Here is a 40,455-nt window from a genome sequence, read left to right as displayed (position 1 = left end):
AAGATACAAAAATTGCCTGAGGAATGAAGCACATCAATATAACAAGCCCCAGCAAAAAGCCGGGGCTAATACTTCAATTATTTTAGGACATTTTCAAAAACGCTTGACAGTCAAACATAAGCAAAAGCAAAAGAATCCATTGGAATTTCCTGTCTTTTCCACTATAATTAAAAATAAAATGATCATTAGAGCGTGTCTGAAAAATTATTCAACAGCAATAGATCTATAAAGCAAGAGAGTGAGGGTATGAAATGCCAAAAGAAAAAATCAGCCTGAATTCCATTTACATATCAGAACGTTTACAAAAATCCCTGCAGCCTGTTTCCAACAGCGCGCTGACAGCCATAACAGCCCCTATGGGATATGGCAAAACAACTGCCGTAAACTGGTATCTGTCCAGAATGGCGAAAGACAGTCAGGCTTTGCTGATCCGGATCAGCATCTACTCGCAAAACCTTTCCATCTTCTGGAAAAGTGTGCAAAATGCATTTTCCTTCGCAGGTCTTAACTTTCTGGAAAACTACGACTGCCCGGAAGATGAAGCCTCCGCTGGATTTTTGACGGAAATTCTATGCTATCAACTGGAAAAATGTGAAAATTGTTATATTTTTATAGATGACTTTCATCTGTTAAAAGATGACCGGGCGGTCACTTTCCTGTGCAGAATGGCAGGGAGGATTCCGGAAAATGTGCATCTGATCGTAGCAAGCCGAAATCATTTTATCAGTGATGACTGGATTGTAAGACTTGGAGGAAGACTTCACAGAATAGAAATAGACGATCTGCGTCTGAACGCTGGGGAGCTGTCAGCCTATATTCGCCGCTGCGGAACTAGCCTGACAGACAGCCAGCTTGAGCAGCTTCTGAAATCCAGCGAAGGATGGTTCGCAGCTGTTTACCTGAATTTGTGTTCTTTTTCAAAATCAGGAGAATTGCCAGGAAAAACATCTGATATTTACCAGATGTTTTCCGCTTCCATGCTGAATCCTTTGCCAGAAGACAGAAAAGAATTTTTAAGTGCCATGGGGCTTGCAGATGAATTCACGGAAGAGATGGCAGAATTTATTACAAAAAGAGAAGACGTACACCAGATCTTGAAAACGCTCACCAGGCAGAATGCTTTTGTCACCTGCCTGAATGACGGGCAGACTTACCGCTTTCACCATATGATGAAAGAGTGCGCGTTTCGTGCGTTCAGAACACTGGATGATTCCAGACAGGCTTTCTATTATGAAAGATATGGTGCATGGTATGAAAAACATGGTGCCTATATCCATGCCTTGTCAGCATACCGGCGAAATCAGAATTTTGCAGCTATTCTCCGGGTGGTGCAAAAAGATGCCGGAATCTTACTTGCTTCTCTAAAACCGGAAGAGGTTCTGGAAGTTTTGAACAGATGTCCGGTTTCCGTTTTAAAAGAATATCCGCTTGCAATTCTGGTTCTTATGAGATGCATGTTTAACTGGAAAAATATTCCCAAAATGCTGGAACTGAAAGAACTTCTTCTGGCATCCATCAGAGAACATCCAAAGCTGTCTGAGGAAGAGAGAGGAAATCTTCTGGGCGAATGCGACCTGATCCAGAGCTTTCTTATGTACAATGATATTTCGAGAATGAGTCAGTTTCACCGCAGTGCCAGCGAGAAGATGACAAGACCTGCCATCAGTATCCGAAGTGACGGAGGCTGGACGTTTGGCTCCCCATCTGTACTTATGATGTTTCACAGGAAAAGCGGAGATCTTGACAAAGAGCTGGAAGAGATGAACCAGTGTATGCCTCATTATTACAAGATCACAAACGGACACGGACAGGGTGCAGAAACGATTATGAGCGCAGAGGCTCACTTTATGCGCGGAAATTTTGTTGATGCCCACATAGCATTGGAAAAGGCTTATACCCAGATTCAGGGAAACGGGCAGGAGAGCATTGCACTTTGCTGCGATTTTCTGGCACAAAGGCTGTCTATCTGCATGGACATAAAAATGAGAAATACATTTGAAGAACGTCGAAAAGAACTGCTGCAGGGGCATAATACCACCTGGGTCAATATTTTTGACAGCACCTGCGCCTATTACTATGCAGTCACCGGACAAACGGAGCGGATTCCGGCTCTCTTTGGAGCGCATATGCTTTCTACTGTGAATTTTCTGGCACCTGGGAGACCGATGATGGAAATGATCGAGAATCAGGTTTATCTTGCCCAGGGAGAATATTCGAAGGTGATCGGAAGAAGCGAATCCATTCTTGCCATGTGTCAGGCTCTTCACTACGATCTGGTGGCGCTTCATGTGCAGATCCAGCTTCTTGCGGCCAACTGGAAGCTGGGAAAAACAGAACAGGCGCTTGAACTTTTGAGAGGATCACTTTCCCAGGCTTTTCCAGATGGAATCCTTATGCCATTTGTGGAGAATTATCCATACATAGAGGAGCTTTTGAAGGGAAGCTTTTTCGGAATCAATGAAAATTTTCTTTTCAGGATCACCAGAATGGGGAAAGAATGGGAAATGCGGTGCGATCAGTTAAAAAAAGAGGAGGCGTATCCGCCGGTCTTTAAAGTACTGTCAGATCGTGAGCTGGAGATTACGGAGCTTATGGCGAAGCATATGAGTAACAAAGAAATCGCCCAGAGTCTGTTTTTATCCGAGGGAACTGTGAAGCAGTACATCAATCAGATTTATTCCAAATTACAGATTCCCGGGGATGTCCGGGTGAAGCGCAAGTATCTTTTGGAGATGATGGAAGGGAAAAGCTAACTGGAAGTTAATACTATTTTTGTCAGAGAAAACGTATAGTAAAGGTACAACATATTTCGACAGGAGGAAAATGGTATGAAGAGAAAAATAGTTACAGCGGTCATCGCGTTTATTTTATGTGCAGCAGTTGTTCCCACAGCTGGTATTTACAGCGTAATGGCAGAAAACGAGGATACGCTTCAGGTAGAGGACGGAGCTGACTATGCAGCACTTTCCGGTGTATGGAAAAATGAAGATGCACAGGCTGATGAAACTCTTACCTTAAGTGCAGACGGATTGTTTGTATATCACACCGGAGAAGGCGATGATGTTCAGGGATATCTGGAATATGTGGATGAATACAACGACGGAAATGGCAGATATGACATGTACAATCGCATGGGCATGTGGCTGGAGGGATTTTATCTGGACTCCGCGGATACTCTTCATATGGGAAATGACGGAGCTGCGGTTTTTACCAGAGCAGAGGAAGATCAGGCAGAAGAGAATTCGGAAGGTCAGACTGAAAACGAAGACAGCGTGGAAAAGAAAAGCTATGTCCTCATGTCAAATAAACGCTATACAGGACTGCGCCCTCTTTATAACAATTCCAGTTGGGAAGGAGGGTATTTCTATTCCGATATGACAGAGGACTGTATGACGGTGATCGTCAACTGCAGTGCTTTAAATGACAATGAATTCACCGGTACCCCGGAGGAATATATGGAACAGTTTGCAGGCTTTGTAAGTGAATCGGAAATAAAGGATTTCACAGCAGTACAGAATCAGGAATATACAGAGAAATTCACTTATCCGGTATATGAACTGGAATTTACCACCGGAGCAAATGAAGATACCTGCAAATGGAAAATGCTGTATTTCCAGACGGATACCAATACCTTTGCTTATGCTTACAGAGTTTCAGCGGATTTTGCTGAGGAGATGGAGGCGGAATACCGGGATGCCATTTCTTCTCTGGAGCTGACGGAGATTGAGGGCGTTGAAAATACAGAAACCACTTTCACTCAAGGGGAAGATTATGATCCAAGTGCCGAAGGAGAGAGCCTGGAAATGTTTATCTCTTATTTTGACAGCTGGTACCAGTATGGAGATTTAAATGCCATGAATATCCGGCTTTATGGAGAAGGAACCTGGGAAATCTACAACAGCCTGAATAGTGATAAAACAGGGGGATATTTTTTTGACAGCGGTACTTTTACCACACTTGGCACAACTGCCCTGAAATTGGTCAATGACAGCGGAATCTATGTGACAGATGTTACTTTGGATGGAGATGGCGATCTGATGCTCAGTCCTGTGATTTCCGGATATGGAAATATTTATGCAGGTGCAGCTTTTTTACGAGAGTCCGATTCTATCGCCTACGAAGCCCAGACAGCTGACGATGGTGAAGGATACGGAGACTACATTCCTGATGAAGATTATGTAGAGGAAAGTGATCCGGGAGATACTTATTACTGGTATGATGGGGAAGGAAATGTAATGTACTTTGATGGTTCCGACAGCTATTATATAGGACCGGATGACGTGTTCTATATTGATGAGGCAGGAAGGCTGATGGAATACTGATAAGCAGGTAAAACTAGTACATCGTTTCGTAAATAACTATACCAATCGCGTAGGATGGGGATTCGAGTGTGCAGGTATAAAAACGCAGGCGTAGCGGGCTACGCCGAGGCTTTTATACCTGTGCAATCGAATTCACAGACAAGTGAGTGGTATAGTTATTTCGAAAACGATGTACTAGAGCGTGCAGATTGCAGAAAGCCTTTTTCAAACACATTCTGGAACGTGGACAAAAAGAATTTTTTGAAAAATATATGACAAATTTTGCAAGCCGAATACCTGTGTGTATTTCGGCTTGCTTATTATTTCCTGTTTTAAGATCATAGGGGATTTCATAAGCTTTCATTTTGTGATAAACTATGTGATAAAGCTAAACAAGCTTCGTGTTTTGAGCAGCGGAGATTTCATTTTGACAAAGATATGGGCAGGAGCTATCAAGGATGCAGATATGGAAAGATATCTTGAGATAAAGATTACAGAGTTTGGAAAAGTAGGAGAGGTTTTGCGGGCTGAGGCAGGGCTTACAAAGAGGCAGATCAGTCAGGCAAAGTTCAGGCCGGGAGGTATCCTTAAAAATGGAAAACAGTGCCGTGTAACGGAAATAGCAGTGCCTGGTGATCGGCTTCAGGTATGTCTGGAAGCGAAAGGGATTGATTCAAAGCAACTGGTGTGTCCAGATACAAGTAGTTTCATAGAACGAGGAAAAAAACAATTATTGGATTTCGAAAGACAAGAGCTGGAAGACGGATTAAAACCCCAGAAACTTCAGATCCTTTATGAAGACCAGGATTTACTTGTAGTAAACAAGCCGGCTGGTATGGTGACGCACCCATCCGGAAGCCATTATCAGGACAGCATTTCTAACCTGCTCGCAGCCTATTTTCGTGAAAAAAATGAGACAACACGCATTCGGTCCATTGGACGTCTGGATAAAGAGACCTCCGGGATTTTACTTTTTGCCAGAAACCAGGTGGCGGCAGCCAGATTGCAGAAGCAGAGGGAAGAAGGAAAGCTGCAGAAGAAATATCTGGCGCTTGCAGAAGGAGATTTATCAGAAGCAAATGATTCTGTATTCTGGAAAGAAATTGCTATACCACTTGCCCCGGATCCGGAAAATCCCATGAAAATGACAATTTCTCCAGATGGACTGTTGCCAGGAAGCAGGAATGCAGTTACGTATTATAAGAACATAAAAAGTTTCGGCAATGTGACTCTTGTTGAGCTTCAGCTGGAAACCGGACGAACCCATCAGATCCGGGTTCACATGTTAGGGATAGGTCACCCTCTTCTGGGAGATACGATGTACAATCCTAGAACATGTTTGAAAATGAGTAACAGCAAAGAAAAAAAGAATATGGAAGGAAGAATAAATAATAGGAATAACTGCTTCAAAAGAGCTGCGCTCCATGCCTGGAAGTTGACTTTTTGTCACCCATTTACAGATGAAATAATCACTCTGGAAGCTCCCCTTCCAGATGATTTCTGCCGCTTTTTGAATGCAAACGAGGAGGAAAAAACATGACAGAAACACAGCAAACCATAAATAATGTTATCGCAAAAATGATCGCATATTCCGATGGAAACAAGCATGATATTGCCCATTTCCTGAAGGTATATACATATGCCAGAATGATTGGCGAGATGGAAAATTTAACCGAAAGAAAGCAGAAAATTCTGGAAATCGCAGCCGTGATCCACGACATTGCCTGCCCTGTATGCCGCGTAAAATATGGTAATACAAATGGCTCCAACCAGGAAAAAGAAAGTCCTAAGCTGGTAGAAAATTTCCTCAAGGATGTGGAAATTGATGATGAAATGAAAGAGAGAATCAACTATCTGGTTAGCCATCACCACACCTATACAAACGTAGACGGACTGGATTACCGCATTCTTCTGGAAGCTGATTTTCTTGTAAATGCAGATGAAAGTGAAATGTCTGAGAATGCTGTTGAAACAGCCAGAGAGCGCGTATTTGAGACCAATACAGGTAAAAAATTACTCACAAGTATCTATAAATTGCCTGCCAGGTAAAGCAATAGAAGGCGTTGAAAAAGAAAAAAATTGGGCTTGTAGTGAAGGATAAAAAAGGCTTTCACCTGTGACGGAGAAATTTATCAATTATTTGAAGTGAAAGAAAATATGTTGAAATATTGGCGTGGCATTGGCTGCGCCTTTTTTTGTGTAAATGATGGGAATATAGAAATTTGTTTTCAAAAATAGTATTGACAAAACTATATTATATATCATATAGTATTATTAATTAAACAATATTGATGAATTATATAATATGATTGGAGTGATCAGATGGTATTTAACACAGGAGCTGCACTTCTGGACGCTATTGTCCTGGCGGTTGTGTCCAAGGAGCCGGAAGGTACTTACGGATACAAGATCACCCAGGATGTACGCGGAGTTCTGGATATTTCAGAATCCACACTTTATCCAGTGCTGCGCCGCCTGCAGAAGGATGACTGCCTGGAAGTCTACGATCAGGCATATGCCGGACGAAATCGCAGATATTATAAACTGACGGAGAAAGGGCAGGCACAGCTGAATTTGTACAAGATCGAGTGGAAGAATTATTCCACCAAGATAGGCAGTATGTTTGAGGACGTTGGCAGAAATGCGGACAGAGGCCACATGAGGGAGGAGAATTAACAGGTATGGACAGAGCGCAGTTTATGAAACAGCTAGAGAGGCTGCTGTCTGATATTTCGGAAGCAGAAAAGCAGGAGGCGCTGGCTTACTACAACAGTTATTTTGATGAAGCTGGTCCTGAGAATGAGGCTTCCGTGATCAGAGAGCTTGGAAGCCCCGGAAAAGTGGCTGCCATAATAAAGGCAGACCTTGACGAAAGCAATGAGGAATATGCACAGTATACAGAGAATGGATATGAGGACTTGAGGGAAAACAAGGCTTCTTATATGCCGGAGATTCGCCAAAGAGATGGGGAACATGCAGGAAAAACAGATCGTATCCACAGGGGATATCGCCCGAAAGAGAAGGGAAGCAACAGCAGGTTTATCCTGATCCTAATTGCTCTGGTATTTCTTTCCCCATTTATCATTACAGCAGCCAGTGGCGTGTTCAGTATTTTACTGGTGGTGATCTTGTTTCCGTTTTTGGCGATTTTTGTATCCGGAGTTGTGGCGTTCGCATTTATCGTAGCAGCTTGCGCCTGCATTAGTGTGGGTGTTGGAACTTTGGTTACCAATACAGCTGTGGGACTTCTGGTAATGGGAATCGGCTGTTTTTTGTTTGCATTAGGAATTCTCTTCTGCATTTTAACAGGATGGCTGGGCTCCACGATTTTCCCATGGATTCTTCGTAAGGTAACAGACTTTTTCCAGAAAATCGTGTATCGGAATAAGAAGGAGGAGCAGGCATGAAAAAAGGAACAAAGGGAATGCTGATTGCAGCAGGTGCTTTCGCAGTGGCAGGAATTGGTTTCTGTATCGGTGGAATTTCTGTAGCAGCAGTGGAAACAGGCGGAAATGTGTTTGATCAGGCTGGACAGCTGCTTCAGGATAATGATTATCCGCTGGCTGGTCTGATCCATTGGGGAAACGCCCAATATCATTCTTCTGACATAGATTGGGATGCTTTAGATGGAAATACTGTGGATATGGATTTTGCCAGTGATCTGGAAATCAGTTTGAAGTATGATGAGCTCCTTATCCAGGAATACGATGGTGACAAGATTCGGGTAAATGTGGCAAATGATACGAAGAACGATGTGGTGGTTAAGGAAACTTCCGGGAAAATCATGATTACAGATACCCGCAGTGGCAATGTAAAAAAGAAGAAACAGATAAAAGTCATTGTTCCTTCCGGGAAAGACTTTGATACGGTAAGCCTGGGTGTTGACATGGGTACTATTGATCTGGAGTGCGATTTAAAGGTACAGGAGCTTTCGATGGAAGTTGGCGCTGGAGAATTTAGCGGTTATGGAAATATCACAGCAGCGTATTGTGATCTTCAGGTTGGCGCCGGAACCATCGACATTGATCAGCTTGATATTCAGAAATTGAATGCGGACTGCGGTGCTGGTGAAATTGACATGGTAGTAACTGGAAAAGAGAAGGACTATAATTACGATCTTTCCTGTGGTATGGGTGAGATTAATTTGGAGGATTCTGAGTACAGTGGACTTGGCATTGAGAAAAATATTTCCAATGAAGGTGCCAGAAAAGATATGGTGCTGGAATGCGGAATGGGCGAGATTGATGTGGAGTTTACTGGAGAAAGCTAAATCTTGCAGAAAGCTCTTTTCAGACACGCTCTGGTGTAAAGTTATGTAATGGATAAAAAAATAAGACAGAAATGTCAGATCGGAGGAATCAATTATGAGTAATAAGCGTTTATACAAATCAACCGTAAACTGTATGCTGTGCGGTGTGTGCGGAGGAATTGCCGAGTATTTCGATATCGACCCAACCCTGGTCCGCCTGGCCTGGGTAATCCTGACCTGCTTCGGCGGCGCAGGAATCTGGGCATATATTATTGCAGCGATTATTATTCCGAAAGCATAAGAAGAATCGCACAAGATCCACTGCCTGCGAAAACTTAGCTGCGGGGGGCCGAGCTGCTTAGTTGTAGTTGACAGTCAGCTTGGCAGAATATTGCGACGGTTCGCGTGGAATATGCCATGTCAAATTGCATCCACTTTGAATAAATGTATTATATTTTGTCCATACTCCCTATATACATCCAAACACTGTAAAAAGGAGCATAGACATATGAACAAAGACAAAGAAGTAGAAGCTTACAAATCCGGAAATCTTACCCCTGAAGAACAGACAAAATATGAAATTGCTCAGGAACTTGGCATTCTGGATAAAGTCTTAGAAGGGGGGTGGAAAAGCCTCTCCGCCAAAGAAACGGGCCGGATCGGTGGCATAATGGCGCGAAAGAAACCGAAAAAATAATAGTATATTATTTGCCCCTGCAACTTGCCATCAGGCTAGAGCGTGTTTGAAAAAGGCTCTAGGAGGGGCGGGAAAATGGGGGACGCGTAAGCGTCTCCTTTTCAGAAAAAATGGAGGAAAATTATGCGTATCCTGATAGCAGAAGACGAGATAGAAATTGCCCGGGCACTGAAGGTTTTGCTGGAAAAAAACAAGTCCTGCAGGACAGTTTGAGAGAAAATATTCAAACTGTCATTTTAAAATATATAAAAATTGGATATTTATAACGGTACAGTATTCCTGTATGCTTTCAGACAAATAAAAGGCAGTTGAAGAAATGGAGATCTGTTAAAACAGTGCCCCACAATTTTTCTGCACAATACATACAGGAGGAAATCAAAATGAGCCAGGAAAGATATGCATTAAATAAACAGCTTGCACAGATGTTAAAAGGTGGAGTGATCATGGACGTTACCACTCCGGAACAGGCAAAAATCGCAGAGGAGGCAGGTGCCTGTGCGGTTATGGCGCTGGAGAGGATTCCGGCAGATATTCGTGCAGCAGGCGGTGTTTCCAGGATGAGCGACCCCAAAATGATCAAAGGAATCCAGGAGGCAGTCTCCATTCCGGTTATGGCGAAATGTCGTATCGGACATTTTGTAGAAGCGCAGATTCTGGAAGCAATTGAGATTGATTATATTGATGAGAGCGAGGTGCTTTCCCCGGCAGATGATGTTTACCATATTGACAAGCGTCAGTTTAAAGTGCCATTTGTATGCGGAGCCAAAGATTTAGGGGAAGCTTTAAGGCGAATCGCAGAAGGTGCTTCCATGATTCGTACAAAAGGCGAACCAGGAACCGGCGATGTGGTACAGGCGGTGCGCCACATGCGCATGATGAACAGCGAAATCGGGAAAGTGGTTTCTATGCGTGAGGATGAGCTTTTTGAAGAAGCAAAGACCCTGCGTGTGCCATATGAGCTGGTTGAGTATGTACACAAAAACGGAAGACTTCCGGTGGTAAACTTTGCAGCAGGCGGCGTTGCGACTCCTGCAGATGCGGCCCTTATGATGCAGCTTGGCGCAGAAGGTGTGTTTGTGGGCTCTGGTATTTTCAAATCCGGTGATCCAAAGAAGCGTGCCGCAGCGATTGTAAAAGCGGTCACCAACTATCAGGATTCCAAAATGCTTGCAGAGCTTTCCGAAGACCTTGGTGAAGCTATGGTCGGAATCAATGAGCAGGAAATCCAGCTTCTGATGGCAGAGAGGGGCAAATAAGATGAAAATCGGAATCCTTGCTGTGCAGGGAGCTTTTGCAGAACATAAGAGCAAACTGGAAAAACTGGGTGCCCGGTGCGTGGAGCTGCGGAAAAAAGAAGACCTGGATGGAGACTTTGACGGACTGGTTTTGCCAGGCGGTGAGAGTACGGTACAGGGAAAACTCCTTCGGGAGCTGGAAATGTTTGAGCCTTTGAAAGAGAAAATCCAGGCTGGAATGCCGGTGCTTGCCACTTGTGCGGGGGTGATCCTTCTGGCTGACCACCTCTCTAATGACGGGCATGTGTATTTCGGAACCATGCCTGTGACAGTAAAAAGAAATGCCTACGGCAGACAGCTTGGCAGTTTTCACACCATTAGGGAAATGAAAGGAATCGGTCAGGTTCCCATGACATTCATTCGTGCCCCTTATATTGAGAAATGCGGAGAAGGCGCAGAAGTACTGGCTGAGGTGGATGGAAATATTGTAGCTGTAAAGTATAAAGAGCAGTATGGACTGGCATTTCATCCGGAACTGGATGAGGATGACAGGATACATGAGGCGTTTCTGAATAGTGTAAAGAAATATGCAAAGAAAAATTCCCCAAATACCTGGTTATAGAATGAACCTATAACCAGATATTATTTTTACATATTAGACAGATAATCCCCAGTATGTTACTATGCATTCATCAACAAAAACAAAGCAACAGCAAAGAAAAACATCAAAAACAATAACAAAACTAACATTAACAAAAAATGATGAAAAATAGTAAACATACGGAGGAAAGAAAAATGGCAGATATCAGAGATTCTAAAAACTGGGGATTTGAAACAAAACAGTTACACATTGGACAGGAGAAAGCAGATCCAGTAACAGATGCAAGAGCTGTTCCAATCTACGCTTCTACATCTTATGTATTCCATAACTCACAGCATGCAGCTGACCGTTTCGGACTTCGCGATGCCGGAAATATTTATGGAAGACTTACCAACCCTACAGAGGATGTTTTCGAGCAGAGAATTGCTGCTCTTGAAGGCGGAGTTGCAGCGCTTGCAGTTGCTTCCGGTGCAGCAGCTATCAATTATACATTCCAGGCACTTGCAAAAACAGGTGAGCACATTGTAGCTTCCAAGACCATCTACGGCGGAACATACAACCTTCTGGCACATACTCTTCCGCAGACCAGCGGCATCACCGCAACATTTGTAGATCCGGATGCAGAAGGCTCTTTCGAAGCTGCAATCCAGGAAAACACAAAAGCAATCTTTATTGAGACCCTTGGAAATCCGAACTCCAATCTGATTGATATTGAAGAAGTTGCAAAAATTGCGCACAAACATAACATTCCTCTTGTAGTTGATTCTACATTTGCAACTCCTTACCTGGTTCGCCCGATTGAGTATGGTGCAGATATCGTCGTTCATTCCGCAACCAAATTCATCGGAGGCCATGGAACTGCAATCGGTGGCGTGATCGTAGACAGTGGCAACTTCGACTGGAAAGCATCCGGCAAATTCCCGTGGATTTCTGAGCCGAACCCAAGCTATCATGGAATTTCCTTTGCAGAGGCAACCGCTCCGGCAGCATTTGTAACTTATATTCGTGCAATCATCCTTCGTGACACAGGAGCTACCCTTTCTCCATTCCATGCATTTTTGTTTTTACAGGGACTGGAAACTCTTTCCTTAAGAGTGGAGCGTCACGTAAGCAACGCCCTGAAAATCGTAGATTACCTGTCTAAACATCCACAGGTAGAAGCTGTTCATCATCCATCACTGGAGAGTGAGCCAAGTCATTATCTTTATAAGAAATACCTTCCAAACGGCGGCGGTTCCATCTTTACATTTGAGATCAAGGGTGATGCACAGACCGCTCAGAAGTTTATTGATAACCTTGCAATCTTCTCATTGCTTGCAAATGTTGCAGATGTAAAATCCCTTGTGATCCATCCTGCAACAACCACACACAGCCAGTGCACAGAGGAAGAGCTTCTTGACCAGGGCATCAAACCAAACACAATCCGTCTTTCCATCGGTATTGAGAAAGTGGAAGACCTGATCGCGGCTCTGGACGCAGCATTCGAGGCAGTAAAGTAATTAAAAAATAAATTCATTTCTGTAAAAGGTACTGTATTTCCTGAAATGGGAGATATGGTACCTTTTTTAGGCTACAACAGTCGAATTCGGCAAAATATATTGCAAAGTGGGGCGTGCAGATTGCGGGAATGATTTTTCAGACAGGCTCTGGCGCCTGCGGAATGATTACAGATTATCATAAAAATGTTTGTATTATTTATTCTTCTTTTTATACTTTATTAACATTTTATGTGCAAAATTGTCAAAATCTGTAGACAGAATTGTGCAAAATATGGTAAAATATTGACGTATTAGGGGAAAAGGGAAGGCAGTGATTTTGTGTGATAGATATCTCTAATCTTGACAGCCATATATTTGATGCTCTGTCTCAGACTTCAGATAATATGTACATTTATATAGCAGACCTGGAACGCGATTTTTCCAGATGGTCTAAGCCAAGTGTGGATTACTTCAATCTGCCAGGAGAATTTATAGAGAATACGGCGAAGGAATGGGTACAGCATATTCATCCTGCAGACCAGCATATTTTTCTGGAGGATATCGGCCGTATTTTTGAGGGGAAAAGCAACCGGCATAATTGTGAATACCGGGCTTTAAATAAATATGGGAAATATGTATGGGTAAGGTGCCAGGGAATTGTGGAGCGGAATGCGGATGGAAGCCTTGGCCTTTTTGTTGGCACGATGATGAATCTTGGTGTGAATGCCAAGTTTGACCAGCCCACTGGTTTATATACGTTTCATGAGCTGAAGAAGCAGCTTCCGGCATTTATCAGTCATGGAATGGAAGGTGCTGTTCTTCTTTTTGATGTGGACAGACTTCAGAGAATCAATGATATTCTTGGGTATTTGGTAGGAGATGAGGTTCTGCAGCGTCTGGGACAGAAATGTCAGAGCCTGGAGGGCGTTATTTCTTATCGAGGACCAGGAGGTAAATTCTATTGTATTACCACTGAGAAATCCGAGAATGCACTTGACCGGATCTACAAGGAAATGCAGAAGTTTTCAGTGGAAGTCCCCAGGGAGATGAATCTGGAGATCCAGTTGACAATTTCCTGCGGAGTGGCCTTTTTTCCACAGGATGCAGAGGATTTCGAGACTTTGCATGCAAATGTGGAATACGCCCTTGAGCAGGCAAAGAAAGTGGGACGTGGCAGCATTGCGCAGTTTTCCGGACAAATGCACAGAAAAACGGTGGAGAAATTCCGACTGCAGGAAGTGCTCCGTGAGTCTGTTGCCAATAATTGCAGAGGGTTTGCACTGGTATATCAGCCTCTGGTGAACGGAGAGACTCAGGATGTTTATGGTGCTGAGACTCTGATGCGTTTTTATCTGCCGGATGGAACCCTGGTTTCCCCAATGGAATTTATTCCGATCCTGGAGGAAGACGGAACCATCCGACAGGTGGGAGAGTGGCTTTTGAATAAGGCACTTGCCCAGGCGGCACTGTGGCGCATGGAGAATCCTGATTTTGTAATTTCCGTGAATGTTTCTTATATCCAGATACTTCAGGAAGGCTTCAGAGAAATGGTGACACGGATCGTGGAAGAATCTGGCACACCGGAGAAGCAGCTGATCCTGGAGCTTACAGAGAGCTGTAAAGTATCGGATCCCAATGGCCTTCGGATGATTTTGAATATTTTAAAATATGGGGATCAATATGGCACTGGATGATTTCGGCACGGAGTACTCTTCCATTGCATTGCTTCGCAAGCTGAAACCACAGTGGATCAAGATCGATCATACTTTTGTCCGTTCCATTCAGGATGATGAGATGGATCAGGCGATTCTGGAATATATTATGAATCTGAGTAAGCAGACCAGAATAAAGGTTTGTGTGGAAGGGGTGGAGAATAAGGAAATCCTTTCCGTTGTCCAGACTTATAAACCGGAATTGCTTCAGGGATACTATTATTCCAGACCCTGTCCGGCGGAGGAATTTTCAAAGAAATATTTCAATGGAAAAGATAAGACAGGCAGCTACGGTTGTCTGAAAAAATAATTCTGATAAGCGCTTTTTTATACGCTCTAAGGGAAAGACTAGTACATCGTTTTCGAAATAACTATACCACTCACTTGTCTGTGAATCCGATTGCACAGGTATAAAAGCCTCGGCGTAGCCGCTACGCCTACGTTTTTATACCTGCACACTCGAATCCACATCCTACGTGATTGGTATAGTTATTTACGAAGCGATGTACTAGTCTTTCGTCTATTGCAAGTGACCCCGATACAGATCGGTATAGCTTTAAACTGGAATTTGATCATTACATTGAAGGGCAGACCTGCTATGGTTTAGATAAGCTGATCCTGAATAATAATTATGCAGACGCTACCAATATGAAAGAAGCTGTAGAGGACAGTTTTATGCTGCGCAATTATGGCACAGAAGATGGAAATGAAGCATTACAAAAAACAGAGTCAGGTGGTGTATAATAAGAAAAACGGAGTTGAAAAGCCATGGTTAATCCGTTATAATTTTCATATATAAATACATGAAAAAAGTGTTTTTTCAGAAAATTGTATGTTGCTGGTCATGGGGTGGACAGCAACGACTATATGAAGGGGGATTTTTCTATGACGAAAATGAAGAAGATTTGCATACCTGTTCTTGCAGCTGCAGCCCTTGCATTTTCAGTTCCCGGAACTACGCAGGAGGCAGAGGCTTCCTGTAATACTTACCGTGTGAATGTTGTTACTGGATATCTGGCTCTGCGGACAGATACATCCTATAATAGTGGTAATGAGATCGGAGAACTTTACAGTGGTGATCTGGTGGAGGTATTGGATTATACTGGCGCCACTGGTTACTGGTATGTATACTCTCCTAAGTATGACGATTTCGGATATGTGAATAATGATTATCTGGATTCTGTGACATCTTCCGTATCTTCCTATGATACAATGTGGACCGTAAGCGTTTCCACCGGATATCTGGCTCTTCGCAATGCACCGGAATATGATGCATCTAATGAAATCGGTGAGCTTTATTCGGGAGATACCGTCTGGGTTTCCGACAGTAGCAATTCTCAGTACTGGTATGTGTATTCCCCGAAACTGGACGGCTATGGATATGTGAACCAGGAGTACCTGTACAGAGAAGAGGGACTGGATACAGATTCCAGCTATTTTGGCGAAGTAAGAACGGTCAGTGTAGCCAAGGGCTATCTGGCACTTCGCAATATGAAGGCATATGATGCTTCCAATGAAATCGGGGAATTATATTCCGGCGATACCGTACAGCTTCTGGACACAAGTGATTCCCAGTACTGGTATGTGTATTCCCCGAAATATGATACCAATGGATTTGTAAACAAAGATTATCTGGTGGGTGGAAATGCATATGCTACCTTGTATGTAAAAGTGCCTACCGGATATCTGGCTCTTCGATCCGCTATGGGATATGATGCGGCAAATGAGATTGGTGAACTGAATACCGGTGATACTGTGGTAGTAATTGATTCCAGTTCAGATAAATACTGGTATGTATATTCTCCACGCCTTATGAAATACGGATATGCAGATTGTAATTATATATTCTGCAATTGATGAGCAGGAAAGAAAAACAGCCTCTGACTTTTTTACTGGGAAAGTCAGAGGCTGTTTTTGAAATAACTATAATTTTTATAACTGCACACTTGAATTCATATCCTACGCGATTGGTATAGTTGTTACTGTTTACTCCGTGACCAGTAACGTATAGTTATCTTTATAGAAATTTCATACTTTCTCTGATTGAACAAAAAAACCTGCAATGCTATACTAAAATTAAAATATATTTGAAAAACAGGAGTGTGATAAATTGCAGGGTACCACAGAAAACTATATTCACCTTGAAAAGGTTTCTAAGATTTATGGAACGAAAGAAGTAAAAATAATCGCAGTAGATGAGATCAGCTTTAACATAGCTAAAGGCGAGTTTGCCGTGATCGTAGGGCCCAGTGGTGCTGGCAAGACTACGGTTCTGAATATTCTGGGCGGAATGGATACTGCCACCAGCGGTCAGATCTGGGTAGATGGAAGGAATATAGCGAAATACAATAACCGCCAGCTCACCAGCTACCGCAGGGACGATATTGGATTTGTTTTTCAGTTTTATAATCTGGTTCCCAATCTGACAGCCTTGGAAAACGTAGAACTGGCAGGACAGATCTGTAAGAACCCCATGGATCCGAAAACTGTTTTGGAAGAGGTGGGGCTGAAAGACAGACTTGGAAATTTTCCTGCACAGTTATCAGGCGGTGAACAGCAGAGAGTTTCCATTGCAAGAGCTCTTGCCAAGAATCCGAAGATGCTCCTTTGCGATGAGCCAACAGGCGCTCTGGATTACCAGACTGGTAAGGCGATTCTCAAGCTTTTACAGGATATGTGCCGCCAGAAGGGGATGACAGTAGTGGTTATCACTCATAACTCTGCATTGACGCCTATGGCAGATCGCGTGATTAAAATAAAAAACGGCAAGGTGGCACAGATGACTTTGAATGCCCACCCAACCCCGGTAGAAGAAATTGAGTGGTAGGTGAGAGATGAAAGCATTAAGAAAAGAATTCTGGATGGAGATCCGAAAAAGCAAATCCAGGTTTATCTCCATTCTTCTGATCGTGGCTCTTGGAGTGGCCTTCTTTTCCGGTATTCAGGCTTCCTCGCCGGATATGCGCTATTCCGGAGATGCCTATTATGACGAAAGCAGCCTGATGGATATCAAGGTTGTGGGCACAATGGGCCTGACATCTGATGATGTTTCTTCCATAGAAAGTATAGATGGCATCGAGTCCGCAGAAGGTGCCTGGTCTACCGATGTGATGTGCGGGGAAGGCCAGAAGCAGAAGGTTCTTCACATTGAATCCATAAATGACACAGTGAATAAACTGGATGTGCAGGAGGGACGCCTTCCGGAAAAAAGTGGAGAGATTTTTCTGGATAGCACATTTGCTTCTTCCAATGAATATAAGGTAGGAGATAAGGTGGCTTTGCGTGAAGAAGGAGATTCCCCCGTTCTTGTGACCACAGAATATACGGTAGTGGGAACTGGAAGAAGTCCTCTTTATATTTCCTTTAATAGAGGAAATACCACCCTTGGAACTGGTGAAGTCAATGGATTTGGATATGTGCTCCCAGAAGATTTTGACCAGGAAATTTATACGCAGATTTATGTGACCGTTCATGGAGCAAAGGGTCTTACAAGTTATACAGACGGTTATGAGAATCTGATCGCCAAGATCAAAGACCGTGTTGAAAACATAGCAGATGATCGCTGTCAGATCCGCCTTGCAGCTGTGAAGGCGGATGCACAGGAGGAAATCAATGATGCCCAGAAGAAGCTGGACGATGGGAAAAAAGAGGCAGATGAAAAGCTTGCTGACGCAAAAGAAGAGCTGGATAAAGGTGAAAAGGATTTAGAAGACGGCAGGAAAGAGTATGAAGATGGAAAATCCCAGTTAGAAGACGCAAAAACAGAGCTTGCCGATGGAAAAAAACAGCTGGAAGATGCGAAGACAGAGCTTACTGATGGGAAAAACCAGTTAGAAGATGCAAAAGCGCAGCTTGCTGATGGAAAAAGTCAGCTGGAATCTGCCAGGAGTCAGCTTTCCTCCAGCAAAAGCCAGCTTGACACTGCCAGAAGCCAGCTGGATGATGGATGGAGTCAGGTAAATGCAGCAAAAGCCCAGCTTGCTGACGGACAGGCTCAGCTTGATTCCGCGCAGAAGCAGGTAACCAGTGGTCTGGCAGAATTAGAGGAAAATCAGAAGACTTTAGATGAAAATAAAGCGAAACTTGCAGATGGAAAAGCCCAGATTGAGGAAGGCGAGCAGCAGTTAGAAGCCGCAAAGCAGACTTTGACAACAAAGCAAAGTGAACTGGATCAGTCAAAAGCGGAGATCATTGCCGGACAGCAGCAGATCGAAAGTACCAGAACCCAGTTAAATGCCCAGAAGCAGCAGATTACAGATGGACTTTCCCAGGTATCAGCAGGAGAAGCACAGCTTCAGGATGGAATAAGTGCTTTGGAAAGTGCAAAAGCTCAGCTGACGGAGCTGCAGAGTCAGATTGAGATAGTACGCGCAAGTTACAACGCAGCACTGGAAAATCCGGATGCTTCCCAGGAGGAAATAGATATTCTGGCAGCTCAGGTGTCTGCACTGGAAGAACAGGAGGCGGCGGTAAGCCAGCAGATTCAGGCAAGTGAAGCGCAGATTGAGAGTCAGCGGCAGCAGCTTGCAGCGACCAGAAGTGAGTTGGAAAGCGGGCTTGCAGCAGTCGAGGATGGACTTTCCCAGCTTTCTCAGAAAGAAAGCGAGCTGAATGCTGGACGGGAACAGATAACAGCAGGTCAGGCAGAGATTGACGCCGGATGGATTCAGATTCAGGAACAGGAGAATACTCTTGCTGCTTCGAAAGCTGAGATAGAGGCAGGGGAACAGGAACTGGAAAAAGGTCAGAAGCAGTTAAAGGCAGCAAAGAAAAAACTGAATAAAGCCCAGAAAGAAATTGATTCCAATGCAGAGACCCTGGCAGCAGGACAGGCGGAACTGGATGCCAATGTGGCAAAGCTGAATGACAGTGAAGCGCAGTATGCTTCCGGTCTGGAACAGTATAATTCCGGTGCCCGGCAAATCGCGGAAAATGAGGCAAAGCTTACTTCCGGAGAGCAAGAAATTGCAGAAAATGAGGCGAAGCTTGCCGATGGTGAGAAAGAAATCGCAGACAATGAGAAGAAGCTTGCAGACGGTGAAAAAGAGATTACAGACAATGAGAAAAAGCTTCAGGATGCGGTTAAAGACTTGAAAAAAGGTGAGAAAGACCTTGCAGATGGAAAGAAAGAGTACGAAGACGCCAAAAAAGATGCGGAGGATGAGATTGCCGAGAATCAGCAGAAGCTGGATGATGCGAAAAAGGAACTGGAAGATCTGGAAATGCCGGAGTGGATGGTCACAGATAGGGAGGAGCTTCCGGAATATACGGATTACGGTGATAATGCAGACCGTCTTCGAAACATCGGTCAGGTTTTCCCGGTCATCTTTTTCCTGGTAGCGGCATTGATCAGTCTTACCACTATGACTCGTATGGTGGAGGAGCAGCGAACCCAGATCGGTACCTTGAAGGCATTGGGATATAAGAAGTCTGCTATTGCAGCAAAATATATCTGTTATGCATTTTTTGCAACTCTTCTTGGCAGTGTGCTGGGAATGCTGATCGGAGAGAAAATCATTCCATACATTATTATAACTGCTTATGGGATTATGTATCACAATGTGGCAAATACCATTTCCATTGATTATCAGCCTGGCTTCGCATTGATCGCTTCCACAGCCTCTGTTGTATGTACAGTTGGAGCGACTCTTTTTGCAAGTGGAAAGGAGCTGCAGGAGACACCGGCCTCTCTTATGCGCCCACCGGCTCCGAAAGAGGGCAAGCGGGTATTGCTGGAGCGGCTCACATTTATATGGAAGCATTTAAGCTTTTCCTGGAAGTCCACAATTCGAAATCTTTTCCGTTACAAGAAGCGCCTGATCATGACGGTCTTTGGAATTGCAGGAAGCATGGGACTGATGCTGGTTGGCTTTGGGATTCAGGATTCCATCAGTGATATTGCCGCTATTCAGTACCGGGAGCTTCAGCATTATGACGGAATGGTGATTGAGGACAGCGATGCTACAGAGGAAGAACATGCAGAGCTGTTTGAATACATGAAGGAAAATGAGCAAATCGCCCATTGCAATCGGGTACAGATGACGAAAATCAGTGCTCCGAAAGGCAGCTCCAACATCAGTATTTATCTGTTTGTGCCAGAGAGCCTGAGTGAGTTTGCAAGGGATGTAACCTTAAAGAACCGTATTACCGGGGAAACATATGAGCTTACCGACGAAGGTGCTGCTATTTCCGAGAAAACAGCATCCCTGCTGGGATTAAAGGTGGGGGATATGATTCCCCTGAAAAAGGGAGATAAGGAATATAAGGTGAGGGTGGCTGTGATCACAGAGAATTATATGAGCCATTACCTTTATATGACGCCCAGGGTTTATGAGCAGACGTTCGGGGAAATGCCGGAGTATGAGAACATTGTGTTTACTATGCAGGAAGACTGCAAGGATGATCTGGAAATGGCAGGAACCCGGATCCTTGCTAATCCTGGTGCTCTCAGCATCAGTTATACCAGTAGTCTGGCATCACAGGTTGACCGTATGCTGAGCACTCTGGATGCGGTGATCCTGGTGCTGATCGTTTCCGCAGGAATGCTGGCTTTTGTGGTATTGTATAATCTGAATAATATCAATATTACAGAAAGACAGAGGGAACTGGCAACTTTGAAGGTGCTTGGCTTCTATGACGGAGAGGTCTCCCAGTATGTGCTTCGGGAAAACGTGATCCTGACAGTGCTTGGAATTATGTTTGGAGCAGTGTTTGGAATTCTCATTCACAGGTATGTGATTACTACGGTTGAGGTAGATGCAGTTATGTTTGGACGTAATATTAAGCCGCTGAGCTTTTTATACAGTGGAATTCTGACAAGCATATTTTCCATTGTGGTGAATGGGGTGATGCATTTTAAGCTGAAAACCATTGATATGGTGGAATCCTTAAAGAGTGTGGAATAAAAAATATTGAGAAAACACTGTCTGAGCGGTGTAATTGTGAAATTTTGAAATTAGCTTGACAAGCCGGAAGAATGCAATTATAGTTATATCCATAAAAGTGGCGGCTTTTTCCGGCTATTTACAAGGAAATCAGACCGCTGCAGCGAAAAGCGTTGAAGAAGAGGAGTAAGTAAATGCCCTCCCAGAGAGAAATGTCCAGGGATAACTGTGGTGGAAGACATTTCGAGATCCGCATTCACTGAAGGTAGCTTCTGAGCCGGGAAACTGAACAGGCAGTGATATCTGCAGTAAGTTTTCACGCAATTCCAGCGTTACAGGAAAGAGATATGTGTACAACAGAGCGAAGACTGTAAATGAATTCAGGGAAACAGTACTTTGCATTTTGCACATAATGAAGGTGGTACCGCGTTAATTTCGCCCTTCACACAATTGTGTGAGGGGCTCTTTTTTTAGGAGGAAAATTATGAGCAAAGAACTTGCAAAGACCTACGATCCAAAAGGAATCGAGGAACGTCTTTACCAGAAATGGATGGACAACGGATATTTTCATGCAAAAGTAAACCCGGATAAGAAACCATTTACCATTGTTATGCCGCCGCCAAACGTAACAGGACAGCTGCATATGGGACATGCACTTGATGAGACCATGCAGGACATTCTCATCCGTTTCAAGAGAATGCAGGGCTACGAAGCACTGTGGCAGCCAGGAACTGACCATGCAGCTATTGCTACAGAGGTTAAGGTTACTGAGAAACTGAAAAAAGAAGGCATCGACAAGGCAGAAATCGGCCGTGAGAAATTCCTGGAATATGCCTGGGAGTGGAAAGAAGAGTACGGCGGAAAAATTATCAACCAGCTGAAGAAGCTTGGTGCTTCTGCAGACTGGGAGCGAGAGCGTTTCACCATGGATGAGGGATGCTCCAAGGCCGTACAGGAAGTCTTCATCAAGTTATATGAAAAAGGCTACATCTACAAAGGTTCCCGTATTATCAACTGGTGTCCGGTATGCCAGACTTCCATTTCCGATGCAGAGGTTGAGCATGAGGATCAGGACGGATTTTTCTGGCACATCAATTACCCGGTTGTTGGAGAAGAAGGAAAATTCGTGGAAATCGCAACAACACGTCCGGAAACACTTCTTGGAGATACTGCAGTTGCAGTAAACCCGGATGATGACCGTTACAAAGACATTGTTGGCAAAATGCTGAAGCTTCCTCTCACAGACAGAGAGATCCCGGTTATTGCCGATGAGTATGTTGATAAAGAATTTGGTACCGGATGCGTAAAGATCACACCGGCACATGACCCTAACGATTTCGAGGTTGGAAAGAGACACAACCTTCCGGAAATTAACATCATGAATGATGATGCTACCATCAATGAGCTGGGTGGTAAATACGCCGGCATGGATCGTTACGAAGCAAGAAAAGCCATGGTAGAGGATCTGGACAAGCTTGGTCTTCTGGTAAAGGTTGTTCCGCACAATCACAGCGTTGGAACTCATGACCGCTGCCATGCAACCGTAGAGCCGATGATCAAGCCTCAGTGGTTTGTAAAGATGGATGAAATGGCAAAAGCTGCTATCAAGACTCTTGAGGATGGAGATCTGAAATTCGTCCCGGAGCGTTTTGACAAGACTTACCTTCACTGGCTGGAGAACATCCGTGACTGGTGTATTTCCCGTCAGCTGTGGTGGGGACACAGAATCCCGGCTTACTACTGCGATGAGTGCGGTGAGACTGTAGTTGCAAGAGAAATGCCGGAAAAATGTCCGAAATGCGGATGTACGCATCTTCATCAGGACGAGGATACGCTGGATACCTGGTTCAGCTCTGCTCTGTGGCCATTCTCCACACTTGGCTGGCCGGATAAGACACCGGAACTGGAGTACTTCTATCCAACAGATGTGCTGGTAACCGGATATGACATTATTTTCTTCTGGGTTATCCGTATGGTATTCTCTGCTCTTGAGCAGACTGGCAAGACACCGTTCCATCATGTACTGATCCATGGTCTGGTAAGAGATTCCCAGGGCCGCAAGATGAGTAAATCCCTTGGAAATGGTATTGACCCGCTGGAAGTAATCGACAAGTACGGCGCAGATGCTCTTCGTCTTACTCTGATGACTGGTAATGCACCTGGAAACGATATGCGTTTCTACTGGGAGCGTGTAGAATCCAGCCGTAACTTTGCAAATAAGATCTGGAATGCTTCCCGTTTCGTTCTTATGAATCTGGAAGGAAAGGATGTAACGGAGCCGGAGATCGGTTCTCTTTGCGCTGAGGACAAATGGATCCTTTCCAGACTGAACAATGTGATCAAAGAAGTAACTGACAATATGGAAAAATATGAGCTGGGTATTGCGGTTCAGAAGATCTATGATTTCCTGTGGGATGAGCTTTGCGACTGGTACATTGAGATCGCCAAGGTTCGTCTGTGGAAGGCAGAAGAGGATCCAAAGGCAGCAAACGAGGCTCTCTGGACACTTCGCACAGCACTGACCCAGGGACTGAAGCTGCTTCATCCGTTTATGCCATTTATCACAGAGGAAATTTATTGCACACTGCTTCCGGAGGAAGAGTCCATAATGATCTCTGACTGGCCGGTATATAAGGACGAGTGGAATTCTCCTGAGGCTGAGCTTGCAATCGGAAGTTTCCAGGAAGTTGTCCGCGGCATCCGTAACACAAGAACCAGTATGAATGTTCCGCAGAACAGAAAGACACATCTGATCATTGTTGGAAAAGATGCTGCTATCTGTCAGATGTATGAGAACAGCAAGAAATCCTTTGCAAACCTTGCTTTTGCAAAAGAAATCCATGTTCAGCAGGATAAGACTGGTATCGGTGAGGATGCAGTTTCTGTTGTTGTTTCCAATGCAGTTGTTTATATGCCTCTGGAAGACCTTGTTGACAAGGAAAAAGAACTTGAGAGACTGACAAAGGAGCAGGAGAGACTGACTAAGGAAATCGCCCGCTGTGAGGGAATGCTGAATAATCCAAATTTCGTAAATAAGGCTCCTGCTGCCAAGGTTGATGCAGAGAAGGAGAAGCTTGCGAAGTACAAAGAGATGAAAGATAAGGTTGAAACACAGCTTGAGCAGCTTAAGAGATAAAAAGGAGATTTTGCATGAAGCTGAGCAAATTTTGCAATAAGATTTCCCTGATTCTCCAGGCACTCTGGTGCGCAGTGCTCTATTTCCTTATAGAGGCACTGTGCCGCCATTCTGTAGTGGAGGCCTGGGATTATATGACGGGAAAACCGTTGGTATTTGCTTATAATACGATGTTTATTTTTACTACAATGCTGATCGTTTATCTGTTTCACAGGCGGTGCTTTTGGAGAGTTGTGGTTTCCGTTTTCTGGCTGTTTCTGGGAATCGTAAACTGTATTCTTCTGATGAACCGTGTTACACCATTTACCGGACCGGATCTGCATATGCTGACGGATGGTATTGCGATCATGCAGAAATATCTGCCGTTTTATGGTGTGGTGATCGGATGTATTTTGATCGGAATTGTGGTGCTGGGGCTTTTGATCCTACTGGTCAAGGGACCGAAGTATGAGCAGAAGATTAAGTACCGGTATGTGATTCCGCTGGTAATTGCTGGTTTTGTGGCTTTTGGAGGCGTGACACAGCTGGCTCTTGAAAAAAGGGTTTTGTCTAATTATTTTGGCAATATTGCGTTTGCTTATGAGGATTATGGTTATCCTTATTGTCTGGCGACTACTATTTTTAATACAGGCATCAGTGAGCCGAGGGATTATTCTGAGGATGAGATTAACCGGATTGAGAAGACAGAGTCCAATCTTCCAAAGACCAAGGAGGATGGAAAGAGACCGAATATTCTGTTCCTTCAGCTAGAGTCTTTCTTTGACCCGACACTGGTAAATTACCTGGATATTTCTGAAGATCCAATCCCGAATTTCAGGAAGCTGATGAAAGAGTATTCTTCCGGATATTACAAGGTTCCTTCTGTTGGAGCCGGTACGGCAAATACGGAATTTGAGACCATTACAGGTATGAGTCTTCACTATTTTGGACCAGGTGAATATCCTTACAAGAGTATTCTTAAGGAGACTACCTGCGAAAGTGTGCCCTATGTTCTGAAAAATCTGGGGTATTTTACACATGCGGTACATAATAATGAAGCCAACTTCTATGGAAGAAGGTCTGTTTTCCCCAATCTGGGATTTGACACCTTTACTTCTGAAGAGTATATGGCAGATGAGAACCTGCAGAATCCTCTTGGATGGGTAAAAGACAGTGTGTTGACGGATGAGATCATTAAGTGTCTGGATTCTACTGACAGTCCGGATTATGTGTATACCATTTCCGTGCAGGGACATGGTGATTATCCAAGCGAGCCCATTCTGGACAATCCTTCTATTACAGTTTCCGGTTCTCCTACGGATGAGCTGAATTGTAAATGGGAGTACTATGTGAATCAGATTCATGAGATGGATCAGTTTGTGAAAGAGTTAACAGATGCTTTGGCAGACTATCCGGAGGATGTGATCCTGGTTATGTATGGGGATCATCTGCCGACTATGGGACTGACTGTGGAGGATCTGAAAAATAAGTATCTTTTCCAGACGGAGTATGTAATCTGGGATAATATGGGACTTACCAAGAAGGATGAGAATCTGGCTTCTTATCAGATCGCAGCAGAGGTTCTGGACAGAGTTGGTATTCATGAGGGTACGATCATGAAATATCATCAGGCAAGAAGAAATACCAAGAATTATCAGGTTGATCTGGAAACTCTTCAGTATGATGTGCTGTACGGTCAGCGATATGCTTATGGAGGAGAAAATCCTTTTGAGAGAACGAAGATGCGGATGGGACTTTATGATGTGACCTTAGATTCCATTCGGTTAGTGTCGGATACGGATTGGACTTATTATATCCAAGGCACGAATTTCACCCCGTCCAGTCAGGTGAAGCTGAATGGAGAGTGGTATGATACGGCATATGTAAGTCCGAACATGCTGGTGATCTCGGGTACGGAGCTGTCGGATTTTGACAGACTGGCAGTTGTACAGAGAAGTAACAGTTCGACGAGGAAGGCTCTTAGTAAGAGCTTTGACAGAGCGGTTTATGCATTGTATGATAGTCAGTGGAAGGTGAATTCCCGATAGGAACGTTTCCCGGCTGGGCACCTGGTCTCATCAGGTCTGCTCTGAGCGCGGTGTGCGGCCAAAAAAATTAAAAACATCAGAATTTTGCTGAAACCGAAGAAAGGAGAGGACAAATTTGCTCCGCTGGAGCTCAGACTGTGTCCTCTCCTTTTTTAACCCCAAATTCTGCCGTATGAGATTTTTTCGGAACCTCTCTGATTTCTTCTGTGCGAGGTTTGTCGGATAAAAAGTTACGATTAGGGGTGGACTTCTGGTGTGACTATTATATAATGGTAGAGTAATGTAACGATTCAGAAGGCAGTATTCTGCCAGGCTTACTATGAGCATGAGAAGTTACGGACGAAATACGATAGATAAATGGTGGTTTAGATTATGAATTACGAGGAAGCGGTTGCTTATATTGAGGAGACTCCGAAGTTTACCAAAAAGAACAGTCTGGAGCATACGAAGGAATGTTTGAGGAGACTGGGGAATCCACAGGAGAAGTTTAAGGTGATACATGTTGCGGGAACGAATGGAAAGGGGAGTACCTGTGCGTTTCTCACATCTATTCTCAGGGAGGCAGGGTATTCCTGCGGTCTGTTTACGTCTCCCCATCTGGTGAAGATCAACGAGCGGTTTCAGATCAATGAGGTGAATATTGATGATGACACCTTTTTGAAAGCTTTTGAGAGAGTGAAAGTGCTGGCGGACGAGCTTGTGGCTGAAGGTAGTTACCATCCTACTTATTTTGAGATGCTGTTTCTTATGGGAATGGTGATCTTTGCAGAGGCAGGGGTGGACTATGTGACTTTGGAAACCGGGCTTGGCGGAAGGCTGGATGCGACTACAGCGGTAGAGAATCCTGTGGCTTGCGTGATCACATCTATCAGTCTGGATCATATGCAGTTTTTGGGAAATACGGTAAGAGAGATTGCAGGGGAGAAGGCTGGAATCATTGTTCCGGGAGTTCCTGTAATCTATGATGGAAATGACAAGGATGCGGCAGAAGTGATCGCTGCGAAGGCAAAGGAGCTTGGAAGTCCGGCTTATAAAGTAATTCAGGCTGGAGCAAAGGTACTGGGAAATAATAAAGATGGCATTGATTTTTCCCTGGAGGACGATTATTATGGGGATACCATGTTCCATATTCCTTTTATTGCATGGTATCAGGTGATGAACGCATCTCTGGCGCTTACAACTATGGAAGTGCTGAAAGACAGGATTCCGGTGACCATGGAACAGCTGCAGGCAGGAATTGCAAATACCAGATGGCAGGGCAGAATGGAGACCATTTTGCCGGGCGTGATCGTGGATGGTGCACATAATGAGGATGGCGTGCGCAGGTTTGTGGAGACTGCAGAGCGGTTTCAGAAGGAGTATCCGCTGACACTTTTATTTTCTGCTGTGAATGATAAGGATTACCAGGATATGATCCATACAATTTGCAGCAGGATAAAATTCCGTAAAGTTGTGACCACAGAGGTTGGGGGATACCGTGAGGTGCCGTCTGCGGAGCTGGCAGAGATCTTTTGCAAAGAAGGCTGTAAGGATGTTGGAAACTCTGATAATATTGAAGAAGCTTTTCATATGGCGCACGAGGCCAAAGGAGAGGACGGAATGCTGTTCTGCGTGGGTTCTCTTTACCTGGTGGGAGAGATTAAGACACTCTTGTTGAAAAAGTAAATTGTCTGCAGAAAAAAGAAAACATGGGATTTCTGGTTGATTTTTCAGGAGTCTGTGGAGGAATTTTATGATCGATTACGAAGAGGAACTGAAGAAATTTGAGCCCTGTCTGGATGTGACAGACGCGGAAGAGGCTATTTACGATAGAGAGCTGACGGATATTCTGGACATTCTTCAGGAAATGCTCAGGGAGTCCAAAAGCGGACGCAGGATGAAATAGAATAGGAGATACTTAATGAACTGTATGAATTGCGGCGCGTTCCTGGCTGATAAGGATCTGGATTACTGTCCTCATTGCGGGTGCAACGTCCTGATCCAGAAAAAGGTGGAGTATCTATCCAAACTTTATTACAATCAGGGCTTGGAGAAGGCAAGTATCCGGGACCTTTCAGGAGCCGTTAACTGTCTGAAGCAGAGCCTTACCTTTAACAAGAGAAATATCCAGGCGAGAAATCTTCTGGGGCTTGTGTATTTTGAAATGGGAGAGGTGGTTGCTGCTCTTAGCGAGTGGGTGATCAGTAAGAATCTGCAGCCTACTCGGAATATTGCGAATGAATATATTAATCGTCTTCAGGCGAATTCGAATAAACTGGATGCTATTAATGAGACAATAAGAAAATATAATAATGCCCTGGCTCTTTGCAGGGAAGGCCATGAGGATATGGCTGCCATTCAGCTTCGCAAAATTCTGAACCAGAATACCAAGCTGATCAAAGGTTATCATCTGCTGGCGCTGATCTATATGAAGAATCATGACTGGGGCAAGGCAAGAAGAACCTTAAAAAAGGCGGCTCGTATTGACAAGACCAATACAACTACATTACGTTTTCTTCGTGAAGTAGATGAGAGAACCGGTGTAACGACCAGACTTGAGAAACAGAAAAAAGGACTTTTTGGTGCCAAGGGCAAGACAGAAGGTTCGGATGAGATTTCCAGAAGTACTGTGGTACAGCCGGCAGTTTACAGGGAAAATTCCAGAATTTCACTGTTTGTGACACTTATGGCGGGTGTGGCAGCAGGTGCGGCTGCATTTTGGTTTCTGGCAGTTCCGGCTATCAAGCAGGGGATTTACAGAGAAGCCAATCAACAGATTGTAAAGTACAGCGAGTCTCTGGTCAGCCAGGGTGCGGAGCTTTCCAAAGCCCAGGGTGAGGCGAAGGAATCCGGAGATGTGGCAGAGGAAATCACCCAGCAGCTTGATGCCGAGCAGAAGAAGAGCACCAGTTATCAGGCACTTCTGAATGCGTATGCAGCTTATACACAGAATGAGTATGATGCAGCTGCGTTGGAAATCCAGAAGGTTTATGAAGATCAGCTGGGAGATGATGTAATGGGAATTTATAATACCATCTGTTCAGCTACTGGTGTGTCTGGAATCACGGAAGACAGTAAGTCTGAGGGCAGCGAAGATTCCTCTGATTCCGAAAGCAATGATGGAACTGACAATACAACAGAAGGCTCTGAAACAGATTCCTCTGGTTATGACAGTTCTTACAATGATGCATCTGGTGACAGTGGGTATGATGAATCCGGATATTCTGATTACAGCGACGAAAACGGATATTATGATGAAAATGGTGATTTTCAGTATTATGAATAAAAATTTCTGAATTACAATAATGAGAAACCTCTGAACCGGGGATGTGCGGGATAGACCTGCACATCTCTTTTTCTTTTTCCTGTGCAGAGGGTTAAAATAGAGTAAAAAAGGGGGATTTTATTTATGAAACCTGTTTTTGAAACTACGGGAACCTGTCTGAATATTAAACTGCCTGAGGAACTGGATCATCCGGCTTCTGAGCTGATCCGGAGAGAATCAGACAGGATTATGGGAAAAATATATATCAGAACCATTTGTTTTGACTTTGGAAATACTGTTTTATGGACAGTTCGGGCGTAGGTTTGATCATGGGGAGATACCGGGCTCTGGGGATGCGTTCTGGCTGCATGAAGGCCTGCCATGTAAGCGGATATATTGAAAAATTGCTGCGGCTTTCAGGCGTGAGTAAATTTCTGGAACTGGAAAGAACAGAAAATGAGATGCAGCTGGAAGGGAGGGGAGTCTGATGGGAAATTCCAACGAAATGACCATTATTTTTGACAGCCGTCCGGAGAATGAAGGGTTGGCAAGGGTAGCTGCTGCGGCATTTTGCACCCAGCTGAACCCCACACTGGAGGAAGTAGCAGATTTGAAAACGGCTGTGTCAGAGGCTGTAACCAACTGTATCATTCATGGCTATCAAGGCGAGGTACATAAGATACGGATGAAGTGTGTCAGAAAAGAGAGAACAATTTATCTGGATATTGAGGATGATGGCATAGGGATTGCAGATGTGGAAAAAGCAATGGAGCCCTTATATACGACCCGCGCTGATCAGGACAGGTCAGGAATGGGGTTTACTTTTATGGAAGCATTTATGGATGAGGTTAAAGTCACCTCACAGGTTGGAAAAGGAACCTGTGTGCATATGAGCAAAAAAATCGGTAATTGATCAGGAGGAAGCATGGATCACACTCTTGCTCTCATTGGGCGCATTCACCAGGGAGATAAAGAGGCAAGAGATACTTTGTTTTCGGAAAATATGGGACTGGTGTATAGTGTTGCCAGGCGTTTTCTGGGGAGAGGGGTGGAAATGGAGGACCTTTTTCAAATTGGAAGCATCGGGCTTTTGAAGGCTGTAGATCATTTCAATCCTGAATTTGATGTGAAGTTTTCTACTTATGCAGTACCAATAGAGTAAGATAAAGGAAACGACCGGAAAAGCCTTAAAATAAGGGATTTCTGATAAAGGCATTGGATAAAAAAACAGTGCTGTCAGATGTACATTTCGATATCTTATGTTGAAATAACAGTATAGATAAGATATTGAAAACAATTCGGAATTGTTTCTGATAGGAACCTTCTTGAATGAGATGATGACCATTCAAAGGAGGTTTTTTTATGGCAAGAATTATGACAAGAAGAAAAGCCATACCCAAGGCAATCGAATTACTGCAATGTCTGCCACAGACGGAGGAAGTTGTGGAAGTGATACAGGCACTAAAAAAATATTCTTCCACGCCATTGGATAGATGGGATGCAGCGAGTGTATATGAAGCATTAGATGAATGGACAGAATCTCATAATGGTATACCACCGAGAATAAAAGAGTGTGACAGCCATAAAGAGCTACCAAGCCATATGGTCTTTGAAAAGCTTTTTGGAAAAACAGCCAGAGAATTTCTAAATGATTATTATGGTGAGATGGAATATGTAAGGATTGGACGTCATGGAACAAGGTGTGTGGATGATCAATATGATTTTCTGGAAATATTTAAAAACGAATTTGAACGGATACAACCGGCAACGTCAAAAATATATGATGCTTGTAGAAATCCAGAAACACCATCATGGGGAACGATTGCAAGAAGATGTAAAGTGTCTTCCTGGTCAGAACTGGTTACACTGTCCGGTGTAGAAGCGAATTGCATTAGAAGAAGATATGACACATATAATATTAGAAATAAGTTGAGCGTTTCACAAAAAACGAATTTGGAAACGGATTTGACAGCACACGAACAGCAGGAAGAAAAAGAAAGATTTGAGGCATTGCTGATAAAGACGCATGATTTAACATTGCAGGCTGAAAATCAGAAAAAGGCAGAAAAAGCAGTTTCAAAACATACATTACGAATCGGGAGGAAATAGAGATGGCAAAAGTTATAGCAATAGTCAATCAAAAAGGTGGTGTCGCAAAGTCAACTTCCTGTGTGAATTTAGGAATCGGATTGGTAAAAAAAGGATATAAAGTTCTGGCAATAGACTTTGATCCACAGGGAAGTTTAACAGAAAGTCTTGGATATCAGAATCCAGATGAATTGGAAATAACAGTAGCGACAATTCTTCATTGTGAAATGAATGGTCTTGAATTACCAGAAGGATATGGAATTCTTCACCATGAAGAGGGAATGGACATTCTTCCGGCAAATATTGAACTGTCTGGGGTAGAAGTTAGTCTGGTAAATGTTATGAGCAGAGAATATGTGTTAAAACAGTTTATCAAGACAATTTCACCAGAATATGATTATATCCTGATTGATAATATGCCATCGCTAGGAATGCTTACTGTAAATGCTCTTGCAGCAGCTGATTCGGTTATCATTCCGGTTATGGCACATTATCTTCCTGTTAAAGGATTGGAACAGTTGATGCAGACCATATATAAAGTCAGAAAGCAGATAAATCGAAAGCTTCAGATTGACGGAATCTTACTTACCATGGTAGATCGAAGAACGAATTTTTCAAAAGAGATTATAGAGTTGCTTCACGATAATTATGGCGAATATATCAATATTTTCAAGACTGAAATCCCGTTTTCGATAAGAGCAGCTGAGACGAGTGCTGAAGGAGTAAGTATTTATAAACACGATCCGAAAGGTCGTGTTGCCGAAGCTTATAAAAAACTGGTAGAGGAGGTGATTGGTGATGGCAGTGAAAGAAAGTAGTGCTTCAAAGATAAAATTCAAAGGGGTAGATGCATTATTCGGATTGTCAGAGGAGCAGGAGTGTGTGCGAGAAATTCCGCTGGACGAGTTGGATACATTCAAGAATCATCCGTTTAAAGTGTTCAGGGATGATAAAATGGAGGAAATGATTGAAAGTATTTCAGAATATGGAGTTCTTGTGCCAGGAATTGCAAGACCTTCAAATTCAGGGGAAAAGGATTATGAATTAGTTGTGGGACACAGAAGAAAATATGCTTGCAGGGAATTAGGACTGAAAACAATGCCGGTCATTATCAGAGATATGTCTGATGATGAAGCAACTGTGGTTATGGTCGATTCCAACATTCAAAGAGAAAATCTGCTATATAGTGAGAAGGCATTTGCATACCGCATGAAGTATGAAGCATTGAAACGTCAGGGTAGACGGACTGATTTAACTTTGGTCCAAGTTGAACCAAAGTTGAAAAAAGATGGGCAGCTGAGATGGTTGGCACAGAAGTCGGAGAGACAATGAGTACGATCAAACGATATATACGATTGACCTACTTGTCGAATTACTTGCTGGAGTTTGTAGATAAAAATGAATTGCCCTTTACTGTTGCAGTTGATTTATCTTATTTGAAAAGTAATGAGCAGTCATTGTTACTGGCGTTTATAGGAACAACAAAGAAAATGCCAAATGGATCTCAGGCAAAAAAACTGAAAGAACTTAGCCAGCAAAAAGAATTGACTGGAGAAGATATAGAGAAAATTCTTGGAGGAGAAGCAAAAGTGAATTATCAGAAAATCAGTTTTTCAGAAAAGCAACTGCAAAAATATTTTCCACCAGATTACAAGAAAGAGCAAATCGAAAAAATAATTTTCCAGTTATTAGATTCGTGGAAAGCACAAACAGAGCGAAGGGGATGATAAAGTGGAATATGAAAAGCAAATAAGATATAATGATAGACAGATGCAAAGATATCAGGCATATCTTTCTAAAGTACAGAAGATAAACAGATTAGATAAGAGGACGAAAGAAATGACGATTGGAGATGTAATAAAAAAATCAATTCTGCCACTGGCATTTATGGTATTCTGGTTTTGGATGACAAAAACAATTATGAAGGTCAGTGGGCAGACGGATTGGTTCTGGTTGGTATTTATTGCCGGACTTCCATTTGGAATACATAAAATGCGGTTGATTCTGATTCCGAGAGGAATGGATACCACAGCAACATTTGGGATGGCTGCATTAAGTGTCATTATTGGAGCATTGATTGGAAGTATCATGATTCCAGTGTATGTGATCAGAGCGATATACGTGTTTATACGGTATGTCATTGGAAAATAGAATATTAGATTGATAAGAGGCAGGCTTGCGAAAACAAAAATCGTAAGTCTGCCTCTTTTTTTTGTGCTTAAAAACAGGCAATTCAGGGGAATTCCCTTTTGCAAATATATATATTCTTGGAGGATTTTTAAGATGAGAGAGCGAATTGAAAGTAAGCATGTAACAAAGGAAGTCAAAAGTCAGATGCCAGTGATTCCGGTGGAAATTGTTAAAGAAAGAGGCTGTACGTTCTGCCCGTATTATCTGGGCAATTACGAGAAACAGCCACGCTGTATGATGAAAACCTGTGCCTGGGATGATGAAAATGAACGTTTCCATCCAGTTCTTCGTGAACTGATTCCATTTTACAAAGAGAAGATGGAAAAAGCAGAAGAAAAGTTCCTGGCAATGAAAAAGATTTACACAACACTGTTAGGAATGTTTGCCGATGAAATGAAGCAAGAAGAGTTGGAAAAAGATGAATGTTACGGATGTACCTATGGAAAATGTGGACCATGTATCGGTATCTGTTACAAATCAATGAAAGCATAGGAGGGGTAAGCCAATGAATACAACAGTTATTTCCGGGCGATTAGTAAGAAATCCCGGATACAACGAAGTGGAGAATGAAAAAGGACTTCATAAGATCGCCAAGTTTGTTCTGGCAGTCAGAAGAAATTATTCCGATGAAGTCAGTTTCATTCCGGTAAAGGCTTTTGCAAAGAAAGCAGAATTTGCCAGAGATTATCTGATGCAGGGCACGAAGGTCATGGTGGAAGGCGAGATTGTCACAGGTAATTATGAAGATAAGGATACCGGAAAAAAGATTTATACCACCGAAGTGTATGCAAACCGGATTGAATTCGCAGGTGCAAAAATGGTTGACAGACCACCGTTTCCAGAAGATGCGGAAGGGTTCTTAGAGATCCCAGAGGGCATGGAAGAAGAAATGCCGTTTAGATAGGAGGATAAAAGATGGTTTCGGTAGATCAGGCGTATATGGTAGGGCATATGAAAAATGCCGATGGAAGTATCAATAACAAAAATATAGTGATGTCAGCAGCATGTGAAGCAGCGGAACTGTTCCAGTGCATGATGTCAGTAAATCAGAAACTGGAGGACTGGCAGAGATTTAACCACACCTTGGAGCTGCATCTTAGAAGTGTGGAATGTGAGAAAATCCATGATATCTGTCAGGCAGTATATGGAATGAAACATCCGTCCGATGAACTGGAAGGATTGTATCTGGCAAGAGAGGATGAAGAGATATGCCTGCTGTACTATCAGGTATTTGTAGGGATGCTGGAAATCAATATTAATTCAGCCGAAGTGCTGTACAAACAGAAGGAGGAAACAATCAATGAGTAAGATGGAGTATATGCCGGTAGATTGTCTGCAGGTGCCAAAGATGCTGTTCCAGATGGAAAAATACAAAAATCTGTCAAATACAGCAAAGATTTTATACAGCTTATTTCTGGATCGCTTAAAATTTGCGGTGCAGAATGGCTGGGTAGATGGTGAAGGGGATTTATTTGTAATCTATCCGAAAAGTGAAATGAAAAAAGACCTGAATACGACCAGATATGGCGTAGATCAGGCAGTGCAGGAACTGGTTCAAGTTGGTAATCTGGTGCGTATCATTTCAGACAATGGAAAGGCGAACCACTTTTATATCAATGATATTTATGAAAATGAGATGGAGGAAGAATCAATGATGACATTAGACAGCATTATGGCAAATATGCCGATGGAAGAAAGAGAAATTATCATGGACAAGATGGTGAAAGCATCCAGAGATATTCTGGAAACGATTGCGGATATGGGATATCTGGATGAATATGAGACACCACTGACTTCAATGGAAGAAAGAAATTATCGAGATGAGCTTGGACAGCTTGATATTGATCAGATTTCCTGTGATGGCTATGAATTTGGCATGGACCTGGCATTTGGAATCCTGGAAGAAAATGAGGAAAATGCTGATAGAGTACTGGACATTCAGAAGTATGTGAATAGGCAGCATAAAAAGTGTTCAAAAAAGAAATTTATGAAAGTTTTGGAGACTCTGGTACACGCAATAGGAAATGATGAAGGATTTATTGCCGATATGTATGCGTGTGATAAAGAGGCAAGGAAAATTTATCTGGAAGAAGCGGTGAATGCGTTCAATTATGTGCTTGATGAATTATGTCATGGTACAGGAAGTGCAGCAGGGTATGACTTCAACAATATGGAAGAATAGGAAATAAATTATGGCAGATTTTGAATACTTCAGAGCAGAAGAATCTGACCAGTTTTCTTTTTTCCGAATACCGAAAGCCCTGTTTACAGAAAAGGAATTTCAGGGTCTTTCCACAGATGCAAAACTCTTGTATGGAATCCTTTTAGACCGCATCAGTCTATCAAAGAAAAATGGCTGGATTGACAGTGACGGTTATGTCTATATCATTTATACGATTGCAGAACTGCAGGATCTTTTGCGGATGTCTCATACGACTGTAACAAAGCTCCTTTATGAACTTGACAGTGTGCATGGAATTGGATTGATCGAACGGTATCGGCAGGGGAATAATCGTCCTTCTGTCATATATGTGAAAAATTTTGTAAAACGGAGTAGAGGAAAGCCAGTAAGATACTTTTCTTCTGGAATGCCAGAAACTGGAACTCCAGACTGCAAGGAATTGGAAATCCGGATTGCAAGAAACTGGAAGTCCGGAACGCAAAAAAATAGAAGTCCGGACTGCAAGAATCTGGATGGAAGTAATACTAAGATAAATAAGACTGAAAAGAATCATACTGATAAGAGTAAGGGCAATACTCCCACTTTGGAAGAAAAATTCAGTCAGTATGGTAGATTTAAAAATGTTGTTCTGTCGGAAGCTGAACTGCAGGAGCTGATGACGCTATTTCCATGGGATTACCAGAAACGGATTGATCATCTTTCTGTTTATATGAAATCCAGTGGAAAAGAGTATCAGAACCATTTTGCAACAATCTGTCTTTGGGCAGAAAGGGATGGAACCAGGACAGGAATGGATAAATATGAATTTCAGGAAGGAGAAAGCCTGTGATGGAAAATAAAGTAACAGCAGATTATCTGGACGAAGAGGGATGTCTTCATTGTGGCACCTGTGGAAAAAGAAAACAGATGAAAGTCAGTCTGATGGGATTTGAGCATGTAGTGTCCTGTTTGTGCGAATGCGAGGTAAAAGCCAGGCAGGAACTGGATGAGAAGATGCAGTGGGAAGAAGCACAGCGGCAGCTTATCAGAGAAAATCCGTCGGACTTCGGGAAAGAAGATTCTGGGAATGGAAATTTGAAAATGACAACGGAAGCAACCAGAAGATACTAATTGCCAGGCAGTATGTAGAAAACTGGACAGATATGAAGAGAAAAAATGTAGGATTGCTTTTGATGGGACCAGTTGGAACCGGGAAAAGTTTCTTTGCAGGCTGTATTGCAAATGCACTTTTGGAACAAGGAGAACGTGTCATGATGACAAATTTTTCCAGAATCTTAAATGAAATGACCAGTTATCAGGCAGATAGGAACCAGATTATACAAAATCTTGTGGATTATCCGCTGCTGATTATTGATGACTTGGGAATAGAACGAAATTCCGAGTTTGCCTTGGAGCAGGTCTATAATGTGATAGACAGCCGCTATTGTAAAATGCTTCCGCTGATCGTAACAACGAATCTGGGACTGAATGAAATGAAATCCACAGATTTGGATACTGCCCATCAGCGTATTTACAGTAGAATACTTGAAATGTGTGTTCCCATCTATTGTGGTGGAGAAGATAAGAGAAAAGAAGAAGGGACAGAAAAACTCGTACAGGTGCAGAACCTGATTACCGGTTAATCTGTCTTTTTTCATTAAAGGGGGTGATTGCCATGATTACAGATCTGGACAGCAGTTGAATCGCTGAAAGGAGGGAAAAGTCATGCAGGAAGAGGTAACTCAGAAAACGGTCACGTTCTGTATTCGGGCTACTAAGATTACGGCAGACCTGTTGAAAAAGGTTCTTGTTGCGTATCTGCGTCATCAGAAGCAGAAATCAGTAGAGAAGAAAGCACAGAAAAATCAGCCGAAACAGGGAAAGGTCACGGTAAAAGAGCTGGCAAAACAGAATGCCGGGATGGTCAATATCGAGATCACAAATAAGAATATCAAGTCCTTTGAACGGTATGCCAGAAAATACGGGATCAATTATGCTCTGAAAAAAGACAAGAGCAAAGAGCCTCCGGTTTATCTGGTATTCTTCAAGGGACGTGATCAGGATGCACTCAATGCTGCTTTCCGTGAGTTTTCCCAGAAACAGATTCAAAAAGCGAATAAACCTTCCATTCATAAGCGTCTTGCAGCTTACCGGGCAATGATGCCAAAGAAGACGAAGGACAAAGTAAAGAACCGGCATCAGGAGCAGAGTCGATGAAAAAGAAAAGCGGCAAAACTCTGATGCAGAAGTGGAAGAATAAAATCGGGGGTAAGCTGTCCGCCCTGGATAAAAAGAAACTGGTTCTTACAAATATCCCTTATGCTCTGGCTGCTTTCTATGCAGACCGTGCATTTTTTCTTTACCGGAACAGTCCGGGAGAAGATATGGGGAACAAACTATTATATGCAATGGAACACGCAGACCGGATTTTTGCAGGTTTTGTGTTAAGCAATGACTGGAAAGATCTGTTAGCAGGTATTGTTGTTGCAGTCGTTCTGAAAGTGTTGGTCTGGCAGAAACAGGCAGATGCAAAGAAATTACGGAAAGGCATCGAGTATGGTTCAGCTAGATGGGGAACCGCAGAGGATATCAAGCCTTATATGTCGGAAGATCCCTGGATGAATATTCCATTGACAGCAACAGAAGCATTGACTATGGAAAGTAGACCTAAACAGCCAAAGTATGCAAGAAATAAAAATATAGTGGTCATTGGCGGCAGTGGTTCCGGAAAAACTCGATTTTTCGTTAAGCCGTCAGTCATGCAGATGAACTGTTCCATGGTCATTACAGATCCGAAAGGCACTCTGATTGAGGAATGCGGGAAGATGTTAGCAAAGGGACCACCTAAGAAAGATAAGAATGGAAATATTATGAAAGATAGATCTGGAAAAGTAGTTCATGAGCCATATGTGATTAAGGTTCTGAATACTATCAATTTTTCCAAATCGCTTCATTACAATCCATTTGCTTATATACGGTCTGAAAAAGATATCCTGAAGCTGGTGACAACAATCATTGTTAATACCAAAGGCGAAGGGGAAAAAGCTTCCGAAGATTTTTGGGTGAAAGCAGAGAAATTGCTGTATACAGCACTGATTGCTTTTATCTGGTATGAAGGGGATGAAGAGGAAAAGAATCTGAATACCCTTCTGGATCTTTTGAATGAAAGCGAAACCCGTGAAGAGGATGAAACTTACCAGAATCCTGTGGATATGATGTTCCAGGAACTGGAAGAAAGAGATTCGCAGCATTTTGCGGTCAGACAGTATAAAAAATACAAAATGGCGGCAGGCAAAACTGCCAAAAGTATTCTTATTTCCTGTGGTGCGAGGCTGGCACCATTTGATATAGCAGAACTTCGTGAGATCATGTCTTATGATGAAATGGAACTGGATAAGATCGGGGACAGGAAGACAGCCTTGTTTTTGATTATGTCCGATACAGATACAACCTTTAATTTTGTGATTGCCATGTTACAGTCACAGCTTTTCAATCTGCTTTGCGACAAGGCAGATGATGAGTATGGTGGAAGACTGCCAGTTCATGTGCGTGTCATCGCTGATGAGTTTGCCAACATCGGCAGATTCCACAGTTTGACAAGCTGATTGCAACTATCCGAAGCAGGGAAATCTCTGCTTCTATTATTTTGCAGTCACAGAGCCAGTTAAAGGCAATGTACAAGGATAGTGCAGATACCATTCTGGGCAACTGTGATACTACACTTTTCCTTGGTGGCAAAGAGAAAACCACCTTAAAGGAAATGAGCGAGCTTCTGGGTAAGGAAACTATTGACCTGTATAACACTTCGGAGACAAGGAGTAATCAGAAATCCTTTGGACTGAATTACCAGAAAACAGGCAAACAGTTGATGACAGAAGATGAAATCGCAGTTATGGATGGAGGGAAATGTATCCTGCAGATCCGTGGTGCCAGACCATTTTTCTCGGACAAATATGATATCACGAAACACAAAAACTATCGGCTTCTCGCAGATGAAAACGAGAAGAACCGATACAAAGTTGAGAAAGAGTTAAATCCGCAGTACACACCGAAATCTGAAGAAGAGGTGGAAGTAATTCAGGTGGAGCTGTCGGAGTAACCATGGGAATGAACGGAAAATAATGAGGAAAGGAATAACTGACATTAGGTGCGCCGGCTTTTTAGTCGGTGTTTTTTCATTCCCGTAAACACCTGAAAAAAGTCAGTTTTGGTGAATGTATATGGCATTTTTTAGCAGTGCAATTACAACTTTGAAAACTCTTGTAGTCGCAATCGGCGCAGGTCTTGGCGTGTGGGGTGTCGTAAACCTTCTGGAAGGATATGGAAATGACAATCCCGGTGCTAATGCTCATGTACAGTAAAGAAGCAAACAACCGAAAACAAGAGATAGACCGCCAGCACCACACTATTCCGAACCAAAGAGCAAACGACAAGCACCATGGAAATGTGTAT

At 43.1% G+C, this 40,455-nt stretch carries 40 protein-coding genes and 3 pseudogenes; all 43 read left to right on the top strand.

Annotated elements, in window-relative coordinates:
- On the top strand, positions 1-229 hold a 229-nt coding region (locus DW904_RS23280; protein ID WP_207664928.1), incomplete at its 5' end, for a hypothetical protein.
- Positions 230-251: 22 nt separating this feature from the next.
- The gene (locus DW904_RS24650) at positions 252-2,753 is read left to right on the top strand and encodes a LuxR C-terminal-related transcriptional regulator (RefSeq protein WP_118583276.1); all 2,502 of its coding nucleotides are present in this window, start codon (positions 252-254) and stop codon (positions 2,751-2,753) included.
- A 75-nt stretch (positions 2,754-2,828) separates the two neighbouring features.
- On the top strand, positions 2,829-4,322 hold the full coding sequence (locus tag DW904_RS17955) for a hypothetical protein (RefSeq protein ID WP_118583274.1): 1,494 nt from the start codon (positions 2,829-2,831) through the stop codon (positions 4,320-4,322).
- 406 nt (positions 4,323-4,728) lie between these two features.
- Entirely contained in the window at positions 4,729-5,841 is a 1,113-nt protein-coding gene (locus DW904_RS17945) for an RluA family pseudouridine synthase (RefSeq protein ID WP_243110486.1), read from the top strand.
- Entirely contained in the window at positions 5,838-6,350 is a 513-nt protein-coding gene (locus DW904_RS17940) for an HD domain-containing protein (RefSeq protein ID WP_118583270.1), read from the top strand. Before DW904_RS17945 ends, DW904_RS17940 begins: the two co-directional genes overlap by 4 nt.
- 273 nt (positions 6,351-6,623) lie before the next feature.
- A complete protein-coding gene (locus DW904_RS17935; RefSeq protein WP_118583268.1) occupies positions 6,624-6,977 on the top strand; it encodes a PadR family transcriptional regulator in 354 nt (117 codons plus the stop codon).
- A 5-nt stretch (positions 6,978-6,982) separates the two neighbouring features.
- Positions 6,983-7,708, top strand: a complete 726-nt coding sequence (locus DW904_RS17930) for a DUF1700 domain-containing protein (protein WP_118583266.1) — start codon at positions 6,983-6,985, stop codon at positions 7,706-7,708.
- The gene (locus tag DW904_RS17925) at positions 7,705-8,571 is read left to right on the top strand and encodes a DUF4097 family beta strand repeat-containing protein (protein WP_118583264.1); all 867 of its coding nucleotides are present in this window, start codon (positions 7,705-7,707) and stop codon (positions 8,569-8,571) included. The genes DW904_RS17930 and DW904_RS17925 overlap by 4 nt, the downstream gene beginning before the upstream one ends.
- 94 nt (positions 8,572-8,665) lie before the next feature.
- The gene (locus tag DW904_RS17920) at positions 8,666-8,851 is read left to right on the top strand and encodes a PspC domain-containing protein (protein WP_021924744.1); all 186 of its coding nucleotides are present in this window, start codon (positions 8,666-8,668) and stop codon (positions 8,849-8,851) included.
- A gap of 207 nt (positions 8,852-9,058) precedes the next feature.
- Entirely contained in the window at positions 9,059-9,247 is a 189-nt protein-coding gene (locus DW904_RS17915) for a small, acid-soluble spore protein, alpha/beta type (protein WP_118583262.1), read from the top strand.
- Between the two features lie 380 nt (positions 9,248-9,627).
- Positions 9,628-10,503, top strand: a complete 876-nt coding sequence (gene pdxS, locus DW904_RS17910) for a pyridoxal 5'-phosphate synthase lyase subunit PdxS (protein ID WP_118583261.1) — start codon at positions 9,628-9,630, stop codon at positions 10,501-10,503.
- Between the two features lies 1 nt (position 10,504).
- The gene (gene pdxT / locus DW904_RS17905; RefSeq protein WP_118583259.1) at positions 10,505-11,104 is read left to right on the top strand and encodes a pyridoxal 5'-phosphate synthase glutaminase subunit PdxT; all 600 of its coding nucleotides are present in this window, start codon (positions 10,505-10,507) and stop codon (positions 11,102-11,104) included.
- Positions 11,105-11,277: 173 nt separating this feature from the next.
- Positions 11,278-12,582: an O-acetylhomoserine aminocarboxypropyltransferase/cysteine synthase family protein gene (locus DW904_RS17900; protein WP_118583257.1), complete on the top strand. Its 1,305-nt coding sequence runs from the start codon at positions 11,278-11,280 to the stop codon at positions 12,580-12,582.
- Between the two features lie 320 nt (positions 12,583-12,902).
- A complete protein-coding gene (locus tag DW904_RS17895; protein ID WP_118583255.1) occupies positions 12,903-14,255 on the top strand; it encodes an EAL domain-containing protein in 1,353 nt (450 codons plus the stop codon).
- A complete protein-coding gene (locus tag DW904_RS24645) occupies positions 14,242-14,583 on the top strand; it encodes an EAL domain-containing protein (protein WP_202187764.1) in 342 nt (113 codons plus the stop codon). The genes DW904_RS17895 and DW904_RS24645 overlap by 14 nt, the downstream gene beginning before the upstream one ends.
- A gap of 212 nt (positions 14,584-14,795) precedes the next feature.
- Positions 14,796-15,017, top strand: a complete 222-nt coding sequence (locus DW904_RS17885; protein ID WP_330673727.1) for a CotH kinase family protein — start codon at positions 14,796-14,798, stop codon at positions 15,015-15,017.
- Between the two features lie 141 nt (positions 15,018-15,158).
- Positions 15,159-16,130: a hypothetical protein gene (locus DW904_RS17880; protein WP_243110485.1), complete on the top strand. Its 972-nt coding sequence runs from the start codon at positions 15,159-15,161 to the stop codon at positions 16,128-16,130.
- A gap of 253 nt (positions 16,131-16,383) precedes the next feature.
- Positions 16,384-17,100 carry an ABC transporter ATP-binding protein gene (locus tag DW904_RS17875; protein WP_118583251.1) on the top strand — a complete coding sequence of 239 codons (717 nt, stop codon included), beginning with the start codon at positions 16,384-16,386 and terminating at the stop codon, positions 17,098-17,100.
- 7 nt (positions 17,101-17,107) lie between these two features.
- Positions 17,108-21,178, top strand: coding sequence for an FtsX-like permease family protein (locus tag DW904_RS17870; RefSeq protein WP_118583249.1), 4,071 nt, complete (start codon positions 17,108-17,110; stop codon positions 21,176-21,178).
- Between the two features lie 463 nt (positions 21,179-21,641).
- The gene (locus DW904_RS17865) at positions 21,642-24,293 is read left to right on the top strand and encodes a valine--tRNA ligase (protein WP_118583247.1); all 2,652 of its coding nucleotides are present in this window, start codon (positions 21,642-21,644) and stop codon (positions 24,291-24,293) included.
- Positions 24,294-24,307: 14 nt separating this feature from the next.
- Positions 24,308-26,320 (top strand): LTA synthase family protein, encoded by a 2,013-nt coding sequence (locus DW904_RS17860; protein ID WP_118583245.1) that lies wholly within the window; start codon positions 24,308-24,310, stop codon positions 26,318-26,320.
- Between the two features lie 372 nt (positions 26,321-26,692).
- A complete protein-coding gene (locus tag DW904_RS17855) occupies positions 26,693-27,985 on the top strand; it encodes a folylpolyglutamate synthase/dihydrofolate synthase family protein (RefSeq protein WP_202187763.1) in 1,293 nt (430 codons plus the stop codon).
- 67 nt (positions 27,986-28,052) lie between these two features.
- Entirely contained in the window at positions 28,053-28,205 is a 153-nt protein-coding gene (locus DW904_RS23050) for a hypothetical protein (RefSeq protein ID WP_021925740.1), read from the top strand.
- A gap of 15 nt (positions 28,206-28,220) precedes the next feature.
- Entirely contained in the window at positions 28,221-29,585 is a 1,365-nt protein-coding gene (locus tag DW904_RS17850) for a hypothetical protein (RefSeq protein WP_118583241.1), read from the top strand.
- A 123-nt stretch (positions 29,586-29,708) separates the two neighbouring features.
- Positions 29,709-29,885 (top strand): hypothetical protein, encoded by a 177-nt coding sequence (locus tag DW904_RS24225; protein ID WP_243110484.1) that lies wholly within the window; start codon positions 29,709-29,711, stop codon positions 29,883-29,885.
- On the top strand, positions 29,867-30,052 hold the full coding sequence (locus tag DW904_RS24220; RefSeq protein WP_243110483.1) for a hypothetical protein: 186 nt from the start codon (positions 29,867-29,869) through the stop codon (positions 30,050-30,052). Before DW904_RS24225 ends, DW904_RS24220 begins: the two co-directional genes overlap by 19 nt.
- A complete protein-coding gene (gene spoIIAB, locus DW904_RS17840; RefSeq protein WP_118583239.1) occupies positions 30,052-30,477 on the top strand; it encodes an anti-sigma F factor in 426 nt (141 codons plus the stop codon). Before DW904_RS24220 ends, spoIIAB begins: the two co-directional genes overlap by 1 nt.
- Positions 30,478-30,489: 12 nt before the next feature.
- Positions 30,490-30,720, top strand: a pseudogene (locus DW904_RS17835) (sigma-70 family RNA polymerase sigma factor); the annotation flags it as partial.
- A 287-nt stretch (positions 30,721-31,007) separates the two neighbouring features.
- Complete coding sequence (locus DW904_RS17830) at positions 31,008-31,673, top strand: hypothetical protein (RefSeq protein ID WP_242856254.1); 666 nt, start codon at positions 31,008-31,010, stop codon at positions 31,671-31,673.
- A 2-nt stretch (positions 31,674-31,675) separates the two neighbouring features.
- Complete coding sequence (locus DW904_RS17825) at positions 31,676-32,470, top strand: ParA family protein (RefSeq protein ID WP_118583235.1); 795 nt, start codon at positions 31,676-31,678, stop codon at positions 32,468-32,470.
- Positions 32,451-32,984, top strand: a complete 534-nt coding sequence (locus DW904_RS24215) for a ParB/RepB/Spo0J family partition protein (protein ID WP_243103081.1) — start codon at positions 32,451-32,453, stop codon at positions 32,982-32,984. The genes DW904_RS17825 and DW904_RS24215 overlap by 20 nt, the downstream gene beginning before the upstream one ends.
- A complete protein-coding gene (locus tag DW904_RS24210) occupies positions 32,981-33,379 on the top strand; it encodes a hypothetical protein (protein WP_243110482.1) in 399 nt (132 codons plus the stop codon). Before DW904_RS24215 ends, DW904_RS24210 begins: the two co-directional genes overlap by 4 nt.
- Before the next feature lie 4 nt (positions 33,380-33,383).
- Complete coding sequence (locus DW904_RS17815) at positions 33,384-33,803, top strand: DUF6050 family protein (protein WP_243026964.1); 420 nt, start codon at positions 33,384-33,386, stop codon at positions 33,801-33,803.
- A gap of 132 nt (positions 33,804-33,935) precedes the next feature.
- Entirely contained in the window at positions 33,936-34,334 is a 399-nt protein-coding gene (locus DW904_RS17810) for a hypothetical protein (RefSeq protein WP_117457751.1), read from the top strand.
- Positions 34,335-34,347: 13 nt separating this feature from the next.
- Positions 34,348-34,746, top strand: a complete 399-nt coding sequence (locus DW904_RS17805) for a single-stranded DNA-binding protein (RefSeq protein ID WP_005344165.1) — start codon at positions 34,348-34,350, stop codon at positions 34,744-34,746.
- Positions 34,747-34,757: 11 nt separating this feature from the next.
- A complete protein-coding gene (locus DW904_RS17800; RefSeq protein WP_117457750.1) occupies positions 34,758-35,150 on the top strand; it encodes a hypothetical protein in 393 nt (130 codons plus the stop codon).
- A complete protein-coding gene (locus DW904_RS17795; protein WP_117457749.1) occupies positions 35,143-36,024 on the top strand; it encodes a replication initiator protein A in 882 nt (293 codons plus the stop codon). The genes DW904_RS17800 and DW904_RS17795 overlap by 8 nt, the downstream gene beginning before the upstream one ends.
- A gap of 10 nt (positions 36,025-36,034) precedes the next feature.
- Positions 36,035-36,853, top strand: a complete 819-nt coding sequence (locus DW904_RS17790; protein WP_117457748.1) for a replication initiator protein A — start codon at positions 36,035-36,037, stop codon at positions 36,851-36,853.
- On the top strand, positions 36,853-37,134 hold the full coding sequence (locus DW904_RS25930; protein WP_347562199.1) for a hypothetical protein: 282 nt from the start codon (positions 36,853-36,855) through the stop codon (positions 37,132-37,134). The genes DW904_RS17790 and DW904_RS25930 overlap by 1 nt, the downstream gene beginning before the upstream one ends.
- Positions 37,023-37,646 (top strand): ATP-binding protein, encoded by a 624-nt coding sequence (locus DW904_RS17785; RefSeq protein ID WP_347562198.1) that lies wholly within the window; start codon positions 37,023-37,025, stop codon positions 37,644-37,646. The genes DW904_RS25930 and DW904_RS17785 overlap by 112 nt, the downstream gene beginning before the upstream one ends.
- 82 nt (positions 37,647-37,728) lie before the next feature.
- Positions 37,729-38,220 carry a PcfB family protein gene (locus DW904_RS17780; protein WP_055057305.1) on the top strand — a complete coding sequence of 164 codons (492 nt, stop codon included), beginning with the start codon at positions 37,729-37,731 and terminating at the stop codon, positions 38,218-38,220.
- 23 nt (positions 38,221-38,243) lie between these two features.
- Positions 38,244-40,102, top strand: a pseudogene (locus DW904_RS24205) (type IV secretory system conjugative DNA transfer family protein).
- Between the two features lie 121 nt (positions 40,103-40,223).
- A pseudogene (locus tag DW904_RS17770) lies at positions 40,224-40,352 on the top strand (Maff2 family protein); the annotation flags it as partial.
- Positions 40,353-40,455 lie beyond the last annotated feature (103 nt).

Source organism: Ruminococcus sp. AM42-11 (genome assembly GCF_003480145.1).
GTDB classification, from domain to species: domain Bacteria; phylum Bacillota; class Clostridia; order Lachnospirales; family Lachnospiraceae; genus Blautia_A; species Blautia_A faecis.
This window is presented reverse-complemented; position numbering and strand designations above follow the sequence as displayed.

Coding starts and splice junctions, on each gene's coding strand:
- DW904_RS17925 (WP_118583264.1), top strand. CDS start 7,705: ATGAAAAAAGGAACAAAGGGAATGCTGATTGCAGCAGGTGCTTTCGCA.
- DW904_RS17790 (WP_117457748.1), top strand. CDS start 36,035: ATGGCAGATTTTGAATACTTCAGAGCAGAAGAATCTGACCAGTTTTCT.
- DW904_RS17810 (WP_117457751.1), top strand. CDS start 33,936: ATGAGAGAGCGAATTGAAAGTAAGCATGTAACAAAGGAAGTCAAAAGT.
- pdxS (WP_118583261.1), top strand. CDS start 9,628: ATGAGCCAGGAAAGATATGCATTAAATAAACAGCTTGCACAGATGTTA.
- DW904_RS24220 (WP_243110483.1), top strand. CDS start 29,867: ATGGACAGTTCGGGCGTAGGTTTGATCATGGGGAGATACCGGGCTCTG.
- DW904_RS25930 (WP_347562199.1), top strand. CDS start 36,853: ATGGAAAATAAAGTAACAGCAGATTATCTGGACGAAGAGGGATGTCTT.
- DW904_RS17930 (WP_118583266.1), top strand. CDS start 6,983: ATGGACAGAGCGCAGTTTATGAAACAGCTAGAGAGGCTGCTGTCTGAT.
- DW904_RS24210 (WP_243110482.1), top strand. CDS start 32,981: ATGAGTACGATCAAACGATATATACGATTGACCTACTTGTCGAATTAC.
- DW904_RS17880 (WP_243110485.1), top strand. CDS start 15,159: ATGACGAAAATGAAGAAGATTTGCATACCTGTTCTTGCAGCTGCAGCC.
- DW904_RS17935 (WP_118583268.1), top strand. CDS start 6,624: ATGGTATTTAACACAGGAGCTGCACTTCTGGACGCTATTGTCCTGGCG.
- DW904_RS17795 (WP_117457749.1), top strand. CDS start 35,143: ATGAGTAAGATGGAGTATATGCCGGTAGATTGTCTGCAGGTGCCAAAG.
- DW904_RS17780 (WP_055057305.1), top strand. CDS start 37,729: ATGCAGGAAGAGGTAACTCAGAAAACGGTCACGTTCTGTATTCGGGCT.
- DW904_RS24650 (WP_118583276.1), top strand. CDS start 252: ATGCCAAAAGAAAAAATCAGCCTGAATTCCATTTACATATCAGAACGT.
- DW904_RS17825 (WP_118583235.1), top strand. CDS start 31,676: ATGGCAAAAGTTATAGCAATAGTCAATCAAAAAGGTGGTGTCGCAAAG.
- DW904_RS17805 (WP_005344165.1), top strand. CDS start 34,348: ATGAATACAACAGTTATTTCCGGGCGATTAGTAAGAAATCCCGGATAC.
- DW904_RS23050 (WP_021925740.1), top strand. CDS start 28,053: ATGATCGATTACGAAGAGGAACTGAAGAAATTTGAGCCCTGTCTGGAT.
- DW904_RS17860 (WP_118583245.1), top strand. CDS start 24,308: ATGAAGCTGAGCAAATTTTGCAATAAGATTTCCCTGATTCTCCAGGCA.
- DW904_RS17940 (WP_118583270.1), top strand. CDS start 5,838: ATGACAGAAACACAGCAAACCATAAATAATGTTATCGCAAAAATGATC.
- DW904_RS17920 (WP_021924744.1), top strand. CDS start 8,666: ATGAGTAATAAGCGTTTATACAAATCAACCGTAAACTGTATGCTGTGC.
- pdxT (WP_118583259.1), top strand. CDS start 10,505: ATGAAAATCGGAATCCTTGCTGTGCAGGGAGCTTTTGCAGAACATAAG.
- spoIIAB (WP_118583239.1), top strand. CDS start 30,052: ATGGGAAATTCCAACGAAATGACCATTATTTTTGACAGCCGTCCGGAG.
- DW904_RS17915 (WP_118583262.1), top strand. CDS start 9,059: ATGAACAAAGACAAAGAAGTAGAAGCTTACAAATCCGGAAATCTTACC.
- DW904_RS17855 (WP_202187763.1), top strand. CDS start 26,693: ATGAATTACGAGGAAGCGGTTGCTTATATTGAGGAGACTCCGAAGTTT.
- DW904_RS17870 (WP_118583249.1), top strand. CDS start 17,108: ATGAAAGCATTAAGAAAAGAATTCTGGATGGAGATCCGAAAAAGCAAA.
- DW904_RS17955 (WP_118583274.1), top strand. CDS start 2,829: ATGAAGAGAAAAATAGTTACAGCGGTCATCGCGTTTATTTTATGTGCA.
- DW904_RS17850 (WP_118583241.1), top strand. CDS start 28,221: ATGAACTGTATGAATTGCGGCGCGTTCCTGGCTGATAAGGATCTGGAT.
- DW904_RS17900 (WP_118583257.1), top strand. CDS start 11,278: ATGGCAGATATCAGAGATTCTAAAAACTGGGGATTTGAAACAAAACAG.
- DW904_RS24225 (WP_243110484.1), top strand. CDS start 29,709: ATGAAACCTGTTTTTGAAACTACGGGAACCTGTCTGAATATTAAACTG.
- DW904_RS24215 (WP_243103081.1), top strand. CDS start 32,451: ATGGCAGTGAAAGAAAGTAGTGCTTCAAAGATAAAATTCAAAGGGGTA.
- DW904_RS24645 (WP_202187764.1), top strand. CDS start 14,242: ATGGCACTGGATGATTTCGGCACGGAGTACTCTTCCATTGCATTGCTT.
- DW904_RS17865 (WP_118583247.1), top strand. CDS start 21,642: ATGAGCAAAGAACTTGCAAAGACCTACGATCCAAAAGGAATCGAGGAA.
- DW904_RS17800 (WP_117457750.1), top strand. CDS start 34,758: ATGGTTTCGGTAGATCAGGCGTATATGGTAGGGCATATGAAAAATGCC.